General features: G+C 66.9%; 43 protein-coding genes and 2 pseudogenes (2 of these 45 running past the window's edge). 29 read left to right on the forward strand and 16 right to left on the reverse strand.

Going from position 1 to position 57,671, the window contains the following annotated elements; translation table 11 throughout:
- Window positions 1-871, forward strand: the 3' portion of a protein-coding gene (locus NQV17_RS11310; protein WP_257772326.1) for an MmgE/PrpD family protein. It extends 578 nt beyond the left edge of the window; the window shows 871 of its 1,449 coding nt (coding positions 579-1,449); the start codon falls outside the window, past its left edge; the stop codon is at window positions 869-871.
- Between the two features lie 34 nt (window positions 872-905).
- Here the strand turns inward: NQV17_RS11310 and NQV17_RS37930 are convergent, their stop codons facing one another.
- On the reverse strand, window positions 906-2,165 hold the full coding sequence (locus tag NQV17_RS37930; RefSeq protein ID WP_374692697.1) for a formylglycine-generating enzyme family protein: 1,260 nt from the start codon (window positions 2,163-2,165) through the stop codon (window positions 906-908).
- A 3-nt stretch (window positions 2,166-2,168) separates the two neighbouring features.
- Window positions 2,169-2,867 (reverse strand): annotated as a pseudogene (locus tag NQV17_RS37935) (caspase domain-containing protein); the annotation flags it as partial.
- A gap of 323 nt (window positions 2,868-3,190) precedes the next feature.
- Between NQV17_RS37935 and NQV17_RS11320 the strand changes: the two are divergent.
- The 8 genes from NQV17_RS11320 to NQV17_RS11360 all read left to right on the forward strand — a co-directional run bounded on the left by NQV17_RS11320 (window position 3,191) and on the right by NQV17_RS11360 (window position 14,654).
- Window positions 3,191-3,619: a DUF4399 domain-containing protein gene (locus NQV17_RS11320; protein WP_257772328.1), complete on the forward strand. Its 429-nt coding sequence runs from the start codon at window positions 3,191-3,193 to the stop codon at window positions 3,617-3,619.
- 42 nt (window positions 3,620-3,661) lie between these two features.
- The gene (locus NQV17_RS11325) at window positions 3,662-4,087 is read left to right on the forward strand and encodes a DUF4399 domain-containing protein (RefSeq protein WP_257772329.1); all 426 of its coding nucleotides are present in this window, start codon (window positions 3,662-3,664) and stop codon (window positions 4,085-4,087) included.
- A gap of 423 nt (window positions 4,088-4,510) precedes the next feature.
- The gene (locus NQV17_RS11330) at window positions 4,511-5,938 is read left to right on the forward strand and encodes an efflux transporter outer membrane subunit (RefSeq protein WP_124570437.1); all 1,428 of its coding nucleotides are present in this window, start codon (window positions 4,511-4,513) and stop codon (window positions 5,936-5,938) included.
- Between the two features lie 191 nt (window positions 5,939-6,129).
- Entirely contained in the window at window positions 6,130-7,989 is a 1,860-nt protein-coding gene (locus NQV17_RS11340) for an FHA domain-containing protein (protein WP_308235921.1), read from the forward strand.
- On the forward strand, window positions 7,976-9,385 hold the full coding sequence (locus NQV17_RS11345) for an HlyD family efflux transporter periplasmic adaptor subunit (RefSeq protein WP_257772330.1): 1,410 nt from the start codon (window positions 7,976-7,978) through the stop codon (window positions 9,383-9,385). Before NQV17_RS11340 ends, NQV17_RS11345 begins: the two co-directional genes overlap by 14 nt.
- 101 nt (window positions 9,386-9,486) lie before the next feature.
- A complete protein-coding gene (locus tag NQV17_RS11350; RefSeq protein WP_257772331.1) occupies window positions 9,487-10,239 on the forward strand; it encodes a peptidylprolyl isomerase in 753 nt (250 codons plus the stop codon).
- Window positions 10,240-10,257: 18 nt separating this feature from the next.
- The gene (locus tag NQV17_RS11355) at window positions 10,258-13,329 is read left to right on the forward strand and encodes a peptidase domain-containing ABC transporter (RefSeq protein ID WP_257772332.1); all 3,072 of its coding nucleotides are present in this window, start codon (window positions 10,258-10,260) and stop codon (window positions 13,327-13,329) included.
- Window positions 13,326-14,654: a sigma-54-dependent Fis family transcriptional regulator gene (locus NQV17_RS11360; protein WP_257772333.1), complete on the forward strand. Its 1,329-nt coding sequence runs from the start codon at window positions 13,326-13,328 to the stop codon at window positions 14,652-14,654. Before NQV17_RS11355 ends, NQV17_RS11360 begins: the two co-directional genes overlap by 4 nt.
- A gap of 15 nt (window positions 14,655-14,669) precedes the next feature.
- On the opposite strand, the gene NQV17_RS11365 is transcribed toward NQV17_RS11360, so the two are convergent.
- Both NQV17_RS11365 and NQV17_RS11370 read right to left on the reverse strand, forming a co-directional pair.
- Window positions 14,670-15,440, reverse strand: coding sequence for a PP2C family serine/threonine-protein phosphatase (locus NQV17_RS11365; RefSeq protein WP_044846564.1), 771 nt, complete (start codon window positions 15,438-15,440; stop codon window positions 14,670-14,672).
- Between the two features lie 84 nt (window positions 15,441-15,524).
- Entirely contained in the window at window positions 15,525-15,809 is a 285-nt protein-coding gene (locus tag NQV17_RS11370; protein WP_044846565.1) for a hypothetical protein, read from the reverse strand.
- Between the two features lie 482 nt (window positions 15,810-16,291).
- Here NQV17_RS11370 and NQV17_RS11375 point away from each other — a divergent pair, with 482 nt between their 5' ends.
- Both NQV17_RS11375 and NQV17_RS11380 read left to right on the forward strand, forming a co-directional pair.
- On the forward strand, window positions 16,292-16,813 hold the full coding sequence (locus NQV17_RS11375) for a lecithin retinol acyltransferase family protein (protein WP_257772334.1): 522 nt from the start codon (window positions 16,292-16,294) through the stop codon (window positions 16,811-16,813).
- A gap of 42 nt (window positions 16,814-16,855) precedes the next feature.
- Complete coding sequence (locus tag NQV17_RS11380) at window positions 16,856-17,098, forward strand: hypothetical protein (protein ID WP_257772335.1); 243 nt, start codon at window positions 16,856-16,858, stop codon at window positions 17,096-17,098.
- Between the two features lie 30 nt (window positions 17,099-17,128).
- Here NQV17_RS11380 and NQV17_RS11385 read toward each other — a convergent pair whose 3' ends face one another.
- Entirely contained in the window at window positions 17,129-17,347 is a 219-nt protein-coding gene (locus tag NQV17_RS11385; protein ID WP_257772336.1) for a hypothetical protein, read from the reverse strand.
- A 447-nt stretch (window positions 17,348-17,794) separates the two neighbouring features.
- On the opposite strand from NQV17_RS11385, the gene NQV17_RS11390 reads away from it, so the two are divergent.
- On the forward strand, window positions 17,795-19,918 hold the full coding sequence (locus tag NQV17_RS11390) for a serine/threonine protein kinase (RefSeq protein ID WP_257772337.1): 2,124 nt from the start codon (window positions 17,795-17,797) through the stop codon (window positions 19,916-19,918).
- A 17-nt stretch (window positions 19,919-19,935) separates the two neighbouring features.
- On the opposite strand, the gene NQV17_RS11395 is transcribed toward NQV17_RS11390, so the two are convergent.
- Complete coding sequence (locus NQV17_RS11395; protein WP_257772338.1) at window positions 19,936-20,394, reverse strand: (2Fe-2S)-binding protein; 459 nt, start codon at window positions 20,392-20,394, stop codon at window positions 19,936-19,938.
- Window positions 20,322-22,706: a molybdopterin cofactor-binding domain-containing protein gene (locus NQV17_RS11400; RefSeq protein WP_257772339.1), complete on the reverse strand. Its 2,385-nt coding sequence runs from the start codon at window positions 22,704-22,706 to the stop codon at window positions 20,322-20,324. Before NQV17_RS11400 ends, NQV17_RS11395 begins: the two co-directional genes overlap by 73 nt.
- 281 nt (window positions 22,707-22,987) lie before the next feature.
- Here NQV17_RS11400 and NQV17_RS11405 point away from each other — a divergent pair, with 281 nt between their 5' ends.
- The gene (locus NQV17_RS11405; protein WP_257772340.1) at window positions 22,988-25,333 is read left to right on the forward strand and encodes a hypothetical protein; all 2,346 of its coding nucleotides are present in this window, start codon (window positions 22,988-22,990) and stop codon (window positions 25,331-25,333) included.
- A gap of 11 nt (window positions 25,334-25,344) precedes the next feature.
- Window positions 25,345-26,316 (forward strand): NAD(P)/FAD-dependent oxidoreductase, encoded by a 972-nt coding sequence (locus tag NQV17_RS11410; protein WP_374692693.1) that lies wholly within the window; start codon window positions 25,345-25,347, stop codon window positions 26,314-26,316.
- Between the two features lie 149 nt (window positions 26,317-26,465).
- Here the strand turns inward: NQV17_RS11410 and NQV17_RS11415 are convergent, their stop codons facing one another.
- Window positions 26,466-26,726: a hypothetical protein gene (locus tag NQV17_RS11415; protein ID WP_044848682.1), complete on the reverse strand. Its 261-nt coding sequence runs from the start codon at window positions 26,724-26,726 to the stop codon at window positions 26,466-26,468.
- On the opposite strand from NQV17_RS11415, the gene NQV17_RS11420 reads away from it, so the two are divergent.
- Window positions 26,725-27,129, forward strand: coding sequence for a hypothetical protein (locus NQV17_RS11420; RefSeq protein WP_257772342.1), 405 nt, complete (start codon window positions 26,725-26,727; stop codon window positions 27,127-27,129). The genes NQV17_RS11415 and NQV17_RS11420 overlap by 2 nt on opposite strands.
- A 386-nt stretch (window positions 27,130-27,515) precedes the next feature.
- On the opposite strand, the gene NQV17_RS11425 is transcribed toward NQV17_RS11420, so the two are convergent.
- A complete protein-coding gene (locus NQV17_RS11425; protein WP_257772343.1) occupies window positions 27,516-27,776 on the reverse strand; it encodes a hypothetical protein in 261 nt (86 codons plus the stop codon).
- Window positions 27,777-28,146: 370 nt separating this feature from the next.
- Between NQV17_RS11425 and NQV17_RS11430 the strand changes: the two genes are divergently transcribed.
- From NQV17_RS11430 to NQV17_RS11450, 5 genes and pseudogenes are all read left to right on the forward strand, one after another.
- Window positions 28,147-29,742: a GMC oxidoreductase gene (locus NQV17_RS11430; protein WP_257772383.1), complete on the forward strand. Its 1,596-nt coding sequence runs from the start codon at window positions 28,147-28,149 to the stop codon at window positions 29,740-29,742.
- 383 nt (window positions 29,743-30,125) lie between these two features.
- Window positions 30,126-31,139, forward strand: a complete 1,014-nt coding sequence (locus tag NQV17_RS11435; protein ID WP_308235958.1) for a hypothetical protein — start codon at window positions 30,126-30,128, stop codon at window positions 31,137-31,139.
- Between the two features lie 532 nt (window positions 31,140-31,671).
- On the forward strand, window positions 31,672-35,814 hold the full coding sequence (locus NQV17_RS11440) for a CheR family methyltransferase (protein ID WP_257772345.1): 4,143 nt from the start codon (window positions 31,672-31,674) through the stop codon (window positions 35,812-35,814).
- 204 nt (window positions 35,815-36,018) lie between these two features.
- Complete coding sequence (locus tag NQV17_RS11445) at window positions 36,019-37,023, forward strand: chemotaxis protein CheB (protein ID WP_257772346.1); 1,005 nt, start codon at window positions 36,019-36,021, stop codon at window positions 37,021-37,023.
- Window positions 37,024-37,186: 163 nt separating this feature from the next.
- A pseudogene (locus NQV17_RS11450) lies at window positions 37,187-37,357 on the forward strand (BON domain-containing protein); the annotation flags it as partial.
- Window positions 37,358-37,406: 49 nt separating this feature from the next.
- Here the strand turns inward: NQV17_RS11450 and NQV17_RS11455 are convergent.
- Window positions 37,407-37,898, reverse strand: a complete 492-nt coding sequence (locus NQV17_RS11455; protein WP_257772347.1) for a PRC-barrel domain-containing protein — start codon at window positions 37,896-37,898, stop codon at window positions 37,407-37,409.
- 543 nt (window positions 37,899-38,441) lie between these two features.
- Here NQV17_RS11455 and NQV17_RS38050 point away from each other — a divergent pair.
- Complete coding sequence (locus NQV17_RS38050; protein ID WP_374692694.1) at window positions 38,442-38,735, forward strand: hypothetical protein; 294 nt, start codon at window positions 38,442-38,444, stop codon at window positions 38,733-38,735.
- A gap of 34 nt (window positions 38,736-38,769) precedes the next feature.
- Here the strand turns inward: NQV17_RS38050 and NQV17_RS11465 are convergent, their stop codons facing one another.
- The 3 genes from NQV17_RS11465 to NQV17_RS11475 form a co-directional block, all read right to left on the reverse strand.
- Window positions 38,770-39,324: a phasin family protein gene (locus tag NQV17_RS11465; RefSeq protein ID WP_124485937.1), complete on the reverse strand. Its 555-nt coding sequence runs from the start codon at window positions 39,322-39,324 to the stop codon at window positions 38,770-38,772.
- A gap of 130 nt (window positions 39,325-39,454) precedes the next feature.
- The gene (locus NQV17_RS11470) at window positions 39,455-39,652 is read right to left on the reverse strand and encodes a hypothetical protein (RefSeq protein ID WP_044848675.1); all 198 of its coding nucleotides are present in this window, start codon (window positions 39,650-39,652) and stop codon (window positions 39,455-39,457) included.
- Window positions 39,653-39,750: 98 nt separating this feature from the next.
- The gene (locus tag NQV17_RS11475) at window positions 39,751-40,140 is read right to left on the reverse strand and encodes a hypothetical protein (protein ID WP_257772348.1); all 390 of its coding nucleotides are present in this window, start codon (window positions 40,138-40,140) and stop codon (window positions 39,751-39,753) included.
- Window positions 40,141-40,729: 589 nt separating this feature from the next.
- Between NQV17_RS11475 and NQV17_RS11480 the strand changes: the two genes are divergently transcribed.
- Both NQV17_RS11480 and NQV17_RS11485 read left to right on the forward strand, forming a co-directional pair.
- Window positions 40,730-44,815 (forward strand): CheR family methyltransferase, encoded by a 4,086-nt coding sequence (locus NQV17_RS11480; RefSeq protein WP_257772349.1) that lies wholly within the window; start codon window positions 40,730-40,732, stop codon window positions 44,813-44,815.
- 21 nt (window positions 44,816-44,836) lie between these two features.
- Entirely contained in the window at window positions 44,837-45,433 is a 597-nt protein-coding gene (locus NQV17_RS11485) for a recombinase family protein (protein WP_257772350.1), read from the forward strand.
- Window positions 45,434-45,517: 84 nt separating this feature from the next.
- Here NQV17_RS11485 and tagH read toward each other — a convergent pair whose 3' ends face one another.
- From tagH to NQV17_RS11500, 3 genes are all read right to left on the reverse strand, one after another.
- Window positions 45,518-46,930 (reverse strand): type VI secretion system-associated FHA domain protein TagH, encoded by a 1,413-nt coding sequence (tagH, locus tag NQV17_RS11490; protein WP_257772351.1) that lies wholly within the window; start codon window positions 46,928-46,930, stop codon window positions 45,518-45,520.
- Between the two features lie 47 nt (window positions 46,931-46,977).
- The gene (locus NQV17_RS11495) at window positions 46,978-47,364 is read right to left on the reverse strand and encodes a TssQ family T6SS-associated lipoprotein (protein ID WP_124645695.1); all 387 of its coding nucleotides are present in this window, start codon (window positions 47,362-47,364) and stop codon (window positions 46,978-46,980) included.
- Window positions 47,365-47,589: 225 nt separating this feature from the next.
- Window positions 47,590-47,910 carry a hypothetical protein gene (locus tag NQV17_RS11500; protein ID WP_257772352.1) on the reverse strand — a complete coding sequence of 107 codons (321 nt, stop codon included), beginning with the start codon at window positions 47,908-47,910 and terminating at the stop codon, window positions 47,590-47,592.
- 81 nt (window positions 47,911-47,991) lie between these two features.
- On the opposite strand from NQV17_RS11500, the gene tssJ reads away from it, so the two are divergent.
- The 6 genes from tssJ to NQV17_RS11530 form a co-directional block, all read left to right on the forward strand.
- Complete coding sequence (tssJ, locus tag NQV17_RS11505) at window positions 47,992-48,507, forward strand: type VI secretion system lipoprotein TssJ (protein ID WP_257772353.1); 516 nt, start codon at window positions 47,992-47,994, stop codon at window positions 48,505-48,507.
- Window positions 48,504-49,886, forward strand: coding sequence for a type VI secretion system baseplate subunit TssK (gene tssK / locus NQV17_RS11510; protein WP_257772354.1), 1,383 nt, complete (start codon window positions 48,504-48,506; stop codon window positions 49,884-49,886). The genes tssJ and tssK overlap by 4 nt, the downstream gene beginning before the upstream one ends.
- A 15-nt stretch (window positions 49,887-49,901) precedes the next feature.
- On the forward strand, window positions 49,902-51,221 hold the full coding sequence (locus NQV17_RS11515; RefSeq protein ID WP_257772355.1) for a DotU family type VI secretion system protein: 1,320 nt from the start codon (window positions 49,902-49,904) through the stop codon (window positions 51,219-51,221).
- 1 nt (window position 51,222) lies between these two features.
- Window positions 51,223-54,852 carry a type VI secretion system membrane subunit TssM gene (gene tssM / locus NQV17_RS11520; RefSeq protein ID WP_257772356.1) on the forward strand — a complete coding sequence of 1,210 codons (3,630 nt, stop codon included), beginning with the start codon at window positions 51,223-51,225 and terminating at the stop codon, window positions 54,850-54,852.
- Window positions 54,834-55,529, forward strand: a complete 696-nt coding sequence (gene tagF / locus NQV17_RS11525) for a type VI secretion system-associated protein TagF (RefSeq protein WP_257772357.1) — start codon at window positions 54,834-54,836, stop codon at window positions 55,527-55,529. The genes tssM and tagF overlap by 19 nt, the downstream gene beginning before the upstream one ends.
- Before the next feature lie 65 nt (window positions 55,530-55,594).
- Window positions 55,595-57,671: the 5' portion of a serine/threonine-protein kinase gene (locus NQV17_RS11530; RefSeq protein WP_257772358.1), read on the forward strand. 176 nt of this gene lie beyond the right edge of the window; the window shows 2,077 of its 2,253 coding nt (coding positions 1-2,077); it begins with the start codon at window positions 55,595-55,597; its stop codon lies beyond the right edge, outside the window.

A 57,671-nucleotide genomic window follows, 5' to 3' on the forward strand; every position in this document is an offset into this window, starting at 1 on the left:
GGGCGGCTTGTGGGGCTTCATCCACGACGGATCGCAGACGAAGCGGCTGCATGCCGGGCGGGCGGCGGAGGGCGGCGTGCTCGCGGCGCTGCTCGCGCGCGAAGGCGTGAGCGGCCCCGCGCAGGTGTTCGACGACGTGTGGGGCGGCTTCTTGAACGCGTTCGCCGCGCAATCGCAGGTGCCCGATGCATTGACCGACGGCCTCGGCGCGCACTGGAAGGTGATGCGCTGCTCGATCAAGCCGCACGCGTCGTGCCGCAGTGCGCACGCCGCGGTCGACGCGGCGCTGCAGCTTGCGGACGGGCGCACGTTCGAAGCCGGCGAGATCGAGCGGGTGGTCGTGCGGGCGAGCGCGTTCGTCGCCCGGATGTGCGGCGGCCGCGACCTGTCGACGCTGTCGTCGGCGCAGATGAGTCTCGCGTACGCGGTGGCAGCGGCCCTTGCGTTCGGCGACACGGGGATCGATGCGTATCGCGATGACAGGCGCACCGATGCGCGCATCACGGCGCTGCTCGCGCGCATCGCGATCGAGGTCGATCCGGCGCTCGGCGATCTCGACGAGCCGACCGTGATCCTGCATCGCGCGGACGGACGGCGGGAATCGCGTCACGTGCCGATCGCGCTCGGCGACCCGCGCAATCCGCTGTCCGACGCGGCACTGCTGGCGAAGTTTCGGGCGCTGGCCGGCATGGCGCTCGAGCAGCGTGCGCAGATCGATGCGTTGAGCGACACGTGCCTGTCGCTGGAGCGGTTGACGGACGCGCGGGTGTTGAACGCGTTGCTCGCGACGGACGGAGGCGCTTCGCTTGACACGCCGAAATCATCTCCGTCATCGAAGGCATTGCATTCCAGACCAACATCCTGTCGCTGACACGGCGGCCGGCCGTTCTCGAGCCGAGATCCGCCTACTTCAAGTCCCGCGCCACCCGAAACCCGTTTGCCGAATAACGTACGCTGCTGTCGTACTTGAAGCGTGTCGAAACGGGCATGTAGCCTGCACCATCCCGCCACGAGCCGCCGCGGATGACGCGGACCTGGCAATTCGGCTCGTCCCATGAGCGGCCGTCGGCAGGCGCATTCCTGTACGAGTTGTGCCAGCAATCGCTGACCCATTCCCATACGCTGCCACCCATGTCGTAGAAGCCGAGCGGATTGGCCGCGAACGAGCCGACGTTGTCCGGTGCGTCGGCATGCCACGGCTGACCGCAGTCCTTGCAGTTGGCGTTGCCCGGGCGCATCTCGTTGCCCCACCAGTAGCGCGTCGCGGTGCCGCCACGGGCCGCGAATTCCCATTCGGCCTCGGTCGGCAGCCGGTAAGACTTGCCGCTGATTTTCGACAGCCACTTGACGTACAGTTGCGCATCGTCCCAACTCAGGTCGCGCACCGGCGCGTTCGCCGCCGTGTTGCTGTCGTTGGGCAGGCGCGGGCAGGCGCCTGCATCGCGGCACGCGTTCCACTGCGCAACCGTCACGCCGTACTTCGCCAGCGCAAACGCGTGATCGAGCGTCACGCGATGCGCAGGCTTTTCCGACGGATCGCCCGAATTGCTGCCCATCGTGAAAGCCCCCGGACTGACCGCCAGCATGGCGGGGCAGGCAGGGCAATCGTGGATTTCATTGGCGGTCGTCGCGCCGCCTTTCTGCGGCGGTGCCGACGGGGCCGCCGCGGCAGCGGGCGGCGGCGCTTTCGGCGTCGAGCCGGACGTGTGCGCGGGCTGCGCCGGCGCAGGTGCCGGAGCCGGAACCGAAACGGCGGCGGGGGCCGGCGCGGCGCTCGCCGTCTGCGCGGGCGCGGACGCCGCGGGCGCCTTGGGCGCGGCCGCGCGCAGTCGTGCAAGACGAGCCTGCGCCAACTGCGCGAAGCGGCCGTTCGGGTAGGTCTTCAGATAGGCTTCGTAGTCGCCCGCCTCCTTGCTGTCCTTGATCGACTCCCAGAACGTGATTTCGTACTGTTCGGCGCTGTCTTTCGGCATCACGCCGCGGCTATCGAGCGCCACGACGCCGACGTCGGCCAGCACGTCGGATCGTTGCGCCGTGCCGCCGCCGGCATGCGCGTCGCCGGTTCCTGTGCGACGCGCCCCGGTGAACGCCAACGTCGCTGCCGCACCGGACAGGGAAGACGCGATCCACGGCGTCTGCCGATGCCCGGTGGCGCGTTCGACCATCGCGCCGGCACGGTCGACGACCTGTGCGATCCCGAGCCCCGGCACCGCGAGCGTCTGCAGCAGCGCTGCCGTGTAGACACCATGCGCCGTACCGTCGGCCGCACCTGCGCCCGGCGCTGCCGCGTATGCGACGAGCGTATGCGGCGGCGGCTCGGGGGCCGCCACGTGGCCGGCACCGGGAGGCGCGATCAGACAGGAATCCAGAATGATCAGATCAATCCGGTCGCCGCGCGGCCGCGACGTCGCAGCGAACACGGTTTGCAGGTCGATACCCGTTCGCGACAGGCCGGCCGGCGCGCCGACGTCGGCATCGACCGGCGCGAGCCATGTCGCTCCGCCGACGCTGGCGCCGTGGCCCGCGAAATAGACCAGCCCGGTGCCGCCGGCCGCGCCGCGGCGTTCGAACGCGGCAAGCCCGTCGAGCATCTGCTGCCGGGTCGCATTGCGCAACGTGATGACGTCGAAGCCGAGCGCGCGCAGCGCGTCGCTCATTGCATCGGCGTCATGGACGGGATTGGCGAGCGGATGATCGCGATAGGCGCCGTTGCCGATCACGAGCGCGACGCGCCGCGGTTCGACTGACGGGGCGCGCGCGGACGCCGACGGCGGTGCGGGAAAAGCATGCATGTCCTCGCCGGAGCACGTGCTCGATGCCACCGAGATCGACGCAAGCAGGCATGCGGGCAGGAGTATTCGCCACATGTTGAGCCCCCCAGGGTGCGCCGTCGGACCGATGCCGAAGGCGGAGCGCAGCCAATGCCGGGTGTTCGGTCGCGGCGAGCGCAATGCCGGCTTGCGGCAGGCACGGCGCGGCCGGGACACATTCAAGATAGCACGTGCGCCTGGCGGCGATCACCGGATCCACCCGCGGGTCTTGCAAAAAACAGACATACGCATCCGCGCATCGCGGCCGGCCCGTTACCCTGGAACATCGTTATGTGCCTTCCTGTCGATTACGTCCTAAGCTGTTAGACACGCTCCACTGTCCGACGCCGCGCGCCGCCATCCACGCGAGGAGCAACACGATGCGAAGAAGGGCTACCTTGTTGGCTTTGGCCGCCACCGTCCTGGCGCCGAGGATCGCGTTCGCCGCCGGGCGTACGACTTCGCCGCCCGGCGCCGAGGCCTACATCATCTGGCCGTCCGACGGCGCAACGATCACGGGCGGCAAGTTCTGGGTGCGCATGGGCCTGCGCAACATGGGCATCTGCCCGAAAGGCATCGAGCGGCCGAACGTGGGCCACCATCATCTGCTCATCGATACCGATCTCCCGCCGCTGGACCAGCCGATACCGTCGGACCGGAATCACCTCCATTACGGTGCCGGTCAAACCGAGGCGCGTATCGAGCTACCACCCGGCAAGCACACGCTGCAGATGCTGATGGGCGACCACGACCACGTGCCGCACGATCCGCCGGTGTATTCGAAGAAGATCACGATCACGGTCAAGTAGCGCGCCATCCCGCGCCTGCCGCCCGAACCGGGAATTGCCGCCATGAACAAGCTCATCCTCTTCGCCGTTGCCGTGACGCTGCTATGGACGGGGGCGGCGACCGCAGAGACCGGCACGCATCCCCCGAAGGCCGTCGTCTACATCGGCTGGCCCAACGATGGCCAGGTGATGCCGGCCGGACGTCCGTTCCGCGTGTGGTTCGGCTTGCGCGACATGGGTGTCGCGCCGTCGCATGTGCAGTTTCCGAACACGGGCCACCATCACCTGCTGGTCGATACGGACCTGCCGCCGATGGACCAGCCGATTCCGTCCGACCGCAATCACCTGCATTTCGGCGCGGGCGAGACCGAGACCACGCTGGAGCTTCCGCCGGGCAAGCACACGCTGCAGCTCCTGATGGGCGACGCCAACCACGTGCCGCACAATCCTCCCGTCTACTCGAAGAAAATCACGGTCTACGTGAAGTGACGTCGCGCACGCCGATCGGCGATCGCTGACGTACGCGCGCTCGCGCTCACGCGAGCAGGTGAGCAGGCGGGCGCCGGACGGCGACGCGGCCGCCCGATGCGCCAAGTGTCGGCGCACACCCGACATCCCGAGCCCGAACTGTCTGCGACGCCCCATCACGCACCGCTGATCCGGGTGCCGCGCGCACGTCGCTCCAATTCCCGCCTTCGTGACCCGGACCCGCGCCGGCAAGCCTGCCGGCGCGATTGCCGCCGCCCCGGCGAGCGGCTGGCATGCCCCATGCGAGATGAGACGCGAGCGTGCCACGCTGCAGCATCGACACCAACACTTCCGCCGATCCCGCATCGTCGCCGCGTTCCGCCCAAGGAGTCGATCGTGAACACCTGCCTGTCGCCGACTGCCACGCGCAACTGCCGCGGCCTCATGCGTTCGCTGGCCCGCATCGCCGGTTCCGCCGGCGCATGCGCGGCGTTGCTGTCCGGCTGCATGGACCTGAACGTGCCCGTCTACCAGCGGCCCGAGATGCCGGCAAAGACCACCTGGGCGCATGCGCACGGGCCGGTATCCGCGTCGGACGCGGTCAACGCCGAATGGTGGAAGAGCTTCGATGATCCGACGCTCGACGCGCTCATCGACAAGGCCATCGCGGGCAACGTCGATATCAAGGTGCTGGCGGCGCGCATCGGCGTGGCCGGCGCGCAGGTCGGCGAAGTCCAGGCGGGCGCGCTGCCGAGCGCCGATCTCGGCGCGGGCGTGGACTTCGAGAAGAACACGCATCAGACGCTGTCGAAGTCCTACAACCTCGGCAGCCAGGTGAACTGGGAGATCGACATCTGGGGCAAGGTCGAGAAAGGCGTGCAGGCGCAGAAGGCCGAATACCGCGCGACCGAGGCCGACTGGCGCGCCGGCTACCTGACGCTCGTCGCCGACGTGTCGAGCACGTATTTCCGGATCCTCCAGTTCGACGACCAGATCGAGCAGGAACAGCGCACGCTCGACAAGAACCGGAAGATCCTCGCGATCTATCAGTCGATGCTGGCGAACGGCATCGCGCCGCAGACCGAAGTGCTGCGGCAAAGCGCGGAGATCAACGGGCTGGCGAACGAACTGATCGAACTGCACCGCTCGCGCGACACGGCCGAGAACGCGCTCGCGACGCTGCTGGGCGTGCCGGCCGGCGAATTCAGGATGCCTGCCGGCCATCTCCGGCAGCGCGTCAAGCTGCCGGACGTGCCGATGGGGCTGCCCGCACAACTGCTGGCGCGCCGGCCGGATGTCGTCGCCGCGCAGTACCGCGTGCTCGAATCGTATGACGAAGTGGGCGCGGCGAAGCTGGCGCAGCTGCCGTCGATCAGCCTGACCGGGCGTGGCGGCACTGCGGCGTTCGCGCTGTCGGATCTCTTCAAGGCCTTCACGTTCAGCTTCCTGCCGAGCATCAACCTGCCGATGTTCGACCCGGGCGTGCGCGCGCACATCAAGACGACCGAGGCGCAGACCAAGGTCGCCGAGCAGCAGTACCGGCAGACCGTGTTTACCGCGTTCAAGGAGGTGGAAAATGCACTCGTCGATCTCGACGCGCACAAGCAGCAGCGCATACAGCTTCAGCAGCAGAGCGCGCGTCTGCGCACCGTCGCAGCGCAGGTCGAGGCGCAGCTCAAGGAAGGGCTCGTCTCGCAACTCGAGGTGCTCGAATCGGAGCGTTCGGTGGCATCCGCGGAACTCGCGCTGCTCGCCAATCATCAGCAGATTCTGAGCGACACGGTCACGCTCTACAAGGCGATCGGCGGCGGCTGGCGCGCGGTCGAAATCTCGAATGCAGGCAGCGAGCCGGCCGGCCACGCGCTGCAATGAACACGCCAGCCCTGCGCAGCCGCGCGATCGGCGCCAGCCGATTGACTACCGCCATCCGTCGCCTAAACTTTTTTCACGATCGTGCCGCCACGTGCGTTGGCGGTGCGGCTTCACTCAGGTGGTTCGAAAGCGCGTCGCGTTGCCTGCGCCGCGTCTCCATTGGCGGGCGCATGTCGATCGTTGGCCGAATCATGGTTCCAGACGCCGCTTCGATTGCCGAGCAACGCGCCGCGCTCGACCGGCAGTTCGACATCGTGCTCAAGCCGGTTTCGCATCCGGAGCTGAGCGAGATCCGGATCGACCACGCGCTGTTCGCCGTCGGGCGGACCAACACGCCGTTCGCGTCCGCGAGGCCCGAACTGGTGGCCGACCTGTCGCGCCGCCATGCGCGCATCTTCTTCGAAGGCAGCGCGGCCTACGTCGCCGATCTCGGCAGCAAGAACGGTACGGCCGTCAACGGTGTCGAGGTCGGCGACAAGCCGCACCTGCTGCGCGACGGCGACGAACTGCGCTTCGCCGGCGCGCTGGCGTACCGCGCCGCGTTCGTGCCGCGCGCGACGCATCGGCCGGCGCGGCCTGCCGTCGTCACACTCACGCCCGAGCGCGGCGATCTCGGCCTGCAACCGGTCATCATTACCGCCTTCCCGTTCCTCGTGAGCAAGACCGACGACACGTTCGCCTGCTACCGGAACGCGTATCCGCATCAGGTCAACTACCTGTCGCGGCGTCATGCACACATCTACGTGCAGGACGGCGACGTCTTCGTGGAAGACCTCGGCAGCACGAACGGCACGTTCGTCGACGGCCGGCGCCTCGACGAGCATGCGGTGCCGCTCGGCGACGGCGCGCTGCTCGCGTTCGGTGGCGATCATTTCGTCTATCGCGTCGGGGTGCAGCGCGAGCCGGGGCCGGACTCCACCGTGACGGCCGCATCGTCGCCCGGCGCCGCCGCGCATGCGGCCGCCGCGGACCCCGACCGGACCACCTTCGTCGATACCGCGCATTCGTTCCTCGACATCTTCTGCACGGTGCCGGCCGTTCAGCCGGACGACGAGGTCAACCCGCACGCCGCGCATGGCGCCGCCGAAACCGCGCATGACGCGCGCCGCCGGCGCGGCCGGATCGAAGTCTTCCTGTCGGAGCTGAGCGAGGCGTTCGGCGGCAGCGGGCACGTCAACCTGCGCCGGCTCGGCGGGTGGAGCGGCGCACTGCTCGCGGCGATCGGCCTGCTGGTCGCGACGCTGTATTTCCAGGACGCGCCGCTGCGCGAGATGCACGCGCTGCTGGCGCGCGGCGACGCCGCGCAGGCGGCGCAACTCGCCGACCGTCATCTGGCGAGCCATCCGGACGACCCGGCGTTCGTCGCGCTGGGCACCGAGGCGCTCGTCCGGTCGAAAGTGCCGGACTGGATCGCCGCGATGAACGCGCGCGCCTTCGACCGCGCCCGTGCCGTCGTGCAGGACATGCGCACGCTGGCGCGCCACAACGCCGACGCGCGGCCGCTCGTCGACGAAGTCGCATGGATCGGCGAGCTGCAGGCGTTCGTCGCCGGGCGCGGCGGGGCGGAAGCGCCGATCCGCATCTATCGCGACGAAGCGCCGATCAAGGCGCTGACCGGCCGCTGGAACGACGACCCGGGTGCGCATCAGCGGCTGCTCGACCGGATTTCGTCATACGTTCCCGCGTTCGGCGCGCTGTATGCCGACGCGCTCAGTCAGCTGCGCCGGCTGCAAAGCGACAACTCCGTCTACGTGGCCGCGCTCGAGCGGCTGCAGCGCGCGATCGCGTCGGCGCTCGACGACGACCGGCTCGACGGTCTCCCGGCGCTGCTCGCCGACGACGAGCAGCGCTATCCGCGCCTCGGCGGCCTCGACGCGGTGCGGGCCGACCTGCAGCAGTACCTGCAGTTCGAGAGCGACGCGCGGGCCGGCCATGGGCCGGCCGTACTGGATCGCCTCAGGCAGTTCCACTTCGCGACGCCGCAATTCGCCGCCCATGTCGCGACGCTGGAGCGGCTCGCTTCGTCGGGAGGGCACAGTGAAGCTCGATAGTCTGCTCAAGCGCGCGCGCCAGGCGCCGCCGCCGGAGCCGCCACGCTCGCTGGGCGAGGCGCTGGAGGATCACAGCGTCGAAGGGATCGCGATCCTGACGGCGCGGCCGTGGCGGCTCACGCAGGCGACCATCATCGCGATGGTCGGGCTCGTCGTGTGTGCGCTGCTGTGGTCGTTCGTCGGCCGTGCCGACGTCATCGTGACGGCGCAGGGCGCGCTCGCGCCGGAGTCCGAGGTGCGCCGCATCTACGCGCCCGTCGACGGCGAGCTGGTGGACATCTACATCGCCGAAGGCCAGCCGGTCGAAAAGAACGACGTGATCGGCCGGATCAACGCGCGCGGCGCGATCGAGGCGGCGACCAACGCGCTCGATGCGCGCCTCAAGCTCGACGATGCGGAGCGCGAATGGAAGCAGTTTCCGGACAAGAAGCAGCTGATGGAGCGCAAGGCCGAAGCGCTGAAGCAACAGATCGAGGTCGAGGAGCACCTGCACCAGAACCGCATTGCCGAAGGCACCAGCAAGCTCGCGCAATCGCAGCACGCGCAGATCGACGAAGCGCGCAGCAATATCGACAACGCCCGCCACGCACTCGATCTCGCGAAGGACGAACAGGACAAGTACGCGCGCCTGTTCGCGCTGCCGGGCGGCGGCGGCGTGTCGCAGAGCCAGGTGGAACAGAAACGCAGCGCCTACCTGCAGGCCCAGGACAGCTACCGCGTCGCGCAGGCGCGGCTCACGCAGCTCGAGGCGCAGCAGAGCCACGAGTTCGCGCAGGCGAAGGCGCAACTCGAAGGCAGCGGCGAGACGCTCGCCGGGCTGCGCATCCAGTACGACGCGACCGTGCGCGACATCGCGAACACCGAGGAGAAACTGCGCCTGCAGGTGCAGACGGCGCGCCTCGCCGCGGATGCCGCCGCGCGGATCCGCTTCGAGAACATCGACAAGGACAATTTCCTGCTCGTGCTGGCGCCCGTCTCCGGCGTGATCACCGATGTGACCACGACGCAGCCCGGCGACAAGATCCTCGCCAACACGCCGCTCGGCAGCATCGCGCCGTCGGATGCGCGGCCGGTGGTGAAGGTCGCGATCGCGGAGCAGGACCGCGCGTTCCTTCACGAAGGCCTGCCCGTGAAGCTCAAGTTCAATGCGTTTCCGTATCAGCGCTACGGCGTGATCGACGGCACGCTCGAATACATTTCGCCGGCGACGAAGCCGCAAGCGCAGACGAAGGAACCCGTCTACGAGGGCCGGGTGGCGCTCGTGCGCAACGCGTACACGATCGCCGGCACGACCTACCCGCTGCGCTACGGCATGACGGCAACGGCGGAAATCGTCGTGCGCGAGCGCCGCCTGATCGGGTTCGCGCTGGACCCGTTCAGGCAGATCGCGGGCTGACGGGCGCCGCCACGGCGTAGCGGAACGCAGGCAAGCGGTGAGGCGAGGCACCGGCGGCGCATCAGGGCGAACCGCCGCTGACAGGGATCAAGGGGAACGAGATGACGGCAATAGTGCGTATCGACGACGAGGTGATCGGCACCGACGACTTCATTCGCGTGCTGAAGCTCAGCGGGCAGTTCGAGGGCCTCGTCGAACAGCAGGTTCGCGACCGGCTGACGGTGATCGCGGCAAGGAAGATGGGCATGCAGGTCACGCCGGAAGAAATCCAGGAGCGTGCCGACCAGTTTCGCCGCGTGCGCGGGCTGCACCGCGCCGCGGACATGAACCGCTACCTGGACGTGTTCGGCGTCAGTCTCGACGAGTTCGAGCGCTTCATCACCGATACGCTGTACCAGGAAAAGACGCTCGACACGGTGTGCAGCGATGCGGCCGTCGACGCGTACTTCAAGCTCAATTCGCCGAAGTTCGACAGCATCGAGGTCAGCCACATCGTGCTCGATTCGGAGGGCAAGGCGCGCGAGATGATGGCGATCCTCGAGGACGACCCGGGCTGCTTCGGCGACATGGCGCGCGAGCATTCGATCGCCGACACGAGCGAGCGCGGCGGCGTGATCGGCAAGGTGCTGCGCGGCTCGCTGAAGACGGATATCGAGGCCAAGGTGTTCAACGCGCACGTGGGCGACCTGCTCGGGCCGTTCGCGGCGCCCGACGGCACGTTCTTCGAAATCTTCTCGGTGACCGCGAAACACCCGGCCGCGCTCGACGCCGACGTCGCGTCGGAGGTGCGTCGCCTGCTGCGCGAGGAGTGGCTCGCCGAGCGCGCGCAGGAACACATCATCGAGGCACGCTGATCACGGAGAACCGCATCGATGGACGCACAAGCCCCCGCCCCGGCCAGCACCCCGTCGCTCGCGGCGTTTCTCGCGTCGGTGGAGCCGCTGTCGCTCTTCTCGCACGACGAACTCGATCGCATGGCCGCCCATGCGCAGGTGCGCACCTATGCGTTCGGCGACACCGTCTGCAATCGCGGCGACCTGGCCGAGGGCCTGTATGTGCTGCGCAGCGGGTCCGTGCGCCTGATCGCCGACGAGCGCGGCAAGGAAACCAGCGTCGGCGTGCGCAAGGAACGCGAGGTGTTCGGTGAAATGGCGATGCTGCGCGAATACTGGCACGAGGTGTCGGTGCGCGCGTCGACGAAGACCGAGGTGCTGTGCATCCCGCGCAGCGCGATCGAACCGATCCTGCGCGACAACCCGGCCGCGCAGTCGTTCGTGACGAGCTATGTCGCGATCAGCTCGGCCGGCGGTTTCGTGACGCGGCTGTTCGACCTGCGCGGCAAGCTGACGCGCGCCGAGCTCGAGGAATACGTGTCGAGCGTCGGCGTGAAGCGCGTGCCGGCCGGCAAGGAGATCGTCCGGCAGGGCCCGGGCGGCGACCTGCGGCTGTACGTCGTGCGCCAGGGCGAGGTCAGCGTCTCGTGCCGCGAGGACGGCAACGACTATCCGCTCGCGACGCTCGGCGCGGGCGAGATCTTCGGCGAGCGCGCGTGCCTGCTGCGGCAGGAGCAGGCGGCGACCGTCACCGCCGTCACCGATACGCGCCTGCTCGTCATTCCGGAAAAGACCGTGCACTTCATGCTCGAGCGCAACCCGAAATTGCGCGAGGTGCTCGAGGAGCGCATCCGCTTCGTCGACCAGGAACTGCAGCGGCAGAAGAAGCTCGCCGAACGGCGCCGCCATCCGCTGCAGATCGACATCGGCGCCGACGCCGCGTTCGGCGAGCGCATGATCAAGCGTTTCGTGCTGGTCGAGCAGGCGGAGGAAATGGATTGCGGGGCCGCGTGCCTCGCGATGATCTGCCGTCACTACGGCGTCGCGATGACGCTCGGCAAGCTGCGCGATCTGGCGAACGTGACGACCCAGGGCGCGACGCTCGACAGCCTCGCGCGCACCGGCGAGGCGGTCGGTTTCGCGACGCGCGGCGTGCAGTGCACGTACGAGGCGCTGCTCGGGTTCGACCTGCCGTTCATCGTGCACTGGGAGGGCTACCACTACGTCGTCGTGTACGGCGTGTCGAAGTCGTGGGTGCGGATCGCCGATCCGGCGCTCGGCTTCAGGAAGCTGAGCGTCGAGGCGTTCGAGCGCGGCTGGAGCGGCACCTGCCTGCTGTTTACCGCGAGCGGGCCGGCCGCGGCGCCGGTCGAGTCACGCTCGCCCTGGGTGCGCTTCATCGGCTATCTGCGCCCTTACCGGAAGATCCTCGCGCACCTGTTCCTCGCGACGTTCGTGATCCAGATGCTGGGCGTCATACCGCCGCTCATCATCCAGAACATCCTCGACGGGGTCGTCGTGCACCAGAACGTGAGCCTGCTGCATCTGCTGATCGCCGGGCTCGTCGTTTCGCACGTGTTCACGCAATTGATGACCACGATCCGCGCGCATCTCTCCAACTTCATGGTGCGCAGTCTCGACTTCGCGATGATGTCGCAGTTCTACAAACACACGATGTCGCTGCCGTATTCGTTCTTCGCGCGCCGCAAGAGCGGGGACGTGTTCGCGCGCTTCCAGGAGAACCAGACGATCCGGGCGTTCCTGACGGAGTCCACCGTGACCACCGCGCTCAATCTGCTGATGATCTTCATCTACTTCACGATCATGTTCCTCTACAACGTGAAGATGACGCTGGTGCTGATCGCGTTCGTGATCCCGATCATGGCGCTCACCGCGCTCGCGACGCCGAAGCTGAAAGGCTATGCGCGCGAGGTGTTCGCCGCGTCCACCGATGCGAAGTCGCTGCTGATGGAGACGCTCGGCGGCGTCGAGACCGTGAAGGGCATGGGCATCGAGCGCTCGGTGCGGCTGAAGTGGGAGCGCAAGTATGCGAAGGCGCTCGACGTCCAGTACCGCGCGCAGGCATTCAACATCCTGGTCGCGCTGGGCAGCCAGCTGCTGAATGCGGCGACCACCATCGTGATCCTGTGGGTCGGCGCGAACCTCGTGCTCGCCCATGAACTCAGCATCGGGCAACTGATCGCCTTCAATGCGTTCATGGGCAGCGTGCTGGCGCCGCTGATGGGACTCGTCGGCATGTGGAGCCTGATGAACGACGCGGCGGTGGCGATGGAACGGCTCGGCGACGTCCTCGACATCGAGCCCGAGCAGCAGCCGTCCGGACTGGCCTCGCGCGTGCTGCTGCCCGACCTGCAGGGCGACATCGGCTTCGAGGGCGTGTATTTCCGCTACGGCGGCAACGAAACGCCTTATGTGCTCGAGAACATCAACTGCACGATCAAGCGCGGCGAGATGGTGGCCATCGTCGGGCGCAGCGGTTCGGGGAAGACCACGCTGGCGAAGCTGCTGGTGGGATTCTATGCGCCCACGGACGGCAAGATCGTGGTCGACGGATACGACATGAGCGCGATCGACAAGGCGTACTACCGCCAGCAGATCGGCTATGTGATGCAGTCCAACCTGGTGTTTTCCGGCTCGATTGCCGAGAACATCGCCTGCGGCGACACGAGCCCCGACTGGCGCCGCATGGAGGAGGTCGCCCGGATGGCCGACGCGCACGCCTTCATCAGCAAATTGCCGCTCGGCTACGAGCAGGTGGTGGGCGAGCGCGGCGTGGGCCTGTCGGGCGGCCAGATCCAGCGGCTCTGCATCGCGCGCGCGCTGTATCACGACCCGCGCCTGCTCGTGTTCGACGAGGCGACCTCGTCGCTCGACACGCAGTCGGAGAGCAACATCCTCGCGAACATGCACGAGATCCTGCAAGGGCGCACGGCGGTGATCATCGCGCACCGGCTCAGCACCATCATGCGGGCCGACAAGATCCTCGTGCTGTACGAAGGCGCGATCGTCGAACAGGGCTCGCACGACGAGCTGGTCGCCCTTCAGGGCATGTATTACCAGCTCGTGCAGAAACAGCTGGGCGCATCATGAAACTCTTCGACCCGCACGGATTCGGCAACTCCGCGGTCTCGTATGCCGGCCTGCTCGAGAAGATCGAGATCCTGCGCTCGATGCTGCGCTGGGCGCCCAAGCTCGAGCGTGTCGACATCGAGAAGCTGCTCAATCAGGCGAACGTGCTGCGCGACGAAGTGATGCAGATGTCGCGCAAGGAGCGCTTCGTCGAGGCTGCCGTGGCCGCGCCGCAGGCGCCCGACGCAGCCGATTCGGCCGATGCGCCGGAGGCGCCCGCGCCCGCGGTGCAACGACGGCGGCAGGCGCTGATCGAGCGCAGCTTCATCTTCGAGGGCATTTTCGGCGACAACCCGAAGCTGCTCGCCGCGCTCGAAATCGCCGAGAAGGCCGCGCCGACCGATCTGCCGGTGCTGATCGACGGCGAGAGCGGGACCGGCAAGGAACTGATGGCGAAAGTCATCCACGCGAACGGGGCGCGCGCCGACCGGCCCTACATCTCGGTGAACTGCGGCGCGATTCCAGACAACCTGCTCGAATCCGAGCTGTTCGGCCATCGGCGCGGCGCGTTCACCGGCGCGTCGAACGATCGCAAGGGCAAGTTCGAGAGCGCGCACACCGGCACGATCTTCCTCGACGAAATCGGCGAATTGCCGCTGTCGGGCCAGGTCAAGCTGCTGCGCGTGCTGGAATCGCACGAGATCCAGCGGGTCGGCTCGGACGAGCCGATCAGCGTCGACACGCGCATCGTCGCCGCCACCAACAAGAATCTGCGGCAATTGAGCGAGCAGGGGCTCTTTCGCGAGGACCTGTTCTATCGCCTGAGCGTCATTCATCTGACGTTGCCCGCGCTGCGCGAGCGTCGCGACGAAATCCCGCTCTTGCTCGCCTACTTCGGCGACGAGGCGGCAGGGGCACTGAAGCGCAGGCCCCTGAAAACGACGCCGAAGCTGCGCGACTTCCTGCTGACGTACGCGTATCCGGGCAACATCCGCGAACTGCGCAACCTCGTCTACCGTCTGTCGTGCCTCGCCGGCGAGGTCGCGGATATCGAGCACTTGCCCGAGGATATCCGGCCGAAAACCGGGTCGGCCGCCGTTCGCGCGACCGATGACGGCGCGTCAGGCAGGCCGATGTCGCTCAGCGACGCGAAGCGTGCGGCAAGCGACGAGGCGGAGCGTGCATTTCTCGAACGCGGGTTGCAGGAGACCGGCGGCACCGTGGCCGAACTGGCGCGCCGTTGCGAGATGAACCGGTCGCACCTGCAGATGCTGCTCAAGAAGCACGGCATCCGTTCGAAAGCGTTCCGTCATCAGGACCCCGCGACGCCCGACAAGGACGCGTAGGCGTCGCGCGATCGTTCAGCGTCGCACGGAAGGATTGGCGAGCGTCCGGTCCGACGCATCGGGATCGGACGCGCGGATCACGACCGCGGTGACGTTGTCCCGGCCGCCCGCGCGCAACGCGAGGGCGACGAGCTCGTCCGTTGCGCGCGCGCAATCGCCGCAGGCGAGGGCGGCCGAGATGTCGGCTTCGTCGAGCTCGTTGCTCAGGCCGTCGCTGCACAGCAGAAACATGTCGCCGTCGCATACGTCGATGCGTCGTTCGTCGAGCTGCAGCTGCTCGGCGGCGCCGACCGCGCGCGTGATCACGTGCTGCGACGGGTGATGGCGCGCCTGCTGTGCGCTCAGGTGGCCCTGCGCCTGCAGTTCCGCGACGTGGCTGTGATCGAGCGTGAGTTGCGTCAGGCGCGCGTCGCGGTACAGGTAGATCCGGCTGTCGCCGGCCCACAGCCAGCCGCATTGGCGGCCGCTCGCGAGCAGCACCGCCACCGTGCTGCCGATCATGCGCACGCCGCGCCGGGCGGCCGATTCGCGCAATTGCGCGTTGACGGCATCGAGCGCGGTACGCGCCGCCGCGATGAAGTCCGCCAGCGTGGCCGGGGCGGCCAGCCGATCCAGCGCCTGCACGATCATCCGGCTCGCGAGGTCGCCGGCCGAATGTCCGCCCATGCCGTCCGCAACGGCCCACAGGCCACGGTGCGGCAACGCGAGGCAATCGTCTTCGTTGATCTCGCGAACCCGGCCCACGTCGGTGCGTGACGCCGAAGTCCATTGCAGTTCTGCGCTCACGGCGCGCCATTCCTTTTCGTTCAGGGCGGGTTCATGCCGATCAGGGCTTGCGAACCCGCGTTGCCGGCTGGCTTGAAACCGGCGCTAGACGAGCCGGTTCCTGCCGTCCGCGCCGACCCCGACCACGATGTTCGCGCCAGGCGCCGAATTCGCGACGTCGATGTTCTGGATCTGGTTGAGAACCTGGTTCGCGTAGAACGTGTTGTACGTCTGATAGAGGTTGACGACCGGCCCGAACGCAGGCGCCGGCGGCGTGTAGGGCTGGATCCAGCCGAATACCCACGGCGCGCCTGCGCCGCGGATGAACGACATCGTCTTGCGGTCGATGTCGCGCTGCATGTGAAGGTCGGTAATTGCGAGCGTGGTCATGATGCGTCTCCGAATGGGGCTTGCCGACGAACCGGGTACCCGATACGTGCAAACCCCGTGCCATGCGTGACACGACCCGCGTGCGTGGCCCGGGCGCGGGCGTCGATCCGCCCGGGCGCCACACGCGGCAAGGCAAGGCGCGATCGACACGCGTTGCTTGCATCCTAGTGCGTCGCGGCCTCGTCCCGCAATGGTTGTACGCGAGCCAACAGTCGGGGCCACGAACGTGGCCGCGAAACCGACACGTGCTCCGGCACATGCAGACGGCGGTCGGGCGCGCCGACTGGTGCTGCCGCACCAACAAAATCCCCGGTAAACGGTTGGCCGCGCGGCGACAGCGCGGTGCGCGGTTCGCCGGGCGCTTCCCGCCAGGCCTTGCACGGCGGGCGCCGCGAAGAGTGGCACGCTTGATGCAGGTTAGTTGGCAACCGGCTGACCCATGAGCAACACGGGCGGCCGCCAACCTGCAGACGGAGCCCGTCATGGAACGCGACCTTCAACCAGTGAACAGCGCTGCGGACGCAAGCGCGCAGGCGGCTTCGCTGTCCGGCGGCGTCGACGCGCTGCCGCTCGGTGCGCACCTGGTTTCCGATCGCGGCGCCTACAGCCATCACGGCATCTACGTCGGCGACGGGCGCGTCGTCCACTACGCGGGGCTGTGCACGTCGCTGCATCGCGGCCCGATCGAGGAAGTCACGCTCGAACGCTTCGCCGCCGGTCACGCGGTGCGCGTCGTGCCGCATCCGTACGCCGCCTATGCGGGACGCACCGCGGTACTGCGCGCGCGTTCGCGTCTGGGCGAAAACCGCTATCGCCTGCTCACGAACAACTGCGAGCACTTCTGCACGTGGTGCGTGGAAGGGACGGGCCACAGCGAGCAGGTTCGCACCTGCGTCATGCATCCGCGGACGGCCGTCCGGTTCGCGCTGTCCGTCTGCCGCGCGCTGCTCGCGGCGCGGCGCGCGGGCGCACGAGGCGCCGCGGCCGCCATCGCCGTCGCATGAGCGACGTCCCGGCGCGTTCGACATCGTCATCAGGGGGCTCAAATGAACGGAACCGAATCCTCGCTGCGCATGCAGGTCGACAAGTGGCTCGCGCCGAGCGCGCGCGTGCCGGCGCGCATCGTGCGCTTCAGCCGCCTGCCCGCGCAACGGCGGCGCTTCGTCTGCGTCGAGGCCGTGCATCCGGCCGGCACGATCGCGATCTTCTTCTTTCGTCACGACGATGGCTCGTGGTGCGTGTTCCCGCCGGCCGATCGGCGGCCCGCGATGACGCCGCAGGCGGCCTGACCGTGCGTGGCCGGCCGGGTAGTGTGTCCGTCAACGCAACAGTGTCGGGCGCGCGGGGGACACCGCGGCTTCGGCCGCCGGTGCATGCTTCAACGCGGCCCCGCGGGCATCGGTGTGCAGATAGGGGAAAGGCTGCGGCGCGAGCATCGTCTGATGCGCACGGACCCGCGCGCCACCGCTGATGGCGGCCATCGCCTGGCGGTCGAGGTCGACGCTTTCGGGAAGATCGTTGATGACGAGCACGCCCATGGTTGACTCCGCGAAGTCGGATGAAAGAGGGGCAGCCATGCAGCATCGTGCGATGTGCCGACGTACCGGGAATCTGTCCAGTATAGGTTCGCCGCACGGCCGCGCGCGCTGGAAAATCGACCCGGCAGCGCGGGCGCGCGTGGACGGCGAAAACCTGCAGCCGGTCGGCGATCGATCGACGTGAATTCTAGTTCCGGCACCGATTGCACAGGGCGTGAGCGCAGACTAGTATGATTTGTTAGACGTCCTGTCAGAAGGCCTGCGGCCGGTGCGGCGCGCAGCCGGATTCGTCTGACGATGACGTGGCGGCGCGTGCAGCGTCGATGGTGTCCGGTGCATCACCGGCATGTCGCGCTGCACGGGTACGTCATCGACAGTCCTTGCCCTGGCGGCGCCGCGGGACGCCGAAGCGGGTCGGCAAGCTGAAGCTGAGTAGACGGCATACGAATGATGAGCTTTGCGCAGCTGATTCAGACATTCCAGAGCGGGACGCTGTCGCAGGAAGCGTTCTTCTCGGAGATCGACCGTGTGCTGGCGACCGATCAGGTCGATTGCGCGCGGTTGCGCGAAGTGCTCGACCAGACGCAAACCACGCAGCCGTTGTCGGACGATATCTATGCGGAAGTGCTGAAACGCCTCGAGCGGTGTCGCGACAGAACGGCATCCGCGGGCGACGCGACCCGGATCCAGGAGAGCCCGCTTCGGCCGGACGCGCGTCCGGGCATCGCGCCCGGGCCGTCGGGCGACGCACTGTCCATTGACGGCGAGCACGTGAAAGGCATCGGCGACACGCTGAACGGGCGCTTCGTGCTGGAGGAGTGCCTGGGCGTCGGCGGCATGGGTACCGTGTACAAGGCGCTCGACCTGCGCAAGCTGGAGGCGTCGGATCGCAAGCCGCACATCGCGATCAAGGTGCTCAATGTGCAGTTTCGCGGCCAGCCGACGTCGCTGATCGCGCTTCAGCGTGAGGCCCGCAAGGCGCAGACGCTCGCCCATCGCAACATCGTCACCGTCTACGACTTCGATCGCGACGGTCCGCTCGTCTACCTCACGATGGAGTATCTGTCGGGCCGGCCGCTCAGCAAGGTGCTGCGCGCGCCGGACTTCAAGGGCGTGCCGATCGATGCCGCGTTGCCGATCATCGCCGGCATGGGCCAGGCGCTGGCCTACGCGCACGAGCGCGGCTTCGTTCACTGCGATTTCAAGCCCGCCAACGTGTTCCTGACCGACCGCGGTGAGGTGAAGGTGATCGACTTCGGGATTGCGCGCGCATTCCAGCGCCGCGACGAGGATCCCGACGTGACCGTGTTCGACCCGGCGAGCCTCGGCGGCATCACGCCGGCCTATGCGAGCCCGGAGATGTTCGAGCATCTCGAGCCGGATCCGCGCGACGACGTTTACGCGCTCGCCTGCGTCACCTACGAATTGCTGACCGGGCACCATCCGTTCAATCGGCTGTCGGCCACCCAGGCGCGTCACGACCACCTGCGGCCCGAGCGTCATCCCGGTCTCGATCGCACGCAATGGCGAACCTTGAGCGCCGCGTTGTCGTTCGACCGCGCGGCGCGCACGCCCAGCGTCAACCAGTTCCTGGAAGGCATGGGCGTGCTCAAGCAACCCGCCCGGGCATCGGGCGTACGCGTGGGGGTGGCCGTGGGCGCTTGCACGGCGGCGGCGGTCGCCGTGCTCTGGTACGGCTACCAGGCGCTTTCGCGCAGCGGTCACGGGCGCCCCGCCGCGGATACGGTCGCGCACGCGACCGCCGGCGGCGGGAATGGCGCGACGGCGAGCGCCGGTGCCGGCAGCGCGCCGGCGGCCGCCGCGAACGCCGTGCCCGCTGCTGCAAGCGTGCCGCCGCCGGCAGCACCGGCACCGGCACCGACACCCGCACCGGCGATCTCGCTGGCGGCCGTGACGGCTGCGCTGGCGCGCGTACCGTGTTCGGCGCTGGTTGCGTCGGTGCAGGATCGCGTGCTGCAGGTGCGCGGTTATACGGAAGCCGGCGTCGGCATCGGCCGCGTGCGCAGCGCACTCGGCGGCCTGGCTGGCGGGCAAGCGGCGAGGCTCGACGTGCGTCCGGTCGATGCTCGCGATTGCGAGGTCGTGAGCGCGCTGGCCCCGTACTGGCGATCGAATCAGGCGTCGTCACACGCCGCGTCGCTCCGCACGCGAGCGCCGGACGCGCATCTCGCGGAAGGCAGCCCGCTCGTCATCGACATCACGACACCCGGTTACGAGTCGTATGTGAACGTCGATTACTACGTGCTGAACGGGAGCGTCGTGCATCTCGTGCCGAGCAGCCGCGAACGCGACAACCAGGCGCCGCCGAATTACGCCGCGACGATCGGCAGCATGGGCGAGTGGGTGATCGGCCCGCCGTTCGGCACCGAGATGATCGTGCTCCTCGTCACGCCCGCACCGCTGTTCGACGGATTACGGCCTTCATCCGAGCCGCGCGCCGCCTATCTCGCGGCAATCGGGCGGCAATTGAAGCTGTTCGAGGCCAGATATGGCGAGGGGCGCATTGCTGCCGATTTCATCCAGATCACGACGCATGCCAACGGCCACTGATCGGGCGGAAGCGCCGGTCAGCGGCCCAGCGCTTGCGCCGCCTGGTGAATGGCGCGGCGGATGCGGGGAAACGTGCCGCACCGGCATGCGATGTTCTTCATGGCTTCGTCGATCTGGTGGTCGTCGGGGCGAGGGCAGCGCATCAGCAGCGCCGTGGCGGCAATCAGCTGGGCGCTCTGGCAATAGCCGCATTGCACGACGTCGACGGCAATCCACGCGTTCTTCAGTGCCCGCGCTTCGACGCCGTCCAGCCCTTCGATGGTGGTGATGCGCGCGCCGTTCAGCGTACCGACCGGCAGCTGGCACGCGGGCACGGCCTGATCGTTCAGGAGCACCGTGCACGCACCGCAGACGCCGACACCGCAGCCGAACTTCGTGCCGGTCAGCTTCCGTTCGCACCGAATCACCCAGAGCAGCGGCGTGTCGGGCTCGGTATCGAGGTCAGTGGTTTCCCCGTTGATACGGACTGACACCATCGGTCGTCTCCTTGCCCGGGCGGGCTCGGCTTGATGAGCGGCAGGGTGCGATGACGCACACCCGTGAGCGCATACAGCGCATTCGCCACGGCCGCCGCGATCGGCGGCGTGCCCGCTTCGCCGACGCCGTGCGGCTCGGTCCCGCCGGCCAGGACTTGCGTGACGATCTCGGGACACGTCTCCATGTTGACCAGCGGATAGCTGTCGAAATACTGCTGCGCGACTTGCCCGTTCTCGATCGTGATCGCCTGCTCCAGCGCGGCCGACAATCCGAAGATGATCCCGCTCTCCATCTGCTGCTCGACCAGGTTCGGATTCACGGCCAGCCCGCAGTCGATCACGCAGAACACGCGCGTCACGCGAAAGCCGTCACCGTCCTGCCGGACTTCGGCGACTTGCGCGACCACGCTGCCGAACGATTCGTGCATCGCCACGCCGCGTGCGCGCCGCGCGCCGGTCTCGTCACGCCACGCCAGCGGCGAACGCCAGCCGGATAGCGCGACGAGCGCCCGCAACACGGCCACGTGGCGCTGGTGCGCCGGCTGCTTGAGCATGTCGAGGCGAAACTGGATCGGGTCCTTGCGTGCCAGCACCGCCATCTCGTCGATGAAGCTCTCGACGAAGAATGCCTGATGCGAGTGTCCGACGGAGCGCCAGTAGCCGACGGGAACCGGGAGCGTCACCGTATTGTGCTGGACCAGAATGTTCGCGCATTCATAGGGCAGGTCGAATGCGCCTTCCGCCGTGGTGGCGTCGGGCAGCCATTTCGCGGCGAGGCCCGGCATGCCGAAGGTGCGCGGCATCGCCTGCGCGCTGATCGACTGGCTCGCCGACACGCCTTTCCAGGCAACCAGCCTGCCGCTCGCATCGATGGCGCCGCTGTATCTCGCCACGCAGGCCGGGCGGTAGAAGTCGTGCGTCATGTCCTGCGGGCGCGACCAGATCGTCTGGACGGGCCGCCCCTTCGCATGAAGCGCGATGGCGGCCGCCTGCGTGATGAAGTCCACCTCGAGCCGCCGGCCGAAGGCCCCGCCGATCAATTGCTGGTTCACGACCACCTTGTCTTCGTCCAGGCCCAGCAGAGCCGCGACTGCCCGCCGTGCCACCATCGGAACCTGCGTGCCGCACCAGATCGTTGCCGCGTCGTCGTCGACCCGCACCGTGCAATTCATCGGTTCCAGCGGCCCGTGAGCCAGGTAGGGCACTTCGTACTGCGCGACGAACGGCTTCGCGTGGCCCAGCGCCGCATCGGCGTCGCCGGCGGCGTAGAACACGTGGCGCCCGTCGTCGCCGTCGAGGGCGCGCGTCAATGCCGTGCGGACGTCCGCGGTATTCACGCCCGCAGCCGGCCCGTGATCCCATGTGACCGGCAACCCGCACAACGTCCGCATCGCGATGAAGGGATTGTCGGCAATGACGGCAACGCCTCCCGTTCCGCCGTGGTATGGCGCGATCGTGAAGACACCGGTCACGCCCTTCAGGCCGGCGACCCTGGACCGGTCGACCGCCAGCGCCGTTCCGCCGAGTGTCGGGCACATCGTGACGCTCGCATACAGGAGCTTGTCCGGAAGCACATCGATGCCATAGCGCGCGCTGCCGTCGAGCTTCGCGTGCGCCTCGATGCGGCCCAGCCGTGTCCCGACCAGCGTGAACGCCTTCGGGTCCTTCAGCGCGACATGTGCCGGGCGCGGCACATCCCGCGCGCGCTCGACAAGTTCGCCGTACGTCGCCGAGCGTCCCGACCGATGCAGCACCACGCCGGCTTTCGTCTCGCATTCGGCGACGGGCACCTGCCAAAGCTGCGCCGCGGCGCTGCGCAACATGATGCGGGCCGTGGCGCCCGCTTCGCGCATGGGCCCCCACAGATCGATCATGCTCGTCGATCCGCCCGTTACCATCGAACCCAGATAGCGTGCGCCGTGGCGCACCACGGCCGCCGCGCCGCGCGCGAGGAGGCTGTCGTCATCGGGACGAAACGGCAGGCCGTCGGCCAGTGATTCGCGGTCCTTGTAGATCGTGTCGAGCGGAGACATGACGATGCGCACGCGCGACCAGTCCGCATCCAGCTCTTCGGCCAGCAACATGGCCGCGCCGGTATGTACCCCCTGGCCCATTTCGGATTTGCTCATGACGATCGTCACGTCGTTAGCGGAACTGATCATCACCCAGCCGTTCAGCGGCACATCGACGCGCGACATCGCCAGCTGCGCGGGTATGGCCAGCCGGTCGTCGCGGCGCCACCACGCCCAGCCGATCACCAGCGTGCCCGCCACGCCCGCACTGCCCAGCACGAAGGTTCTGCGCGTCAACATGAGGTGGCCGCCGACATGTGTTGATCGAGTCACGGCGCCGCCGGCGAATCACGCCACGCGCCGCCGGCATTCAATGTTTCGAACACAATCCGACATTTCATTGCAGCTGCAATCACCTATATTAGTCACTGATCTCGGCAACCGAGAACCTGAATGTGAGGTTCGTTTGAAACAAGCGCTGAAGACGCGGCCTGCCGCGACCGGAACGACATGCGTGGGGTTCCGGGACGCGAAGCACATCGAGCCGGCCGCTTCGGATGCACCACCGCCGGAGGCCGTCGATGCTCGTCGATGAGGTTCACGCGTTGCTGCTCGGGTTGCCGGCGCCGTGGCGAGCAGCGTTCGAACGTCACGGTCTCGACCTGTCCGATTCGGGCACGCCCGAGGAGACGGCGAAGCGACTGAGCCGGCCGCTGTCGATCGACTGGGACGATCCGCGCATTCACGATCTCTGCCCGGACACCACGCGGGCGATCGAGCCCGGCGACCCGGCACGCAGCCTGGTCTATCACATGCTTGCACTGTCCACGTGCCCGGCGCCGGATGCCGGCGTGCGCCTCGAGGCAATCGACTTGCTGGAGAATTACATCGATGCGCTGGCGCCGTTGCCGCCCGACTGGCAGACGCTGGACATCGCGGTGCTGGCTTACCAGTACCGGCCCGCGCGCCGTACCGGACATCAGCAGCATGCGGACCTCGTGTTCTCGCGACTCGGCATTGCCCGCAACGGCGACGTCGACGCAAGCTACGACGAGCAGACCCGCAGCTTCGTGCCGCACGTGCCGGACGGAGTCGAGCATGTCCGCGCGATGCCGGCGCGCTATGGCGCGTTTCTCGTGCGCCGGGTCGCCGGCCCCGGCACGCTCGCGCTGATCGAGGGCAGGCAAGCGGGCGACGATCGGCGAACCTTCATCGAACCGGTGCGCAAGCTGTTTCCCGATGAATGCCTGCCCGGACGCCGGTTGACGTTGCAATATGGCCATTGCCATCGCGGCGAGAAGCTGAAGCGGGCCGTCGAGGCGCGCTGGGGCGTGCGACCGTCGCCATCCGGCAATCTGGGCGGCGCACCGTATGCGATCTGCTCCGAGGACGCCGGCACGGCCCCGCCTGCCGGCGCGAGCACCCCGGCAGTCGCACTGAAGCGTTCGGGCGCGGCCGTGCTCCTGATCCCGGCCGCGCGGCCGCTGATCGAGCCGGTGAACGCGGCCAACTTCGGCGTGCACGGCTTCGGCGTGCCGGCTCGATGGCGGCTGGCCCCGCTCGCCAACCGCCGCTTCACGACGATGAGAATCATCACGAATCTGTGGAAGCTGGTGCTGGCCGCCCTCGACGACGTCCGGCAGCACTATTTTCCGCATTTCGCGCCCGCCTGGCTTCGATTTCCCGAACCGCGCAATGCACCGGAGTTCATCAACATCCGGCACAAGGCGCATGAGGACGGCTCCTGCACGGATATGCGCGCGCATCCCGTCGACCGACAGGCATTCCTCGGGGAAGTCGGCAAAGGCGGCTATCGCGCGCAGCTGTTTCTGGATCACTGCAGCGAAGGCGTCGTGACGATCCGTATCGCCGAGCTGGCGGGACACGCGGTACACCCCGCCTATTCGGTCGTTGCCGCGCCGGACTTCTACCCGTATGCCGACCAGGCGGAACTGCAGCGCTGGTTCAAGGACCGTCGGATCGATCCGAAGTCGCAGTTCAGGAGCGGCTCGCCGATATCGCTCAGCGCCGAGCGCCTGCCGGCCAATCCCCATCACGTCGATCCGTTCAGCCATACGCAGGCGTTTTCGCCGCGTGACGAGACGGTCGCCGTCGCGTTCAGCCGGGCGGCACGCTCGGCGCGGCGGCGGGACCGGGACGTGCAGATGCCGCGCATGACCTCGTTTCTGTCGGACGCGTCTTCGGGCGTGTTTGCGCCCGGCTGGGACGTCACCTATGCGGGCAACCGGCGCGGCATCTTCCTCGCCACCTTCGGGCTCGGCAGCCCGTTCGCCGAAGATATCAAGCTGTGCGCTGCCTCCAACAGCTTCTGGCCCGCCGTGAGTCCTGATGCGTCCAGAACCTTCAACCGGAGCGACGCGCCGACCGCGATCCCGATGCTCGACCATGAACTCGGCCTGCATCCATGTCATCCGCTGGTCGCGCGCGGCGACGAGTCGAACACGCGGCGCGGATGGGACGGCGAATACGGCCCGTACCTGACGCCCGACGGCAGTGTGGATTACGCGGACATCGAACGTTCGGACTACGTCGCCAACGCGCTGCACGGCGAGATGCTGTACGGCGCGTTCGAGCATGTCGATTCGGCCGAGCTGATCCGGCGCATCGGTGCATTGCGCCATGCCGTCGCCGCATGCGACCACGGACAAACGCCGTCGCATACGAAGCTGTGGCTGGTATCCGCGCGGGCACTTCGCGAAGCCGACGCCGCGGACGCATCGGGCGTTGCCGCGCGCTATCGCTTTCTTTTCGTTCTGCCTGCTGCCGATGCGACGCCGGCGCAGCACATGCCGGGACGGCTGCGCGTGCGCTACGGTGAGGCGATCCGTTGCGATGCGACCGAGGCCCGCGTGATCGGCCCCGTGATGCGCTGCGCACCGGGGCCGGACGCGCTCGGGCTTTACTGAAGGGAACCGCGATGAATGCGATCGACGTGCTCGTGGTCGGCGACGGGCCTGCCGGATGCGCTGCCGCGATCGCGGCAGCAAGAGCGGGCGGCAACGTGTGGATGCTGGGCCGCGGGCGTTCGCGGGCGGCGCCGGAATGCGTGTCCGGCGCCGCGCTCGCGCTGCTCGATCGACTGGCGCCGAGTCTCGCCCGGCAACCGCATACATGGCTCGATGATGTAGCCGATGCGCAGCGGGGACGTGCGGTCATCCGCTGCCGTCTCGACGACGGCCTGCGTGCCGAAGCGCTGGCTGCCGGCGTTCGCTATGCGCGTGCGCCCGCCGGCGGGGTTCTCGCGCGTGTCGAACACGGCGCGGTCATGGGCATCACGCACGGCGACGGCGATGTCGGCGCAAGCACCGTGATCGATGCAACCGGCGTCAACGGGTGGCTGCGTCGCGCGATGCGGCTCGAGGTGGCGACCGACTCTTCGCTGTTCTGGCTTCGCCGCGGCTACGCGCGCGGGCCAGGCACGCACCCCGGCACATACTGGAACATCGCGCGCGGCGGCTGGCTCTGGATGAGGGCGACGTCCACGTTCCGGATCTGGACGTCGCTATCGACGCTGCGCGATGGCGAGATCGCGTGGCCGGCGGACACGACACCCGTCGGACCGGTGTGGCGCGAGGGCAGGCGCTGGCAGTGCGTGCGCCGGACCGCGGGCCCGGGCTATATCGTGTGCGGCGATGCGGCGGGTTATCTCGACCCCGCGACAGGAGACGGTTTGCGTTTCGCCATCGCTTCCGGCCTGCGCGCGGGCGCAATGGCCGTCGACGTTTTGCGTCATCCCGGACGGGCAAGCGTGCTGGCCGCGCTGTACTGCGACTGGGTGACAGACAGCTACGAGCGCAGCAGAGCCGTGTTGGCACGGAGTTACGCGCGTGCGGGGCTCGATCTCGGATGGCGCGAGGCAGTCCGCTGCGCGGCAGTGGATGCGGCATGAAGGCCGGTTGCGCTTTCGACCATGCAAAGAAGCCCGCCAGCGGGACCTGGCGGGCTTGAAACGCCGCGGGACGAACCCGCGGCGGGCTGAGGAACTTCGGTACGACTCGATCGAAACACTGCTGCGACTGCGAGCTAGCATCGCGAAACTTACAGGCCCAGCTTCGCGATGACCTGGCCGCCGAGGTTGTTGATCGAGTTGGTCACGCTGGTGAGATCCTGGTGGGTCGATGCATCGACCTGCGTCACCGGCGCCGTGATGGTATTGGCGCTGGCGAACGAGAATCCGCCGCCGGTCACGATGTTGTTGATACCTGCGTTCTGGAACACGCTACCGCCGCTGACGGAAGCCATTTCCTTGCGGCTGAGTTCGTGGGCGTGGGACAGATCGTTGATCATCAGTGCGGACATGGTCAATCTCCTTGAGTGTGCTGCGGTTTGGAAAGAGCACGTTTCGTTGCGCTCGCAGCTATCAATGCACGGCGCGTGCCAGGCTCTGCTCATGCGCGCGGGAAACACATCCAACCTCATGAAAACAAACGCAATTCAATCCGCTCGACGCGATTTCACCGGGTTCGCCGGGCAAGATCGGAGCACGGCGGTGTCGGGTTCTTCCAGACGGTTTCCGCGGCTGCTGTTCTATCCCGGCCAACAGGAACGGGACATGACGCTTGCGATTCGCATCGAAGGCATCGACGGGCAGCCGCAGCGTGTGCGCGCCTGCGCAGGAAAGCCCTCGACGCGATGCTGCGCCGACGGTCGGCGGCAACCGGCATTGACGCAACGATCGTCACGATGTACTTCGGATCACTGAATTTAACGCGTACCATCCGGAATGGCACAACGCATCGGGACTGCCGCGCCGACGGCCAACGACGCATCGATGCGACCACGCGGCACCATGACTGGCGCCGCGACGCCATCCGCCTCGACGAGGCGAAGCGGATCCGCATGCAGGGAAGGGAGGTCGAAGGCGCGGCGGGATCAGCCCGGCCGCTGATGGGCGCGGGCGGTGCTGTTGACGGGGCGTCGGCCCGTCTGCCCGTTCATGCCGGCTTCGTTTTTATCATGCAGGGAAGCCCGCCAGGGAATACGGCCTGGCGGGCTTTGAACGCCGCGAGGACAACCCCGCGGCGGGCTGGAGCGTTTCGGTACGACGCTGTCGGACACGGTTGCCGCTGAGCGGACATCCGGCGCAGCTTAGAGGCCCAGCTTTCCGACGACCAGGCCGCCGAGGTTGTTGATCGAGTTGGTCACGCTGGTGAGATCCAGGTGGGTCGATGCATCGACCTGGGTGACCGGGGCCGTGATGGTATTGGGGCTCGCGAACGAGAAGCCGCCGCCGGTTGCGATGTTGTTGATTCCGAAGTTCTGGAACACGCTACCGCCGCGAACGGAAGCCATTTCCTTGCGGCTGAGTTCGTGGGCGCGGGACAGGTCGCTGATCATCAGTGCGGACATGATAAATCTCCTAAGTTTGCTGCGGTTTTGGAAGAGAGCACGTTTTCGTTGCGCTCGCAGCTACAAATGCATGGGGCGTGCCAGCCCGCATCACGCCTGCGCAATTGGCGCTTAACCCAATGAAAACAAAGGACATTTCATCCAGCTTCCGATAATTCGCCGCGTGCGCCGGGCAAGCTCGCGGAAAGACGATGTCGGGTGTTGCCAAACAATTTGCCGGGCAACTGTTTCGCGTCATCCAACACGAAGGCGGCGTGGCTGCCCGCATCGGCTTCGCTCCGTCCGGCCTCGCGATGCCGTCGGAAATCCGGGGATGCTTCGGCTCGTTCGTATCGGAACCGTGGCGCACCTGCGTCAGGAGATCGTCGTCATGAGCGCGCTTGAATACGATGTCGTCGTGGTCGGCAGTGGCTTCGGGGGCGCGGTGGCGGCCTGCCGCCTCGCGGAAGCGGGATGGAGGGTGCTGGTGCTGGAGCGTGGCCGGCGCTGGACGCCGAACACGTATCCGCGCGACGAGACCGACCCGTGGCTCTGGAACCAGCAGAACCCGCAACGCTTCCACGGCTGGGCCGACCTGCGTGTTTTTTCCGACATGTCGGTGGTGACTGCCGCGGGCGTCGGCGGCGGGTCGCTGATCTACGCCAACGTCTCGGTCGAGGCCAAACCCGACGCGTTCGAGCATGGCTGGCCGCCGGAGATCACGTACGAGGCGCTCGAGCCTTATTACCAGCGCGTGGGCTGGATGCTGTCGGTCCAGGAGGTGCCCGACAACCAGATCAGCGAACGCACCCGCTTGTTGCGCGACGCGGCCGACGCCTGCGGCTGGGGCGATCGGTATCGCAAGTTGCCGCTCGCCGTGTCGTTTTCGTCGACTTACGATCCGTCCTTGCCCGACGCGCGCGACGACCGGCATTCCGTCAGGCACGTCAACGTGCACGGGGTATCGCAAGGCACGTGCGTACACTGCGGCAATTGCGACATCGGATGCCAGGTGTCGGCGAAGAACACGCTCGATCTCAACTATCTGGCCGTGGCCGAGCGCCATGGCGCAACGATCCTGCCGCTGCACGTCGTGCACAAGCTCGAGCCGCTCGGCCAGGGATGGCGCGTGCATTTCAACGTCATCGATCCGGCCGCGGGCAGTTTCATGCCCGGATCCGTCACCGCGACCAGGGTGATCGTCAGCGCCGGCTCGATCGGCAGCACCGAGTTGCTGCTGCGCTGTCGCGACGCGCATCGCACGCTGCCGAATCTGTCGCCGCGGCTCGGCTGGGGCTGGGCCTTCAACGGCGACTTCGTGACGCCGGCCTTCTACGGCAGCCGGAAGATCTCGCCGTCGCACGGCGTCACCATTTCCGCCGCGATCGACCTGCTCGACGGGGCTGCCGACGGTGGTCAGCCCTTGTTCGTCGAGGATGGCGGCGTGCCCAATCTTGCGCATGATTTCGTGCGCCGCCACCTGCAGCGCTCGCACGGCACGGCGATGCGCACGTTCTGGCGAGCCTTCGCGCGCCATTTCGATTGCGACGACCCGGTCGAGAACATGATGCCCTGGTTCGGCCAGGCGATCGATCCGGGAGACGGGCGCATGCGTCTCGGTCGCTGCTGGTTTGCGCCGTGGCGTCGCGTGTTGCGGCTCGACTGGTCGTACACGCGATCGCAGGCGGTGGTCGATGCGATGGTCGACACGCACCGGCGCCTGTCGGCCGCCACGGGCGGCGAACCCTTCGTCCCTCCGACGTGGAGCGACTTCCACAGGCTGATCACCCCGCATCCGCTCGGTGGTTGCAACATGGGGCTCACGCACGCGGATGGCGTGGTAAACGCGGACGGAAAAGTATTCGGTTACGACGGGCTCTACGTGATGGACGGTGCGACGATCCCGCGTGCGCTCGGGCTGAATCCGTCGCGCACGATCGCCGCATTGGCCGAGCGCAACGTTGCCGTGTTGCTTGGCCGGCGTTAAGCGAAGGTGTTCCGGATCGGCAACGGTTGACGGGGCATCCTGATCGTCACAATGGATAGCGTGAAACGCGCGCCGAACGCATCGGGATCGGGGCGAATACCGATACGATTTCCACGCGCGTACCGATCGGCGGTCCGGCCTTTGCGAAACGGCAGGTATTGCAGGAGGCAAACACCTATTGTTCGTTGCAGGACGGAGCGATATTGCTTCATCACGAGCAACCGGGTAAATCTGCGCTGCACGGTGGCTGCGGCGAGGCGGAGATTGCGTTTGATCGTCTGAAGGCAGGAGAGCCGATGCTCAAGCGCCCGGCATCGAGGGCGATGCGACAAATGGCGTTGTGTCGAACCGGGTCGAGGTCACCAAGGTCAGGGAGAGTCCAAATGGGACAGTGCCGTCGCAACTATGCGCGCTTCTTCGTCGCCAGCTCGATCGCCGGTCTGGTCATTCTGGCAGGCGCGGGCCACGCGCACGCCGAGGACAGTCCTGCGAGCTCGCCGGCCGGCTTCAAGCCAGCGGAAAGAAAGATCGACGTCTATGCGGTGTATGGCGACGGCCGCGCGACGGAGGGCGGCGACATGCATTGGCGTGCGTACGAAGTCGGCTTCGGCGACGTCCTGAACGACTACTTCTCCGTCTATCTCGCGTATCTGAACGAGGGCCATCCGCTGAATCACCACCGCGATGGCTTCGCCGCGCTGGGTTCGTTTCGTTGGCCGCTCGGCAATCGCTTCGCGCTCGAATTGTCGGCCGGGCCGTATTTCAGCATGGACACGACACACGTCGACAATCAGCCGCGCAACGACAAGCGATGGGGCGTGCGTGCGTCTGCAGCGGTGCGGTATTACGTCGTTCCCGACCGCTTCTTCCTCAAGGTGCAGTACAACCACGTGCAGATGATCGGCGGATTCAACTCCGACGCGGTGCTCTTCGGCATCGGCTCGGATTTTGGCGGCGATCCGGGACCGGCGTTTTCGGACGGCAAGACGCAGGTCGGCGTGTGGGCCGGGACGTCGCAGACGAACCGTCCGCAAGTGCCGATCGAAAAGGGCTACATGGTCGAAGTCAAGCGGCCGCTCGGCAATGCGTGGGCCTATTCGGCGAGCTTGATCTACGAGGGCAACAACGGCGTCGCCGGCCGACGAGGCGTGGCAGCGCAAATCTGGTACGTCGCGCCGATCAGGAGCAAATGGACGCTTTCGGCAGGCGTAGGTCCGTACCTGTCGCGTGATCGGGACGAGGCCTCGAGCACAACGAGGCTCAACGCGTTGCTCAGCGCACAGGTGACGTATCAGGTCACGCCCGATTGGGCGGCGAGCTTGCGCTTCAATCGCGTCGCAACCGGCAACGACAAGGATCAGGACATGTTCATGGTCGGCGTGGCACGCAATTTCTAGCGCTTGTTTTCAAGCGCAGGCGCATTCTGCTCATGAGCCTTGCTCGACGAGGCACAGGACCCGGCGGTCGGCGAATCGTACGGAGGCACGGGCAGCGCGCTCGAGCACGGGTGGCGCCTCGACGTTCCCGCGATGCAAATCGAGACGCATGCCCATGCGCGGGCCGGTGCGCCTGTCGGCAATAGCGTGTCGCGGCGCAACGGCACGACCGGCGAATGAATTCGGGGTCAGGGTGCCGACTCATGGCTCGATCGCCGCGTACAATACGCACGAGCGCCCGTGCAAGGTCTCGCGAGCACGAATGGGCTGCCGAATATCCATCAGGCGCTTGGACGAAACCGGCTTCACCGGGCGATATCGCGAGTCCGTGCGGTCGCCTTCGAGCGCGCTTCCGATAGCCGGCTGCCAACCTGATAGAGTGCATGGCCACGAACAGGCCCGGCCCGTTGCGGAACTGCGCCCCGATCCATGTGACGCCCCAACGATTGGCGCCCGACAGGCGACGTCCAGCTACAGCATCAGGAGAAAATCAATGTCACGGCAAGAGCCGACCCATCAGGAGCAGCCACACTCGTCCACCACGGTGAAGAGCGATCTGCCGTTTCCGGTTGTGGGCATCGGGGCATCCGCTGGCGGCACGACGGCCTTGCAGACCTTCTTCGAGAGCGCGCCGACGGGCATGGACATGGCGTTCGTGGTCATCGTCCATCTGGCACGAGAACAAGTCAGCCATATGGACAACGTCCTGCAGCACACGACGGGTATGCCGGTGCATCAGGTCACGACCACGGTAGCGATCGAAAAAAACCATATCTACGTGATCGCGCCCGGCATGCAGCTGGAGATGTCCGACGGTTGCCTTCGCTGTAGCCCGCTGAGCTCCGCCGAAGGTGCCGCGCTCTCGATCGACCACTTTTTCCGGACGCTGGCGGACGCGCACGACTCGCGCGCGATCGGCATCGTGCTGTCCGGTACCGGCTCGGACGGCGCGGCGGGCTTGAGCCGGATCAAGGAGGCGGGCGGCATCACGCTCGCCCAGACGCCGGACGATGCGGAGTACGCGGAGATGCCGCAGCATGCGATCTCGACGGCGCGCGTCGATATCGTGCTGCCGGCGGCCGAGATGCCGCAAAAATTGCTGGACCTCTGGGCGAATGCGCGGCGCATCGAGCAACAGACCCTCGAACTCACGCAGATGCAGCAAATCGGCGATCGGCCCGGCGCCAATGATCCCGAACGGGCGCTGTCGGACATCCTGATGCACCTGCGGGTACGCACCGGCCACGATTTCAGGCTGTACAAGCGGGCGACGGTGCTGCGACGTATCGAGCGGCGCATGCAGGTGAACGGCCAGCGCGACATGCTCGCGTACCGCGACTTCCTGCGGACCGCGCCGGACGAGGCCAACGCGCTGCTGGCCGACATGCTGATCGGCGTGACCCAGTTTTTCCGCGATCGCGAGGCCTTCGACTTCCTCGAACGCGAGGTGATCTCCCAGTTGTTCGTGCCGGAATCCTCCGAGGAGCAGGTGCGGGTCTGGGTGGCCGGATGCGCGACCGGGGAAGAGGCGTACTCGATCTCGCTGCTGCTCGCGCGGGCACGCGAGGCGTCGATGTCGAGCCAGGCGATCCAGGTATTTGCGACCGATATCGACGAAGCCGCGATCGTCCGCGCACGCACGGGCTCCTACCCGCTGTCGATCGCGACGGACGTGCCTGCGCCGCTGCTGCAGCGCTACTTCACGCGCGAGGGCGCGCACTACGTGATTGCCAAGGCCGTGCGCGAGCGCATCCTGTTCGCCGCCCACAGCCTGCTGCGCGATCCGCCGTTCTCGCACCTCGACCTGATCTCGTGCCGCAACGTGCTGATCTACCTGGAGCGCGCGGTGCAGCGGCAGATCCTCGAGTTGTTTCATTTCGCGTTGCGTCCCAACGGCTACCTGTTCCTCGGCACCGCGGAATCGGCCGACGCAGCCGACGATCTGTTTACGGTCGTCGACAAGAAGCGGCGGATCTACCAGGCGCGCGTCGTCACGCATCGCGCGAAACCGGTCACCGGCTTCCCGCCGCTTTTCCAGGTCGAATCCGGCGGGGACGAGCGTTCCGCGCCTCAACCGCCGATGCGGGTTCCGGCTAGCCCGGCCCAGCGCAACTTCTCCTATTCGGAGCTTCATCAGCGTGCGCTGGAAACGTATTCACCGCCGAGCGTCATCATCGACAAGGAATCCAACGTGGTTCACCTGTCGGACAACGCCGGGCGATTCCTGCGGCATGTCGGCGGGGAACTGTCCAGCAACATCATGACGCTGGTGCTGCCGGACCTGCGGCTCGACTTGCGCACGGCCATTTTCCGCGCGCTGCAAACGGGCACGAGCGTCGAGGCGCGGCGCGTCAAGTGGACGCACGAGGCCCGCGTGTCGTGGATCAACATGACGGTCAGGCCGTTTCACGACAAGGTCGCCAATTCGGAATTCCTGCTGATCGTGTTCGACGAGGTGGCCGGCCGCATGACCGAGGAGGATCAGGCGGAAGCGAGCGGACAGGATCCGGTGCTCGCGCAGCTCGAACAGGAGTTGCAGCACAGCCGCGAGCAACTGGCGACGATCATCGAGCAGTATGAAACGTCGGTCGAGGAGCTGAAGGCGTCGAACGAGGAGCTGCAGGCGATCAACGAGGAACTGCGCTCGACGAGCGAGGAGCTCGAAAGCAGCAAGGAAGAACTGCAGTCGGTCAACGAAGAGCTGACCACCGCGAACGCCGAAATGCAGGCGCGCATCGAGGACACGGCAAAGGCGAACGACGACCTTCACAACATCATCGCGTCCAGCGAAATCGCCACCGTCTTCGTCGACAAGGAGATCCGCGTCAAGCGCTTCACGCCGAACGCGACGGCGATCTTCAACCTGATCGATACGGACCTCGGCCGGTCGCTGTTCCATATTACGCACGCGCTACGGTATCCGACGCTCGCGGACGACGTCCGCCAGTCGTTCCAGTCGCTGCGCCTGATCGAACGCGAGATCGAGAGCGAGACGGGACGGTGGTACCTGATGCGGCTGCTGCCTTATCGCACCGCCGACGATCACATCGACGGCGCCGTGATTACGCTCATCGACATCACCGACCGGCATCATGCGGAAGAAGCGGCACGCGCGGGCGAGCAACGCCTGCGGCTGGTCGCGCAGTCGACCAAGGACTACGCGATCATCATCCAGGACAACAACGGATCGATCGTCAGCTGGAATGCCGGCGCCGAACGCATCTTCGGCTATACGGAAGACGAGATGATCGGTCAGGACGTGGAGCTGATCTACGAACCGAACGACCGGCAGGCGCTCGTGCCGGCGCGCGAGCGCGACATCGCGACCCGGGAAGGGCGCGCGGACGACGAGCGCTGGCACCGTACCAAGGACGGGCGCCGCATCTTCTGCAGCGGCGTCGTCACGCCGATTTCGGACACCTCGTTCAGCGGGTTCGCGAAGATCGTCCGCGATCTGACGTCGCGCAAGCAGAGCGAGGATGCGAACCGGGAAGCGCTCGCGCGGGAACAGGCCGCACGCGAGCAGGCCCTGAGCTCGAACCAGCTGAAGGACGAGTTCATCGCGGTGCTGTCGCACGAGCTGCGACATCCGCTCAACCTGATCGGCGTCAAGTCGGAGATGCTGCCGCGCCTTCCCGAGACGCGCGACATTCCCGCCGTGCGCGAGGCGGCCGATTCGATCCGCCAGGCCGTACGCGCGCAGGCCCAGATCATCGACGACCTGCTCGACCTGTCGCGCATCCAGACCGGAAAGCTGGCACTCGACGTATCGCGGGTCGACCTGACGGCCATCTTGCGCTCGATCGCGGATACGTGCGAGGCCGACGCGCACGCGCGCGGGCTGGTTCTGAAAACGGAGTTGCCGGCCGCTCCGGCCATCGCGCTCGCCGATCCGGTGAGATGCGAGCAGATATTCTGGAACCTGATGTCCAATGCGCTGAAGTTCACGCAGCCGCATGGGCAGATCGTGGTGCAGTTGACGCACGAAGGGCGGATGCTGCGTGTCGACGTCGTCGACGACGGCCAGGGCATCGATCGCGAGATGCTTCCGCATGTATTCGACATGTTTCGGCAGGCGCCGCGCGACAGGGCTCGCGGTGGCCTCGGCATCGGTCTGGCGCTCGTGCGGCAACTCGTCGAGATGCACGGCGGCCGGATTTCGGCGGCTTCCGATGGTCAGGGGCAAGGCACGCGGATGACGGTATGGCTGCCGGCCGCGGCGGACGAGCGCGCGGTGGCCGCCACCGGCGGTGACGTGTCGGAGCGGAGCATCGCCGGCCTGCGCGTGCTGCTCGTCGAGGACGACCAGGAGACGGCGCTGTCGCTCACTGCGCTGCTGGAGTTGGCGGGTGCGGTGGTCAGCACCGCCGAAACCGCCGCCTCGGCACTGGAGCTGCTGCCGACGACACCGATCGACGCGATCCTGTCCGACATCGGGCTGCCGGACATGGACGGCTATGAGTTGCTTCGCAGGATCAAGGCCGACCCCCGGTGGGCGAACCTGAAGATCATCGCGTTGACCGGCCGTAACCGCCAGGACGACGTCGACGCTGCCGCAGACGCCGGATTCGATGCGCATCTCGCCAAACCGCTGGATTTCGGGATGCTGCTTGCCGCATTGACCGACCTTCAGTGAAGTCGCGCGCCTGTTCAATTCGCGTGTGACGGGATGGCAGCGGACGACGGTCCGCTGTCGTCCATCTGCATGCGTTCGTCCCCGCGTCGAGGTCGTCTATTCGAGCGTCGGTCGGCGCTTCGTGCCGCCTGCTCGTGCGTGGTTCATTCGGCGGGATCCCGTATCGGGCACTAATCTTGCTGCACCATCCGCATGGGAGGTGCCATGAACCACCGAGACATTGTTGTCATCGCCTCGTCCCGCGGTGGCCTCGCGGTACTCCGGACGCTGGTGGCGGGCGTGGCTGCAGATCTCCCGGTGCCGATTTGCATCGTGCAGCACATTGGCCGGCATCGGACGATCCTGCCGGAGCTGCTGACGCGATGGGGTCCCTTGCTGGCAAGCCAGGCGATGCATGGGGAACGCCCCCAGCAGGGAAGGATTTACATCGCGCCGCCGGATCGGCACATGATTCTACGCGGCGGGATCTTCTTGTTGCTCGATACCGCTGCCGAAAACTACACCCGTCCGGCCGCCGATCCGCTGTTTCGATCGGCGGCACGTGAATACGGTGCCGGGGCGGTCGGCGTGGTGCTCAGCGGCGATCTGGACGACGGCGCAGCCGGACTGGCCGCAATCCGGGCCCGCGACGGCTACGGGATCGTTCAGGACCCCGATGAGTGCGACGCGCCTTCCATGCCGCGCAGCGCGCTTGCCGCGGCGGGCGCCGATGCGATCGCCCGGGCCGATGAACTGCCGCGGACCATTCATGCAGCGGTCTACGGTGCCCGTGTGGAGGAGAAGGACAAGATGGCAGAGTTGCGTGATCTGGACGAAGAGGCCCGGCTTGCGGAGCGCGGCCTCGTGACGCCACAGCTACTTGATGCGATCGGCGAACGCTCCGCGCTCACATGCCCCAGTTGCCACGGCGTGTTGTGGCGCATGAGCGACGATCGCCCGTTGCGCTATCGGTGCCATACCGGGCACGCGTTCTCCGTGCTTTCGCTGGAGGACGCGCAGGCGCAGAAAGCGGAAGACACGATATGGGCGGCGATCCGGGCGGTTCACGAGCGCATGATCTTTGCGCTCGAGCGCCAGAAATGGGCCCGACAGAGCGGCAACGCCGAGGACGTTGCAATCGAGCAGGCCCGCATCGATGAGAACGAGCAACTCGCGGAGGTCCTGCGCAGCGCCGTGGGGGCGACGATGCACCGGAGCGAAACGCAGTAAGCGGACGCTGATTGGAGACGCGGCAGACGACGTATGTTTCAGGTGGCCTTGATTTCCGTTCAGTTTTCCGATGAGAGCGATCTCGACCGCATGCGGTCTTGCGAACCGCCCTAATAGACATCGGTTTTAGATCAAACGGTTGTTGTCTGGATGGCAACGCGTGGGCAAGGACAACGTGTCGTCAGGCGATATCCACGTGAAGACGCGCCACGGCAACGTCGTGCTGACGGGCAGTGTGCCGGACCTGCAGCAGCGCACGCTCGCCGTCAATACGGTGAAGCAGGTCGATGGCGTGCAGCACGCCCACGACCAGCTCACGATCCGGCCCAGATGACGGCGCACGTTTCCATGCTGCTCTCCTGCGACGATGCAACCGCCGCGTGTCAGCGCTGGCGTCCGTCGTGCCCAGGAACATTTGGCGCCAGCTGATCTTCAGGCATATCGGACCCGAACTCGTCATCGACGCTCCAGTGAGGCACGCTGCTGTAGTAGTCGCGGATCGGTCCGGCCCATTGCGGATCGACCAGAGCCGGCCAGTGGTCCTTGTCGAATCCCGGTGCGCTGCGAACCTGTTCGATTGATACCGACAACACGAAGCACTTGTGCGCAGCGTCAAGCGTGAGCTCGTTCCATGGAATTGCGAGCAGCTTGTCGCCAATCCCGAGCAGGCCGCCGCTCGACAGCACCGCATAGGCGACTCGACCGGAACCGACATCGAGCATGATCGCCTTGATCCTGCCGGCGTGGTCGCCGTCCGCGGTGAGCACTTTGTCGCCTTCGAGCGTACTGGCGGCCATGAAGTCGGGGCCAGGGCCGCGCGCAGTTTCACGTTCCTTGCGAATGATGCGGGTTCTGTGGTGGTCGGGGGTGTCCATGGTGATCCTACTGGCTGGCGCGAATGTCGACTGTGTCGGGCAGCGTTTCGCGCGGGTGAGTTTCCAAATCGGCCGGACGCGCCGCGCATCGTCGACATGCGGCTCCGAACGATACGCATGCGTGCCGCCGTGATACGCCTGCGGCGGCGTCGAATGTATGGCGCGCCGGCCTGGGGCCAACGCGTCGTCGCCGGCGTGGTGGGGTTGGGTCGTATCGGATGCTCCTTCGGGGCACGCGTTCGCCAGCGCAACGGACGTTCCCGCGGCGGCGTGGCTATGCCGCTTGCGGCAGCCCCTCCCATCACATCACGACGCCGGCGCCGCGGCCGGCCGGCGGAGCGAGCCTGCGGGCCGCAACATGGCAACGCCGTGCAACGCCCGCAACGGCGGCGTCGACAATGCAGGAGGGCGCCACGACTTGGCCGAAACCGACACATCCGGTCCACTACGAAGTCAACGTTCGCGGCGGTGGATTCGATGCGGTCAGGAGACCGTTTTCAGGTTTGGAAGCACGAGCCGCTGGTTTCGCGGCCCGACAGGCTGATGTTCGAGGGCAAGAGGGAGGTGCGGTGGCTCGGGAATGCCGGCTTCGACGATACCGAAGCCGTGCGTCGGGCGTTGCAGTCGGCGAGCCGTCCGCAGGACGATTTCGCACTCGCCGAGTGGGAAAAGCAGTTGGACGATCGTGGTTCTTCGACCGGAACAATCGACAAGTCGAACAGGCACGCTCGATCGAATCCGACGCCGACGAGCGCGCGTGAAGCCCCGCAGATGCCCGCAAATGCACAGTCGATCCGGGCGTGGTCCGCGATGGAAAATGCCCGCTTGGTCGCGTGATGTGCGGCGACAGGCTGCGGCACTGCCGGCCAAATCATCGTTTCGCCGCGCGCTGCTCCTGCTCGATCGCGCGCCTGGCGTTCTTCGACACCGCGGCCGCCGCCACATCGACGGTGCTTTGCGCGACTTCGACCGCCTGCTGCCCGGTTTTCCCTAGCGTCTGATAAAACTCGTTGGTGGCATCGATCGCGGAGTTCAAGGCAGCCACGGCCGCCTCGGAGCCGCTCGGCGCGTGTTTCGTCGCGTTTTCCACGAAGGTCTGGACACGACGAACATACGCGTCGCTTCCCGCCTGCGCGGCCTCGAGCATCGACGTCTGAGCGGACGACATGATTCCCCAGAACTCGCTGCTGTAGGACTGAACGTTCTCGGCCATCGGCGCGACGGTCGCACTCTGGATCGCCAACCAGTCTTGCGGCTTGACGATCGCGTTCTGTCCGATCTCCAGCGCGCTCTTCAGCGTCGACCGCGTGAAGCGCGCGTTGAGTTCAGCCAGTTTCCCGACACCATCGACCATCGTGCCGGCCAGATCGAAAAAAGTGTCGAGATTGGCGCGCTGCGCGCCGGAAACCAATTCATGGGTTTGCATGATCAACAATCTCCTGAATTGAATGAATTACCGTGGATGTTCACCTGCTCGGCGCGCGGACGTCGGCCACGTCACGGCTTTTCGCCTGTCGCGCCTGGCCGCCATGACCCGGTCGGTCAACGGAGGCTGGTCAATGTGCCCGCATCACTGCACGAAGCAGTAATTCGCCGTCATCCGTCACCGAGGGACGCCGCACGCCTGAAGCGAGCCGCTCGAGTATGACGAGTTGCTGCTCGAGCAGCGTATCGAGTTCCTCGCGTTCCATGTCGATCTGGTCTGGCGACGACTTGATCAGCATGAGCGCCGCCAATTCGTGAGGGCTCAGCATTTTTGTCTCCTGGAATTTGAAATAGGCGTTTTTACCGATCCACTGCGTGTCGGTCGTGACGACCGCAAACCGGGACTACGTCGCGCGCTTTGGCGCGATCATTTGCGCCTGGAGCGCGTGACGTGATCCGTGACACCTCCGGCCAGCGTCAGCCGCGGACCTGAGCGTACGCGCGCGAATGGACCGACCGCGTCACGTGCGCCGCCCGTCCCCGATGCAGGCTCGGCTCCGGGATTCGAGATCACCGTCAAATGAAACGGCGAGATTCTCATTTCGAGATGCGTGTCGCCGAGCATGGCGGCGATGTCGGCTATGCGCATCGGATGGGCGCCGACAACGTCGACCGTCATCGATTCGATGCGGGTCGTCCGATCGACTTCGATTCTCCAACGACACACTCTCATGCCGATTCTTCCAAGGCATTGCCAGACCGCGATGACCTTCAGCTTGCCGAAGTCGGCACGAATCGAAAGCCTTTGAACAATCATCGCGAATTCCTGTAAGGGGGTGTCCGAGCCGGGATGAGACCGTACGTAGCATAGGCCAGGGACGGTCGGGAGTACACGACCTGAACATGTCCGTATGTTGAGCATTACGGACAGCTGCGCCGACCGCAGGCAAGAGCGATTTCTCGCGCGTCGATACGTTCGAGCGTGAGAATGCGACGCCTTCGGTTGTCGATAGCGAACAAGTAGAGACGCCGCGTAGCCCGGATCCAATGGATACGTTTCCATCAGGCACATTCATGACCGTTTTTCGTTGCAATATCCCGCGCATCGGAGATTTCAGTTTGGGCAACGGTCTGCGCAGCTGTTTCGTGAGATGTATGACGATCGATGTGTTGGGCGTACCGCGGAAAAAAAATACTCGCCGGGGCGGTGCGGCGACCCTGCGTCGCGGCAGGGGAAGAGGCGGGCGGCAGCCCGTCGCGCGGGGCATGACGGCATGCGGCAAAAATCTTGCAGTCGATGCTTCTCGAAGGATAATGGAAGTTTACTGCGCATCTTGGTGCAAGCGGGCCAGGAGCCTGCCTGACCTTGGCCGCGAATACCTATTCTTCCGAAAGGATCAGCAGCGATGTCGAAAAGACGCGGTCACATTCTCCCAAGCCAGGCAAATCATCCGATCGTCGGAATCGGCGCATCGGCGGGCGGGTTGAGTGCGCTCCTTGAATTTTTCGAAGCGCTGCCGACGCACACGTCGATGGCGTTCGTCGTGGTCGTGCATTTGGCGCCCGATCACGAAAGCAACCTGGCTTCGCTGCTGCAGAAGGCAACCGGCATGCCCGTGCTCCAGGTGACGAGCGCCACGCCCATTCAGCCGGATCACGTCTATCTGATCGCACCGTCGCTCGCGCTGACGATGGTCGACGACTATTTGCGCGTCGCCCCCAATCAGCCTGAGGAAGGGGGGCGCAAGGCCGCGATCGATCTGTTTTTCCGGACACTGGCGGAAGCCCACCGCGAACGCGCAATCGGTATCGTGCTGTCCGGCGCCGGCTCGGACGGGTCCGTCGGGCTGTCGAGAGTCAAGGAAATGGGCGGCATCACGCTTGCCCAGGACCCGGCGGAAGCGGAATACGACAGCATGCCGTGCAGCGCGATTGCGACCGGCATGGTCGACTTCGTGACCACTGCGGCGGAGATGCCGCAGCGGCTAATGGACCTGTGGCTGACTGCAAAGGAAATAAATCTGCCGGTGGTCGAAAACGAGGAACACCTCTACGATCTGGGCAACGAGGCGGCAGAACGGGCGCTGCGCGAGATCATGATCATCCTGCGCACGCGCACCGCGCACGATTTTCGTCATTACAAGCGGGCGACCGTTCTGCGACGGATCGAGCGCCGCATGCAGGTCAACGGCATCACCGATCTGCAGGCGTACCGCGACCACCTCCACCTGCACCCGGAGGAAACCCAGGCGCTGCTGCAGGACATGCTGATCAGCGTCACGAACTTCTTCCGCGACAAGGAGGCGTTCGACGTGCTGGAGCGGGATGTCCTGCCCGGTATCTTCGATGGGCGAGACGAGCAGGACCGCGTCCGCGTATGGTCGGTCGGATGCGCCACCGGCGAAGAAGCCTATTCGCTGGCGATGCTGCTGCAGGATCGATCGCTGAAGTCGCCCGAGGGCAATTCGTTCCAGGTCTTCGCGACCGATATCGACGAGCGGGCGATCTCCTTCGCGCGCGCCGGCCTCTATCCCGATTCGATCCTCGCCGACGTGACGCCGGGCCGCGTACGCCAGTTCTTTACCAGAGACGCCGCGCACTATCGGGTCAAGAAGGAACTGCGCGAGCACATGCTGTTTGCGCATCACAACGTGTTGAGCGATCCACCGTTCTCGCGGCTCGATCTGATTTGCTGCCGCAATCTGCTGATTTATCTGGATCGGGACGCCCAGATTGAAATTCTGAAGATGTTTCATTTCGCGTTGCGTCCGGGCGGCGTGCTGTTTCTCGGCAGCTCCGAATCGGCCGACAGCGTCAGTGCGCTGTTCACCGTCGTCGACAAGCGCAACCGCATCTACCGTGCGAACGTGGCGGTGCGCGGCGACATGCTCGTGCCGGCGTCGATTTCCGGCACACTGAGCGCGCGGCCGATCGTTTCGACGGTGCAGCCGCCGGGACGCCGCCGCCTCTCCTTTGGCGACCTGCATCAGCGTCTTGTCGAGCAACATGCACCGCCCAGCGTGCTCGTCAGCCGCGATTCCGAAATCGTTCACTTGTCCGATCGCGCAGGGCGCTTCCTGCAGTACTCGGGGGGCGAACCGTCTCACAACATCATCGCGGTGGTGCGCCCCGAGCTGCGGCTCGAACTGCGCACCGCGATCTACCAGGCCTTGCACACGAATCGCAGTGTGGAAGCGCGACGTGTGAGGATTGAGCGCGAGGCACGTTCGTATTTCGTCAACATGACGGCGCGTCCCGTGCACGATCCCGAGGCCAATGCGGATTTCGTGCTGGTGTTGTTCGATGAAGTCGAAGACAGCATGAGCGGATCGGAAACATCGACGGCCGACGCGCAAAAAGATCCGATCATCAACCAGCTCGAGCGCGAGTTGCAGCGCACGAAAGAGCAGCTTCAGTCGACCATCGAGCAGTCGGAAACGTCGACGGAAGAGCTGAAGGCCTCCAACGAAGAACTTCAGGCCATCAACGAAGAACTGCGTTCGGCGACAGAAGAGCTCGAAACCAGCAAGGAAGAGCTTCAGTCGATCAACGAGGAATTGACCACCGTCAATGCCGAGCTGAAATCGAAGGTGGAGGAAACCGGCAAGATCAACGACGACTTGCACAACCTGATTGCCGCGAACGACATCGGCACGATCTTCGTCGATCGCAATATCTGCATCAAGCGTTACACGCCGCGTGCGACCGATGTCTTCAGCATCATTCCTTCCGATATCGGCCGATCGTTGCTGGATATCACGCATCGGCTCGAATACCCGAAGCTCGCCGACGATGCCGCGGAGGCGTTCGATTCGCTGCGCGTCATCGAGCGGGAACTGAAGAGCAACGATGGGCGCTGGTATCTCGCGCGCTTCGTTCCCTACCGGACGACGGAGGACCGCATCGACGGCGCGGTGCTGTCGTTCGTCGACATCACGGACCGTCGTCACGCGGAAGACCGGCTGCGCGAAGGCGAACGGCGCATGCGTATCGTGGCCGAGGGCACCAAGGACTACGCGATCATCACGTTCGACGACGACGGCCTCATCACGAGCTGGAATGCCGGTGCGAAGCGGATCTTCGGGTACACGGAAGCGGAAATGATCGGGCAGTCCGCCGATATCCTTTCGACCGAGGAGGACCGTGTCAATAACGTTGCCCGGCGCGAATTCGCGGAAGCCCGACTGAATGGGCGCACCGAGGAGGAGCGCTGGCATCAGCGCAAGGACGGCACGCACTTCTTTGCGAGCGGCGTGCTGGCGCGTCTGGATGAACCGGGCATGAGCGGATTTGCGAAAATCGCTCGTGACCTGGGGGAATTCGCCGAGTCCGCAACGGCCGCCCGCGCCGCAAAGCCCGAACTCGTTCGAGAAGCCAGCGAGCGGGATACCCAGCGGCGGCGCGACGAATTCCTTGCCGTGGTATCCCACGAACTCAAGCATCCGCTCAATCTGATTTCGGCGAGCGCGGAGCTGATTGCGCGCGCGCCGGAAACGCGGCAGAACCTGAACCTCTTGCGCGCAACCGACACGATCCGGCGCACCGTGATGGGTCAAGCCCAGATCATCGACGATTTACTCGATATCTCGCGCGTACGGACCGGCAAGCTGTCGGTAGTGCGCACGCCCGTCGACCTGCGCGAGGTCGTCCGTCGTGTCACCGACGCCGTTCAGGCCGAAGCGAACCAGCGCAGCCTCGCGCTCAACGTCACGATGACGGGCTCGCCCGTCATCATCCACGCCGACATCACGCGGATCGAACAGACGGTCTGGAACCTGATCAGCAATGCGCTGAAATTCACGCAGCGCGGTTCGGTGGATGTCTCGCTGCAGGTCAACGAACATGCCGAGGCCGTGCTGCGTGTGGCAGATACCGGCAGCGGCATCGAGCCGTCGCTGTTGCCGCACATCTTCGACATGTTCCAGCAAAGCCGGGACTCGAACGCACGCCGTGCCGGCCTCGGCATCGGCCTTGCGCTGGTCAGGGATCTCGTGAGCCTGCATGGCGGCGCGGTACGCGCGGAATCGGAAGGCGTCGGCCGCGGTGCGACGTTCACTATCACGCTCCCGACCCATCGCGCTGTCGCCGATACGAGCCCAGCCGGGGGGATCGCGGCCGAATCGTTGCACGGCCTGCATATCCTGATGGTCGACGACGACGCGGAAACCGTCGAAACCTTCAAGGTCCTGCTGGAAAGCGATGGCGCGATCGTTCAGACGGCAACCAGCGGAGAAGAGGCGTTGTCGCTGCTCGACGGCCAGATACCGGACCTCGTCCTGTCCGATGTCGGCATGCCAGGCATGGGTGGGTTGGCGTTCATCGCGAAACTGCGCGAAGCGCCGGCGCTCAGATCGGTGACCTGTATCGCGCTCAGCGGCTTTGGCCAGGAGGCCGACGTGAAGGCGGCCACGAATGCCGGCTTCGATGCGCATCTGCGGAAACCGGTGGCGCTGGACGACTTGCTGTCCGTTCTTGCGCGTTCGCGTCGTTGATGCCCGCTCCAGGACACCGTCGTGGCTCGCACTTATTTCTACCTCAACAAACCCGTCGATCGTCAGGATCCGGAAAAGGAGTTGTTCGAGCTCGACAAGGCCGGTTACACCGTCGTGCTCAGCCGCACCACGATCGAACATGTGCACCCGTACGTCGCAGCAGCCGGTCGGCCGGAACTGAAAGGTCTCTTGCGGCGTGTTGCGCCCGGCGATTCTCTGGTCGTACTCGAACTCTCCGCGCTCGGGTGCAGCGCGCGCGATGTACTTTCGACGTTGATGGAATGTCGCGACAAAGGAATTTCCGTCCTGTGCGTCGAGCTCGGCAACGTGGATCTCGCAGGCCGTCCCGAACGGCAAGCGGTCAAAACGCTGCGCGCGATCGTCCAGATGGAAATCGCGACGAGAAGCCAACGCAGCCAGAACGGCCTGAAGTTCGCGCAGGAACGCGGACAGCATACTGGCCGGCCAGCCTCGCTGTCGCGCCACGATCAGGAGCGCGTCATGCGTTCGCTCGACAAAGGCCTGTCGGTCAGCGAGGTCGCACGTAAATTCGGCACCTCGCGTCAAACCGTCATGCGGATACGGGCGTCTTCCGCGACTGCCGCTACGGAAGATTGACGGTCGCGCAAGCGCGTTGCGCAGCGTGACGGGCCCGGTCGCGGCGATCCGCGATTTCAACAAGCCCGAGGACGCGCTCGCCGTTCAATGCCGGCTGCTGCCGCGATAGCTTTCCACTTCCGCGTCGTACGCGGCGAGAAACGCCTTGCCGAATACCGACGCGAAATCGTCTTCGATCGCGAACACCGTGTCGCGATGCGTCGCCGCGTAGCGGTCCCACATCCTCGCCTTGTACAGCGCGGGCACGCGCTTCTCGTACCAGCGCATCGCATCGTCGCGCTCACGCAGCCGTTGCGGCGAAAAGCGCGTCAGCAGGTCCATCAGCGCGGCGCGCATGCCGGCGACCATGCCGATCTGGTGCGCGTGCAGATCCTGGAACGCGTCGCTGACCGCGCTCTGCGGCGACATGAAGCCGGGCAGCGGCAGCCCGAACATCTGGCGCAGCACGGCGCCGCCGTCCGGCAGCAGCTTCAGCGGATTGTTCTCGCGATCGAGCAGCATCGTCATGTGCGCCTTCACCTCCCGCTTCAGGATGCTGCGCGACGACAGCAGCTCGACCGTGCCGTTCGCGAACAGCGCCAGCAACTGCCCTGCGATGTACAGCTGTTCGGCCGACCATTGATGCGACCCGGCGGCGGTATCGAGTCCGGCGCCTGCGAAGAACGCGTTCAGCAATTCATCGGGCGTCGGCACGCGGTTCGCCGGCGGTGCGGGCTCGTCGATGGGACGTGGCTCGGCATGCGCCGTCGCCGGTTGCACACGCACGTGCTGCGTCCACTCGGGCGCATGATCGGCTTGCGTCGCGGACGACGCGCCGCGATCCGCCTTGCCGCGTTCGGACGGAGACGCCGAACCCGATCCACCGATATCGGGCGACGACGGTACAAACAAGTCGAGCGGGTCGGTCGATAACTGATTCAGATCGCGTTGCGATGGCACCGGCGGCGCGGCGCGGCTCGCGGGCTGCGCCGCCTCCCTGCGCGCCGCCGTGCCGGATCGCCTGCCGGTGTCCGCTGCTTTGCCGCGCGGAGCGAGGCGATCCTGCAGCAGGCCCCACAACCGGTTGCCGGTCGTCTTCGCGTCGACGTGCGCGTGTGCGGCGGTTCCCGGCGTGCCCCGCAGGTCGGCGCGCGCGCTGGAAGCAGCGGTGGGCATGTCGACGACCGGCGCGTCATGTCCGTCGTCACGCTCGGCACGCAGCACGTAGGGTCCGATGCGGATGATGTCGCCGGTATTGAGCGGGCGCTCCTGTGCGTAGCCGACGGGCTCGCGGTTCACCTCGATCGTCGACACGCTGCTCAGGTTCTTCAGCAGGCACGCATCGTCACCGACCTGCAGCAGGGCCTGCAGCCGGGAAATCTGCCGGGTGTCGTCGCGCAGCACGAGATGGTTGTCGGTCGCCCGGCCGATGGTGCCGCCGGGCGGGTGGAACACGACGGCGTCGTAGGAGTCGCTTTCGACCGGCTCGCCGGCATGTTCGATCACGATCAGTTGCATGTCACACGTCGCTCGGTAAGGAAACGCTCGCGGGGATTCCGGTTCGGTCAGGACGACGACGCATGTCTGCGGCGCGCGAACTCGAACGCGGGCCCCCAGACCGGATGTCCCTTCTCGGCCGGGGACAAGTCGAAGCGCGGGTTGAGGTCGAGAATCTTCGAGAACTCGGCGCGGCACTGCGCGATGCGGTTCGTCACGCAATAGCTGAACGCGAGCAGCTTGTGCGCGGCGACCTGCGTGTCGGTATCGGCCCCGTCGATCTCCTTCGCTCGGCTCAGGATCGCGATCGTGCGTCCGTAGTCGCCGGCGCCATACGCCGCGCGCGCGCTGTCGACCGCGGCGCGCGCCGCCGACTGCGTGGGCGACGTGCTGCATCCGCCGATTCCCAGCAGCAAGGCGCCGAGGAAAATCACGATCGATGAACGGCCTTTCATTTTGAAATGAAATATTTGCGTTATTGGAAGGTGGCGCACAAGCGCTGTTGGATTCTAGTGCCAATCAGGGCTGGTGATGTCGCCGTTACGTTTTGTTTCAACTTGGGAATTGCGTTCGAGTTGCCACTCAAATCGATTCCGGGTTTTCGACTTGTTAATCCATAAAATCGATTCTATAGTTCGCTGTGCTTTTTTGGGATTCGTCAGTTGTTTGCCCGGCGCCGGTCAATGATCGTAAAGACCGGCCTGCCGTTCGGGCAACGCAAACAGCGTGACACGACCCGCAGGGCGTCGCCACCCATCGCCGACGGCCGTCAGGCTTGGGTTCAGCGTCCATACAGCAAGTGTCCATGCAATAGAACCGGGCCGCCGTGGCGAACCGGCCGGATTAACACGCCTTTTCAAAATGACAGAAATCAATTCATCGCCATCTCCCCAATTTCGATTCCGTCCCGTAATTGGAGATTTGACCCGTCTTTTTACAAGAATAAATTGCCGAATGAAATTTGAGTGGAAGGATATGCAGGCCACGTAATTACCGGTCAATTAATCGTCCCCTTTTAATTCGATGCGTCGATTTCGCGTACGGAAATCGACGGGGGGATTATTGCGCTGCGAGGGTGAAATATGCGCTGGCGGTCGAGCGAGTTCATCGTATTGGGATGTGCATTGCTGTTGCCCGGATGCGGCGCCACCGAGCGTGCCGCCGCGGTGCCGTATGCGATCACGGTCGACGTGGCGCCCGACGTCAATCCGGACCTCAACCGCAAGCCTTCGCCGATCGTACTGAAGGTGTTCCAGCTGCGCGCGGCATCGGCGTTCGACGGCGCCGACTTCTTCTCGCTCCAGGACAAACCCGAGAATATCCTCGGCGCGGACCTGCTCGGCACCGACCGCGTGATCCTGCGCCCGGGCGAGTCGCGCACGCTGCATTACCGCGGCAACGTCGAGGCCGGCGCGATCGGCGTGATCGCCGAATACCGGATGCTCGACAAGAACCGCTGGCGCCTGACGGTGCCGCTGCCGCGCGCGAAGCCGCTGAACGTATACAAGTTCTGGCAGACGTCGCCCGGCGAGCTGAAGCTGTCGATCGCGATCAGGAACGGCGGTCTCGCGCTGAACGACACGCGGGGGCGCCCATGACCGAACCGACGATGTCCGCGACGCCGGTCGCCGCATTGCGCCAGCGCGTGGTGTGGACCGAAGGGATGTTCCTTCGGCCGCAGCATTTCCAGCAGCTCGAGCGGCACTGGGAACGCTACGTCGCGCTGCGCTGCCTGCCGCTGCAGGGCTTCTACTGGGGCTTCGACACCCTCGAGATCGACCGGGAGCAGCTCGCGCTCGGCAAGGTCGCGCTACGCGCGGCGGCGGGCGTGATGCGCGACGGCACGCCGTTCGACCTGACGCATCCCGACGATCTGCCCGAGCCGCTCGATGTGCCGCCCGATGCGAAAGGTCAGCTCGTCGTGCTCGCACTGCCGCTGTGGCGCGGCGGCGGCGAGGAGGTGTCGTTCGGCGTGGACGCAGGCGGTAACGGCGGCGCGGACGTCGCGCGCTACGTCGTGCGCGAATACGAAGTGGCCGATGCGAACGCGGTCGCGCTCGGCCCCGCACTGCTCCAAACGGGGCGCCTGAACGTCCGGCTGATGCTCGACACCGAGCTGACCGGCGACTGGCATGCGCTCGGCGTCGTGCGGATCGTCGAGCGGCGCACCGACGCGCGGCTGCTCGTCGACGACGGCTACATTCCGCCGCGCCTGGTCGCGCAGCGCGATGCGGCGTTGCTCGCATACACGCGCGAGCTGCACGGATTGCTGACGCAGCGCAGCGACGCGCTGGCCGAGCGACTGTCGGAGCCGGGGCGCGGCGGCGTATCGGAAGTCGCGGATTTCCTGCTGCTGCAACTGGTGAACCGCTACCTGGCGCTGACCTGGCACGCGCAGCAGGACGTCGCGACGCATCCGGAGGCGCTGTTCCGCGACTGGCTGAAGCTCGCATGCGACCTCAGCACGTTCACGGCGGCCGGCCGGCGCCCGCAATCGCTCGCCGTCTACGTGCACGACGACCTGCGCACGAGCTTCGCCGAATTGATGACGGAGCTGCGCCGGTCGCTGTCGACGGTGCTGGAGCAAAACGCGATCCAGATCGAGCTGCGCGACGCGGGCAACGGCATCCGGGTCGCGACGCTCGCCGATCCCGCGCTGCGCGACACGGCCGGCTTCGTGCTGGCCGTGCGCGCGGACGTGCCGGCCGACAGCCTGCGCGCGCGGTTTCCCGCGCAGGCGAAGCTCGGCCCGGTCGAGCGGATCCGCGACCTGGTGCAGTTGCAGCTGCCGGGCATCACGATGCGCCAGTTGCCGGTCGCGCCGCGGCAGATCCCGTATCACGCAGGGCATACGTACTTCGAGATCGACAAGGGCAGCGACCTGTGGAAGCAGCTGGCGCGCTCCGGCGGTCTCGCATTTCATTTCGCCGGCGAATTTCCGGGGCTCTCGATGGAGTTCTGGGCGATTCGCGGGTGAGGGCGGGGCAGCGCGATGAATTCTTCCTCCGATTCGATTTCCGCCGGCGCAGGCGGATTCGTGCCGCCGAATCCGGGCGGCATGCATCCGCCGGCCGCGGCCGGTGCGGCCGGGCCGACGGCCACGCAGCCGCGCCCGGGACGCTGGGCCGCGAGCGGCACGAACCCGCTCGTCGCGGCCGCGAACCCGCTGCTCAATCTCGTGCCCCAGATCCGCTCGACCGTCCATCATCCGAATCCGGCGTGGCTGCGCGAGCATCTCGTCGTCGAGATCCGTCAGTTCGAGGCGCGCGCGCAGGAAGCCGGCGTGCCGTCGGAGGCGATCATCGGTGCGCGCTACTGCCTGTGCACGGCGCTCGACGAAGCAGCCGCGCTGACGCCGTGGGGCGGCAGCGTGTGGTCGTCGCACAGCCTGCTCGTCTCGTTCCACAACGAAACCTGGGGCGGCGAGAAGTTCTTCCACCTGCTCGAACGCCTGTCCCAGCAGCCGCGCCAGCACCTCGACCTGCTGGAGCTGCAGTATTTCTGTCTCGCGCTCGGCTTCGAGGGCCGCTATCGGGTGCTCGACAACGGTCATGCCGAGCTCGACGCGCTGCGCTGGCAACTGGCTCACACGATCCGCTCGGTGCGCGGCGAATTCGAGCCCGCGCTGTCGCCGCACTGGCGCGACGTCGTCACGCGCGACGTGTCGCGTCGCTTCATCGTGCCGCTCTGGGTCTGCGTGGCGCTTGCGCTGCTGATCGGCTTCGGCACGTTCGTCGGGCTGCGCATCGCGCTGGCCGGACATTCGGACCGGCTGTTCGCGTCGATCGACGCGCTGCACGTGCCGAAGCTGCAGCCTGCCCAGGCATCGCCGCGCGCGGCGCCGGCGCCGCGCGTCGCGAAGTTCCTGGCGCCCGAGATCGCGGCCGGCCTCGTGTCGGTGCGCGACGACGCCGATCGCAGCGTGATCGTGCTGCGCGGCGACGGGCTGTTCAAGTCCGGCTCGACGTCGGTGATCGACCGTTACGCGCCGGTGCTCGCACGCGTCGCGGATGCGCTCGACCAGGTGCCCGGCAACGTGCGCGTGACCGGCTATACCGACGACACGCCGGTGCATACGGCACGCTTCGCATCGAACTGGGACCTGTCGCGCGAGCGCGCGGAGGCCGTGCGCGGCATGATCGCCGCGCGCCTCGACCATCCGGAGCGACTCGCGGCCGAGGGGCGCGGCACGCTCGATCCGGTCGCGCCGAACGATACGCCCGCGAATCGCGCGCTGAACCGGCGCGTCGAGATCACGCTGCTGCCGGCGCCCGGCAGTGCCGCCGTCGGCGCGACGCAGGGAGCGCACTGACATGAACCAGGCCGTCGCACGTTTCGTCAGGCCGTTGCCGTCGCGGGAGATCTGGACCTTCGCCGGTCTCGTCGTGCTCGCGTGTTTCGTGTGGCTCGCCGGGCCGCTGTTCGCGTTCGCCGAGATCCGGCCGCTCGAGAGCGGCTGGGCGCGCGCGGTGACGATCGCGGTGCTGTTCGCCGCGTGGGGCGCACGCGTGGCGTGGCGAAGCTGGCACGCGAGCCGCCTGAACGCGCAGTTGCTGAACCAGTTGCGCGAGGCCGCGCCCGGGCCGGCCAACCCCGACGATCCGGCCAAGGCCCAGCTCGACGAGCTGCGCAGCCGCTTCGACGAGGCCGCGGCGCTGCTGAAGAAAGTCCGCTTCGGGCAGGCGGACACCGCGCGCAAGGGGCTGGCGCGCTGGTTCGACCGGATGTCGCGCCAGTATCTGTACCAGCTCCCGTGGTACGTGTTCATCGGTGCGCCCGGCTCGGGCAAGACGACCGCGCTCGTCAATTCCGGGCTCAGTTTTCCGCTGGCCGAGCAGTTCGGCCGTGCCGCGATTCGCGGCGTGGGCGGCACCCGGCACTGCGACTGGTGGTTCACGAACGACGCGGTGCTGATCGACACGGCCGGCCGCTACACGACCCATGAAGGCAACCGCGCACTCGACGAAGCCGAGTGGAAAGGCTTCGTCGAGCTGCTGAAGAAGTACCGCACGCGCCAGCCGCTGAACGGTGCGATGCTGACGATCAGCGTCGCCGATCTGGTCGGCGCGTCGGAAGCCGAGCGCACGCAGCACGCGATGGTGCTGCGCAAGCGGCTGCTCGAGCTGCGCGCCCAGCTCGGCATCCGGTTTCCCGTCTACCTGCTCGTGACGAAGGCCGACCTGCTGGCCGGCTTCGCCGAGTATTTCGGCGGCTTCGGCCGCGCGGAATGCGCGCAGGTGTGGGGCTTCACGTTCCCGCTCGCGCAGAGCGAGGCGCCGGGCTTCGACCTGCGCGCCGCGTTCGACCGCGAATACCGGCTGCTGCACCAGCGGCTGAACGACGGGCTGCCCGAACTGCTCGCGACGCAGACCGATGCGCGCCAGCGCGAGATGGCGTACCTGCTGCCGCAGCAGGTCGCCGACTTGCAGGACATGCTCGGCCAGTTTGTCGCCGAAGTGTTTTCCGTGTCGAGCTTCGAACCGATGCCGATGCTGCGCGGCGTGTACCTGACGAGCGGCACGCAGGAAGGCACCGCGTTCGACCGCGTAATGAGCGGCATCAAGCGCTTCCTGAAGATCGAGGGCGTGCCGCCGGTTGCCCAGGTCGGCTCGACAGGGCGCAGCTTCTTCCTGAAGTCGCTGCTGCAGGAGCACATCTTCCGCGAAGCCGCGCTCGCCGGCAGCGACCTGCGCTGGCATCAGAAGCGGCGCGTGTTGCAGATCGCCGGCTATGCGCTGCTCGCGCTCGTGAGCGTGGTCGTGCTGGCTGCCTGGCTGCGCAGCTATGCGAACAATCGCGCGTATCTCGACCGGATCGCGCAGCAGGTACCCGCCGTCGATGCGCAGATCGCCGGCGCGAAGTTCTCGGATGCGACCGACATCGCGCGGCTGCTGCCGGTGCTCGATGCGCTCGGCGGGCTTGCGAATGCCGGCGGCGTCGACCGCTCGCATCCACCGCTCGCGTACCGCTGGGGGCTGTTTCAGGGCGAGAAGATCGACGAGGCCGTCGACGCCGTGTACCGGCGCGCGCTCGACGACGTGCTGCTGCCGATCGCCGCGCGCCGGATGGAGGCCGCGCTGAGCGATGCACGGCCGGACGAAACCGACTACGCGTATGCGGCGCTGAAGGCCTACCTGATGCTGTACGACAGCGCGCATTACGATCCTGCGTTCGTGCAGGCCGTCGTCGACCTGGAAATGGAGCGCTCGCTGCCGCCCGATTTCTCGCCGGCCGAACGCTCGGCGCTGCGCGCGCATCTCGCCGCGCTGTTCGGCAACCGGGTGGCCGTGTCGCCGTATCCGATGAACGAGCGGCTCGTGGCCGACGTACGCGACCGGCTGCGGCAGGTGCCATTCTCGCAGCGGCTGTATCGCCAGCTCACGCGCACGCTGCGGCCGGCGACGTCCGCGTTCGATTTCAGCGTCGCGCGCGCGGTGGGGCCCGACGCGTCGCTCGTGTTCCGCCGCCAGAGCGGCAAGCCGCTGTCGGAAGGCGTGCCGGGTCTGTATACGCGCAACGGCTATCGGAACGCGTTCGCGCCGCGCCTCGCGGGCGAGGTCGACGCATACGGGCGCGAGGAGGTATGGGTGCTGAATCTCGGGCTGTCCGAGATCCCCGGGCTGAACGACGCCGCCGCATGGGCGCGCGACATCCGCCAGCTGTACCTGAACGACTATCTGAAGATCTGGGACGACTATCTCGCCGACCTCAAGCTGCAGCGCACGGCGACGCTCGCGCAGAGCATCCAGGTCGCGCGCACGCTGTCGTCGGCGGATTCGCCGCTCACCCGGCTGATGATCGCGCTCGCGCGCGACACGGCGCTCGGCGATGCGCCGGGCGGCGCGCGCAATCTCGCGTCGCGCGCGCAGGACAAGGTCGACGAGGCGCGCAGTTCGCTGTCGCAGATCTTCGCGGGGCAGGGCGCGAGCGACGCGAATCCGTCAGCCGCGGCGCCCGCGAGCCCCGAGCAGGTGGGCGACAGCCACTTCGCCGGACTGCGCGCGTTCGCGCCGGGCAGCGGCGACCAGGCGCAGGCGTTCGACGCGGTGCTGAAGTCGATCGACGCGCTCTATACGTACCTGACGGCCACCGACGATGCGCTGCGCAGCGGCGCCCAGCCGCCGCCGTCCGACGCGCCCGCGCGGCTGCGCGCGCAGGCCGGCCGGCTGCCCACGCCGTTCCGTGAAGTGCTCGACGACCTGTCGAACGTCGCGAACGGCAGCGTCGCGACCGTCGAGCAGCGCAGCGTCGCGCAGCGGGCCGGCGCGAACGTCGGCGATTTCTGCCGGCAGGCGATCGCGGGTCGCTACCCGTTCGCGCGCGGATCGTCGCGCGACGTCGCACCGGCGGATTTCGCGCAGATGTTCGCGCCGGGCGGCCTGATGGACGATTTCTACCAGAAGAACCTGCAGTCGATCGTCGATACGACGTCGCACCCGTGGCGTTTCGCGAACCGCAATGCGGACGCCGATCCGGCGGCCGCCGCGATGCTTTCGTCGTTCGAGAAGGCCGCGGTGATTCGCGACGTGTATTTCGGCGGCGGCGCACGCACCGCGCAATTGAAGGTGCAGATCCAGCCGCTCGAAATGGATCCGTCGCTCACGGAGATGGTGCTCGATGTCGACGGCCAGATCGTCCGTTATGCGCACGGCCCGCTCGTGCAGAGCGCGGTGGACTGGCCGGGCACGCGCGGCAGCAACCAGGTGCGCCTGCAGGTGTCGGGGCAGGCCGGCGCGACCGACGGCTTCACGACCGGCGGGCCGTGGGCGCTGCACCGGCTGTTCGACCGCGCGGCCGTGTCGGCCGGGCGCGGGTCGGACCAGATGGTCGCGCGCTTCACCGTCGACGGCAAACCGCTCGTGCTGCAGGTGAATGCGGGCAGTGTCCGCAATCCGTTCAGGCTGCCCCAGATGGAGTCCTTTACATGCCCTCCGAAGCAATGAGCCGCCTCCCGCCGCTCGCGCGCGCCGACGGCGACGCCCCGGCCTGGTACGGAAAGATTCCCGGCGCCGGCGACTTCGTGAACAGCCGGCTGCCGCATGCGCTCGCGCAGTGGTGGGAGCGCTGGCTTCAGCAGGGGATGGCCGCGATGCGCCAGCGCGGCCCGGACGAGATCGCGCGCCACTACACGGTCGCGTCGGTCTGGAATTTCCTGGTGCCGGCAGGCGCCGGCGCGTCGTGCGTGCAGGCCGGTTGTCTCGCGCCGAGCTGCGACCGCGTCGGGCGTTACTACCCGGTGATCGTCACGCTGGCGATGCCGGCGGCCGATTACTGGAACGGGCTGCCGGACGCCGCCGACGCGTTCTACTGGCAGATCGGCCATGCACTGCTCGACGCGATCCGGCATGCGCGCGCGCCGGTCGACCTCGAGGAGACGCTCGACCGCGTGCGGCTCGCACCGGGCGACGGGCCGACGGCGGACGTGGTCGACGGGATCACGGCGACGCTGCCGGAGCGGCCGGCGCTCGCCGCATGGCCCGGGCTGTCCGGCTATTTCGATCCGCACGGCGGGACGAGCTTCTGGTGGACCAATCGCGCCGACGGCTCGCCGCTGCGCACGCATGCGCATACGGGCGCGCCCGACAACGCGCTGTTCCTGACGTTGTTCGGCGGTCGCTGACGGTGCCGGCCGGCGGTCGGAGGCAGGCAACGCAGGCAATACGGATGCGGTATCGCGAGGTAGACATGAAGGACCCTTCATCGAGAGACAACGAGCACGACACGGCGACCCGCGGCGACGCGCCCGAATTCACGGTGCGGCCGCTGCCGCTCGGTCATCGCCTGGGCGAGCTGCAGCTCGACGAGGTGCTGGGCATCGGCGGTTTCGGCATCGTCTATCGCGCGTTCGACCGCACGTTGCGGCGCGCGGTCGCGATCAAGGAATACATGCCGTCGATGCTCGCGACGCGCGGTGGCGACTACACGGTGTCGCTGCGCTCCGAACGGTTCGCCCAGGCGTTCGACGCGGGACGCGGCGCGTTCCTCAACGAGGCGCGCCTGCTCGCGCAATTCGACCATCCGGGGCTCGTGAAGGTGCTGCACTTCTGGGAGAGCCATGGCACCGCATATATGGTGATGCCGTTCTACGAGGGGCGCACGCTCAAGCAGCTGCTCGACGGCGGTGTGCGGATGAGCGAGACGCAATTGCGCAACATCGTCGGCGCGCTGCTCGGCGCGCTCGACACGCTGCATCGCGCGCAGTGCTTCCATCGCGACGTTGCGCTCGACAACGTGCTGATCCGCCCGAACGGCAGCGCGATCCTGCTCGACTTCGGCGCGGCGCGCAAGCGGATCGGCGATCTCGTCGACGACGGCGCGATGATGATCAAGCCCGGCTACGCGCCGATCGAGCAATACACCGACGACCCCGCGTTCAGCCAGGGGCCATGGACGGATCTCTACGCGCTCGGCGCGGTGATGCACGCGTTGATCACCGGTGAACTGCCGCCCGCGGCCGTCGTGCGCAGCATCAAGGACACGTACCGGCCGCTCGCGTCGCGCGAGTTGCCGGCCGGCGAGGTGTACAGCCCGGCGTTCCTCGCGGCGATCGATCATGCGTTGCAGTTGCGGATCCCGGATCGGCCGGAGTCGGTCGCGGCGTTCGCGGCGGAACTCGGGTTGCGCGATCTCGACCGGCCGGGCGGCGGGTATGGTGCGGCCGTTGTGTCGCCGGCGGCCGATGCCGGGGGCGGCGGAGCAGGGAAGGCTGCTTCCGGCGTTTCGGGTGCGGCTGCGGGAGCGCTGGCTTCACAGGCGTCGTCCGCTTCTTCAACTGCTTCGTCATCCGTATCGCAGGCGTTGTCGCCCTCCGCGAAAACGGGGCTATCCGATGGACGTGACGATGATGAGGAGCATGCAAAGGAAGCGTCGCACGACGACCAGTCGGCTTCGACGACCGAAATGCATGGCGATGCCGGCATGCGATCGGCAAGCGCCGGGGCGGACAGTGGGCAAGGCCGTGCAACGGATACAGGGAACCTGAACGGAACGGCACTGCCGATTGCTGGCGCTGCTGGCGCTGCTGGCGCTGCTGGCGCTGCTGGCGCTGCTGGCGCTGCTGGCGCTGCTGGCGCTGCTGGCGCTGCTGGCGCCTCCACATCCACGCCCTCGCCGGGCGCAGCGCCTCCGATCCACCCGCCGCGCCGCCCATCGTTCATCGCGGCGGGCAACCGGCGCACGAAGACCTACGTGGGTGGCGCGCTGGCAGCACTGATCGTCGTCGGCATCGCCGCGACCTATCTGTCGCGTCCCGCGAAGGTCGCGGGCGAACCGGAAGCCGGCGCAAGCCAGCCGCCGGCCGGCGTCGCGTCCTCGGCCGGCGCGTCGGATGCGATGCTCGCGCAGCGTGGCCCGACGCCGATCGTCGTGCCGCCGTCGAGCATGCCGGGCGGATCGTCCGCGCAGGTGCCGCCGCCATCGCTGGCCGCCGCGCCGGCCAGCACGCCCGCCGCGGTGGCTGCCGTTTCCGCGCCGAAGGTCGCGACGACCGCCACGGACATCGCGGGCGTCACGCCGTCGCAAGCGGGTTCGAGCGCGACCATCGCGCCGGCCGGCAGCCTCGACGCATCGGAGCGCGTCGTCAACGTGCCGCCGTCGGAGGCTGCTGCGTCGCCGTCGGCCGCACCGATGCCAGCACCGGTGCCCGCGCCGGCGTCGCCATCGGATGCGGCGACAGCCGTCGCGGCGGTCAACGCGCCGGCCGTCGAGCAGCGCCCGCCGAAACAGGAGACCGTCCAGGTCCGTTTCAACGTGCGTCCGTGGG

This window comes from Burkholderia sp. SCN-KJ (genome assembly GCF_024656005.1).
Taxonomy (GTDB): Bacteria; Pseudomonadota; Gammaproteobacteria; order Burkholderiales; family Burkholderiaceae; genus Burkholderia.

Coding starts and splice junctions, on each gene's coding strand:
- NQV17_RS11325 (WP_257772329.1), top strand. CDS start 3,662: ATGAACAAGCTCATCCTCTTCGCCGTTGCCGTGACGCTGCTATGGACG.
- NQV17_RS11425 (WP_257772343.1), bottom strand. CDS start 27,776: ATGTCCGCACTGATGATCAGCGACCTGTCCCGCGCCCACGAACTCAGC.
- NQV17_RS38050 (WP_374692694.1), top strand. CDS start 38,442: ATGTTCGAGGGCAAGAGGGAGGTGCGGTGGCTCGGGAATGCCGGCTTC.
- NQV17_RS11455 (WP_257772347.1), bottom strand. CDS start 37,898: ATGGACACCCCCGACCACCACAGAACCCGCATCATTCGCAAGGAACGT.
- NQV17_RS11400 (WP_257772339.1), bottom strand. CDS start 22,706: ATGTTGACGCGCAGAACCTTCGTGCTGGGCAGTGCGGGCGTGGCGGGC.
- NQV17_RS11470 (WP_044848675.1), bottom strand. CDS start 39,652: ATGCTGAGCCCTCACGAATTGGCGGCGCTCATGCTGATCAAGTCGTCG.
- tssM (WP_257772356.1), top strand. CDS start 51,223: ATGAACCAGGCCGTCGCACGTTTCGTCAGGCCGTTGCCGTCGCGGGAG.
- NQV17_RS11480 (WP_257772349.1), top strand. CDS start 40,730: ATGTCGAAAAGACGCGGTCACATTCTCCCAAGCCAGGCAAATCATCCG.
- NQV17_RS11475 (WP_257772348.1), bottom strand. CDS start 40,140: ATGATTGTTCAAAGGCTTTCGATTCGTGCCGACTTCGGCAAGCTGAAG.
- tagF (WP_257772357.1), top strand. CDS start 54,834: ATGCCCTCCGAAGCAATGAGCCGCCTCCCGCCGCTCGCGCGCGCCGAC.
- NQV17_RS11340 (WP_308235921.1), top strand. CDS start 6,130: ATGGTTCCAGACGCCGCTTCGATTGCCGAGCAACGCGCCGCGCTCGAC.
- NQV17_RS11440 (WP_257772345.1), top strand. CDS start 31,672: ATGTCACGGCAAGAGCCGACCCATCAGGAGCAGCCACACTCGTCCACC.
- NQV17_RS11415 (WP_044848682.1), bottom strand. CDS start 26,726: ATGTCCGCACTGATGATCAACGATCTGTCCCACGCCCACGAACTCAGC.
- NQV17_RS11330 (WP_124570437.1), top strand. CDS start 4,511: ATGCGTTCGCTGGCCCGCATCGCCGGTTCCGCCGGCGCATGCGCGGCG.
- NQV17_RS11410 (WP_374692693.1), top strand. CDS start 25,345: ATGAATGCGATCGACGTGCTCGTGGTCGGCGACGGGCCTGCCGGATGC.
- tagH (WP_257772351.1), bottom strand. CDS start 46,930: ATGCAACTGATCGTGATCGAACATGCCGGCGAGCCGGTCGAAAGCGAC.
- NQV17_RS11355 (WP_257772332.1), top strand. CDS start 10,258: ATGGACGCACAAGCCCCCGCCCCGGCCAGCACCCCGTCGCTCGCGGCG.
- tssK (WP_257772354.1), top strand. CDS start 48,504: ATGACCGAACCGACGATGTCCGCGACGCCGGTCGCCGCATTGCGCCAG.
- NQV17_RS11360 (WP_257772333.1), top strand. CDS start 13,326: ATGAAACTCTTCGACCCGCACGGATTCGGCAACTCCGCGGTCTCGTAT.
- NQV17_RS11430 (WP_257772383.1), top strand. CDS start 28,147: ATGAGCGCGCTTGAATACGATGTCGTCGTGGTCGGCAGTGGCTTCGGG.
- NQV17_RS37930 (WP_374692697.1), bottom strand. CDS start 2,165: ATGGTCGAACGCGCCACCGGGCATCGGCAGACGCCGTGGATCGCGTCT.
- tssJ (WP_257772353.1), top strand. CDS start 47,992: ATGCGCTGGCGGTCGAGCGAGTTCATCGTATTGGGATGTGCATTGCTG.
- NQV17_RS11395 (WP_257772338.1), bottom strand. CDS start 20,394: ATGGTGTCAGTCCGTATCAACGGGGAAACCACTGACCTCGATACCGAG.
- NQV17_RS11375 (WP_257772334.1), top strand. CDS start 16,292: ATGGAACGCGACCTTCAACCAGTGAACAGCGCTGCGGACGCAAGCGCG.
- NQV17_RS11350 (WP_257772331.1), top strand. CDS start 9,487: ATGACGGCAATAGTGCGTATCGACGACGAGGTGATCGGCACCGACGAC.
- NQV17_RS11385 (WP_257772336.1), bottom strand. CDS start 17,347: ATGGGCGTGCTCGTCATCAACGATCTTCCCGAAAGCGTCGACCTCGAC.
- NQV17_RS11320 (WP_257772328.1), top strand. CDS start 3,191: ATGCGAAGAAGGGCTACCTTGTTGGCTTTGGCCGCCACCGTCCTGGCG.
- NQV17_RS11435 (WP_308235958.1), top strand. CDS start 30,126: ATGGGACAGTGCCGTCGCAACTATGCGCGCTTCTTCGTCGCCAGCTCG.
- NQV17_RS11390 (WP_257772337.1), top strand. CDS start 17,795: ATGATGAGCTTTGCGCAGCTGATTCAGACATTCCAGAGCGGGACGCTG.
- NQV17_RS11515 (WP_257772355.1), top strand. CDS start 49,902: ATGAATTCTTCCTCCGATTCGATTTCCGCCGGCGCAGGCGGATTCGTG.
- NQV17_RS11465 (WP_124485937.1), bottom strand. CDS start 39,324: ATGCAAACCCATGAATTGGTTTCCGGCGCGCAGCGCGCCAATCTCGAC.
- NQV17_RS11380 (WP_257772335.1), top strand. CDS start 16,856: ATGAACGGAACCGAATCCTCGCTGCGCATGCAGGTCGACAAGTGGCTC.
- NQV17_RS11420 (WP_257772342.1), top strand. CDS start 26,725: ATGGTCAATCTCCTTGAGTGTGCTGCGGTTTGGAAAGAGCACGTTTCG.
- NQV17_RS11370 (WP_044846565.1), bottom strand. CDS start 15,809: ATGACCACGCTCGCAATTACCGACCTTCACATGCAGCGCGACATCGAC.
- NQV17_RS11495 (WP_124645695.1), bottom strand. CDS start 47,364: ATGAAAGGCCGTTCATCGATCGTGATTTTCCTCGGCGCCTTGCTGCTG.
- NQV17_RS11405 (WP_257772340.1), top strand. CDS start 22,988: ATGCTCGTCGATGAGGTTCACGCGTTGCTGCTCGGGTTGCCGGCGCCG.
- NQV17_RS11445 (WP_257772346.1), top strand. CDS start 36,019: ATGAACCACCGAGACATTGTTGTCATCGCCTCGTCCCGCGGTGGCCTC.